The organism is Halolamina salifodinae, assembly GCF_017874235.1.
GTDB lineage: Archaea > Halobacteriota > Halobacteria > Halobacteriales > Haloferacaceae > Halolamina > Halolamina salifodinae.
Genome location: NZ_JAGGLC010000001.1, coordinates 607,374 through 660,580 on the forward strand (window position 1 = coordinate 607,374; position 53,207 = coordinate 660,580).

The 53,207-nt window shown below is 62.9% G+C and carries 60 protein-coding genes, 2 tRNA genes and 1 pseudogene (1 of these 63 only partly in view); 25 read left to right on the forward strand and 38 right to left on the reverse strand.

Annotated features, from left to right (window positions below):
• The 3 genes from J2753_RS03220 to J2753_RS03230 all read right to left on the reverse strand — a co-directional run.
• On the reverse strand, positions 1–372 hold the start of the coding sequence (locus J2753_RS03220) for a site-2 protease family protein (RefSeq protein ID WP_209490391.1). The gene continues 774 nt to the left of window position 1, outside the view; the window shows 372 of its 1,146 coding nt (coding positions 1–372); it begins with the start codon at positions 370–372; the stop codon falls past the left edge of the window.
• 116 nt (positions 373–488) lie between these two features.
• Entirely contained in the window at positions 489–752 is a 264-nt protein-coding gene (locus J2753_RS03225; RefSeq protein WP_209490392.1) for a DUF7123 family protein, read from the reverse strand.
• A gap of 257 nt (positions 753–1,009) precedes the next feature.
• On the reverse strand, positions 1,010–1,795 hold the full coding sequence (locus tag J2753_RS03230) for a molybdopterin synthase (RefSeq protein ID WP_209490393.1): 786 nt from the start codon (positions 1,793–1,795) through the stop codon (positions 1,010–1,012).
• A gap of 124 nt (positions 1,796–1,919) precedes the next feature.
• On the opposite strand from J2753_RS03230, the gene J2753_RS03235 reads away from it, so the two are divergent.
• Positions 1,920–3,620: a sensor histidine kinase gene (locus J2753_RS03235; protein ID WP_209490394.1), complete on the forward strand. Its 1,701-nt coding sequence runs from the start codon at positions 1,920–1,922 to the stop codon at positions 3,618–3,620.
• Between the two features lie 9 nt (positions 3,621–3,629).
• Here J2753_RS03235 and J2753_RS03240 read toward each other — a convergent pair whose 3' ends face one another.
• Positions 3,630–4,259: a type IV pilin gene (locus J2753_RS03240; RefSeq protein ID WP_209490395.1), complete on the reverse strand. Its 630-nt coding sequence runs from the start codon at positions 4,257–4,259 to the stop codon at positions 3,630–3,632.
• 84 nt (positions 4,260–4,343) lie between these two features.
• On the opposite strand from J2753_RS03240, the gene pyrH reads away from it, so the two are divergent.
• From pyrH to J2753_RS03255, 3 genes are read left to right on the forward strand one after another with little or no spacing between them, the layout of a single operon-like run.
• Complete coding sequence (pyrH, locus tag J2753_RS03245; protein WP_209490396.1) at positions 4,344–5,066, forward strand: UMP kinase; 723 nt, start codon at positions 4,344–4,346, stop codon at positions 5,064–5,066.
• Positions 5,059–6,804, forward strand: a complete 1,746-nt coding sequence (lysS, locus tag J2753_RS03250) for a lysine--tRNA ligase (RefSeq protein ID WP_209490398.1) — start codon at positions 5,059–5,061, stop codon at positions 6,802–6,804. Before pyrH ends, lysS begins: the two co-directional genes overlap by 8 nt.
• 54 nt (positions 6,805–6,858) lie before the next feature.
• Positions 6,859–8,694, forward strand: a complete 1,836-nt coding sequence (locus J2753_RS03255; protein WP_209490400.1) for a site-2 protease family protein — start codon at positions 6,859–6,861, stop codon at positions 8,692–8,694.
• Positions 8,695–8,826: 132 nt separating this feature from the next.
• Here the strand turns inward: J2753_RS03255 and J2753_RS03260 are convergent, their stop codons facing one another.
• Both J2753_RS03260 and J2753_RS03265 read right to left on the reverse strand, forming a co-directional pair.
• The gene (locus J2753_RS03260; protein ID WP_209490403.1) at positions 8,827–10,086 is read right to left on the reverse strand and encodes an RNA-guided endonuclease InsQ/TnpB family protein; all 1,260 of its coding nucleotides are present in this window, start codon (positions 10,084–10,086) and stop codon (positions 8,827–8,829) included.
• 197 nt (positions 10,087–10,283) lie between these two features.
• Positions 10,284–10,811, reverse strand: a complete 528-nt coding sequence (locus J2753_RS03265) for a PadR family transcriptional regulator (RefSeq protein WP_209490404.1) — start codon at positions 10,809–10,811, stop codon at positions 10,284–10,286.
• A gap of 171 nt (positions 10,812–10,982) precedes the next feature.
• Between J2753_RS03265 and J2753_RS03270 the strand changes: the two genes are divergently transcribed.
• Both J2753_RS03270 and J2753_RS03275 read left to right on the forward strand, forming a co-directional pair.
• Positions 10,983–12,491: a heme-binding protein gene (locus J2753_RS03270; RefSeq protein ID WP_209490407.1), complete on the forward strand. Its 1,509-nt coding sequence runs from the start codon at positions 10,983–10,985 to the stop codon at positions 12,489–12,491.
• A 303-nt stretch (positions 12,492–12,794) separates the two neighbouring features.
• Positions 12,795–13,121 carry a hypothetical protein gene (locus tag J2753_RS03275; protein WP_209490408.1) on the forward strand — a complete coding sequence of 109 codons (327 nt, stop codon included), beginning with the start codon at positions 12,795–12,797 and terminating at the stop codon, positions 13,119–13,121.
• Positions 13,122–13,174: 53 nt separating this feature from the next.
• Here J2753_RS03275 and J2753_RS03280 read toward each other — a convergent pair whose 3' ends face one another.
• Positions 13,175–15,055, reverse strand: coding sequence for a serine hydrolase domain-containing protein (locus J2753_RS03280; protein ID WP_209490410.1), 1,881 nt, complete (start codon positions 15,053–15,055; stop codon positions 13,175–13,177).
• Positions 15,056–15,223: 168 nt separating this feature from the next.
• Here J2753_RS03280 and J2753_RS03285 point away from each other — a divergent pair, with 168 nt between their 5' ends.
• Complete coding sequence (locus tag J2753_RS03285) at positions 15,224–16,132, forward strand: acyltransferase (RefSeq protein WP_209490411.1); 909 nt, start codon at positions 15,224–15,226, stop codon at positions 16,130–16,132.
• Here the strand turns inward: J2753_RS03285 and J2753_RS03290 are convergent.
• Together J2753_RS03290 and J2753_RS03295 are read right to left on the reverse strand one after the other, a co-directional pair.
• Positions 16,129–16,458 (reverse strand): DsrE family protein, encoded by a 330-nt coding sequence (locus tag J2753_RS03290; RefSeq protein ID WP_209490412.1) that lies wholly within the window; start codon positions 16,456–16,458, stop codon positions 16,129–16,131. The two genes, J2753_RS03285 and J2753_RS03290, sit on opposite strands and share 4 nt — an antisense overlap.
• A 184-nt stretch (positions 16,459–16,642) precedes the next feature.
• A tRNA-Gly gene (locus J2753_RS03295) sits at positions 16,643–16,713 on the reverse strand.
• Between the two features lie 158 nt (positions 16,714–16,871).
• Here J2753_RS03295 and J2753_RS03300 point away from each other — a divergent pair.
• Complete coding sequence (locus tag J2753_RS03300) at positions 16,872–17,705, forward strand: NAD+ synthase (protein ID WP_209490413.1); 834 nt, start codon at positions 16,872–16,874, stop codon at positions 17,703–17,705.
• A gap of 21 nt (positions 17,706–17,726) precedes the next feature.
• Here the strand turns inward: J2753_RS03300 and J2753_RS03305 are convergent, their stop codons facing one another.
• On the reverse strand, positions 17,727–18,452 hold the full coding sequence (locus J2753_RS03305) for a DUF3105 domain-containing protein (RefSeq protein WP_209490414.1): 726 nt from the start codon (positions 18,450–18,452) through the stop codon (positions 17,727–17,729).
• Positions 18,453–18,631: 179 nt separating this feature from the next.
• On the opposite strand from J2753_RS03305, the gene J2753_RS03310 reads away from it, so the two are divergent.
• The 4 genes from J2753_RS03310 to J2753_RS03325 all read left to right on the forward strand — a co-directional run bounded on the left by J2753_RS03310 (position 18,632) and on the right by J2753_RS03325 (position 21,475).
• A complete protein-coding gene (locus J2753_RS03310) occupies positions 18,632–19,297 on the forward strand; it encodes a DUF7114 family protein (protein WP_209490415.1) in 666 nt (221 codons plus the stop codon).
• Positions 19,298–19,351: 54 nt separating this feature from the next.
• Positions 19,352–19,423: transfer RNA gene (locus J2753_RS03315), tRNA-Thr, on the forward strand.
• Between the two features lie 183 nt (positions 19,424–19,606).
• Positions 19,607–20,797 carry a tyrosine-type recombinase/integrase gene (locus tag J2753_RS03320; protein WP_209490417.1) on the forward strand — a complete coding sequence of 397 codons (1,191 nt, stop codon included), beginning with the start codon at positions 19,607–19,609 and terminating at the stop codon, positions 20,795–20,797.
• 75 nt (positions 20,798–20,872) lie between these two features.
• Entirely contained in the window at positions 20,873–21,475 is a 603-nt protein-coding gene (locus J2753_RS03325; RefSeq protein ID WP_209490419.1) for a hypothetical protein, read from the forward strand.
• 5 nt (positions 21,476–21,480) lie between these two features.
• On the opposite strand, the gene J2753_RS03330 is transcribed toward J2753_RS03325, so the two are convergent.
• Together J2753_RS03330 and J2753_RS03335 are read right to left on the reverse strand one after the other, a co-directional pair.
• Positions 21,481–22,059, reverse strand: coding sequence for a hypothetical protein (locus J2753_RS03330; RefSeq protein ID WP_209490421.1), 579 nt, complete (start codon positions 22,057–22,059; stop codon positions 21,481–21,483).
• Positions 22,060–22,062: 3 nt separating this feature from the next.
• Positions 22,063–22,773 (reverse strand): uracil-DNA glycosylase family protein, encoded by a 711-nt coding sequence (locus tag J2753_RS03335; protein ID WP_209490423.1) that lies wholly within the window; start codon positions 22,771–22,773, stop codon positions 22,063–22,065.
• 136 nt (positions 22,774–22,909) lie between these two features.
• On the opposite strand from J2753_RS03335, the gene J2753_RS03340 reads away from it, so the two are divergent.
• Entirely contained in the window at positions 22,910–24,379 is a 1,470-nt protein-coding gene (locus J2753_RS03340) for an ApeA N-terminal domain 1-containing protein (protein ID WP_209490425.1), read from the forward strand.
• A 770-nt stretch (positions 24,380–25,149) separates the two neighbouring features.
• Here the strand turns inward: J2753_RS03340 and J2753_RS03345 are convergent.
• Positions 25,150–25,731 carry a hypothetical protein gene (locus tag J2753_RS03345; RefSeq protein WP_209490427.1) on the reverse strand — a complete coding sequence of 194 codons (582 nt, stop codon included), beginning with the start codon at positions 25,729–25,731 and terminating at the stop codon, positions 25,150–25,152.
• A gap of 814 nt (positions 25,732–26,545) precedes the next feature.
• Between J2753_RS03345 and J2753_RS03350 the strand changes: the two genes are divergently transcribed.
• The 3 genes from J2753_RS03350 (at position 26,546) to J2753_RS03360 (ending at position 27,950) form a co-directional block, all read left to right on the forward strand.
• Entirely contained in the window at positions 26,546–26,824 is a 279-nt protein-coding gene (locus J2753_RS03350) for a hypothetical protein (protein ID WP_209490429.1), read from the forward strand.
• A gap of 29 nt (positions 26,825–26,853) precedes the next feature.
• Complete coding sequence (locus J2753_RS03355; protein ID WP_209490431.1) at positions 26,854–27,090, forward strand: hypothetical protein; 237 nt, start codon at positions 26,854–26,856, stop codon at positions 27,088–27,090.
• Positions 27,091–27,158: 68 nt separating this feature from the next.
• A complete protein-coding gene (locus tag J2753_RS03360) occupies positions 27,159–27,950 on the forward strand; it encodes a DUF6338 family protein (RefSeq protein WP_209490433.1) in 792 nt (263 codons plus the stop codon).
• 12 nt (positions 27,951–27,962) lie between these two features.
• Here the strand turns inward: J2753_RS03360 and J2753_RS03365 are convergent, their stop codons facing one another.
• Positions 27,963–28,547, reverse strand: a complete 585-nt coding sequence (locus J2753_RS03365; protein WP_209490435.1) for a helix-turn-helix transcriptional regulator — start codon at positions 28,545–28,547, stop codon at positions 27,963–27,965.
• Positions 28,548–28,647: 100 nt separating this feature from the next.
• On the opposite strand from J2753_RS03365, the gene J2753_RS03370 reads away from it, so the two are divergent.
• On the forward strand, positions 28,648–29,199 hold the full coding sequence (locus tag J2753_RS03370; RefSeq protein ID WP_209490437.1) for a hypothetical protein: 552 nt from the start codon (positions 28,648–28,650) through the stop codon (positions 29,197–29,199).
• A gap of 14 nt (positions 29,200–29,213) precedes the next feature.
• On the opposite strand, the gene J2753_RS03375 is transcribed toward J2753_RS03370, so the two are convergent.
• Entirely contained in the window at positions 29,214–29,660 is a 447-nt protein-coding gene (locus J2753_RS03375) for a hypothetical protein (RefSeq protein ID WP_209490439.1), read from the reverse strand.
• A gap of 904 nt (positions 29,661–30,564) precedes the next feature.
• Between J2753_RS03375 and J2753_RS03380 the strand changes: the two genes are divergently transcribed.
• Positions 30,565–30,885: a hypothetical protein gene (locus J2753_RS03380; RefSeq protein ID WP_209490441.1), complete on the forward strand. Its 321-nt coding sequence runs from the start codon at positions 30,565–30,567 to the stop codon at positions 30,883–30,885.
• 79 nt (positions 30,886–30,964) lie between these two features.
• Here the strand turns inward: J2753_RS03380 and J2753_RS03385 are convergent, their stop codons facing one another.
• Together J2753_RS03385 and J2753_RS03390 are read right to left on the reverse strand one after the other, a co-directional pair.
• Positions 30,965–31,309 carry a hypothetical protein gene (locus tag J2753_RS03385; RefSeq protein WP_209490443.1) on the reverse strand — a complete coding sequence of 115 codons (345 nt, stop codon included), beginning with the start codon at positions 31,307–31,309 and terminating at the stop codon, positions 30,965–30,967.
• A gap of 71 nt (positions 31,310–31,380) precedes the next feature.
• The gene (locus J2753_RS03390) at positions 31,381–31,980 is read right to left on the reverse strand and encodes a type I restriction endonuclease (RefSeq protein WP_209490445.1); all 600 of its coding nucleotides are present in this window, start codon (positions 31,978–31,980) and stop codon (positions 31,381–31,383) included.
• 513 nt (positions 31,981–32,493) lie between these two features.
• Here J2753_RS03390 and J2753_RS03395 point away from each other — a divergent pair.
• Positions 32,494–33,105, forward strand: a complete 612-nt coding sequence (locus J2753_RS03395) for a hypothetical protein (RefSeq protein ID WP_209490447.1) — start codon at positions 32,494–32,496, stop codon at positions 33,103–33,105.
• Here J2753_RS03395 and J2753_RS03400 read toward each other — a convergent pair.
• Together J2753_RS03400 and J2753_RS03405 are read right to left on the reverse strand one after the other, a co-directional pair.
• Positions 33,102–33,470 carry a cupin domain-containing protein gene (locus tag J2753_RS03400; protein ID WP_209490449.1) on the reverse strand — a complete coding sequence of 123 codons (369 nt, stop codon included), beginning with the start codon at positions 33,468–33,470 and terminating at the stop codon, positions 33,102–33,104. The genes J2753_RS03395 and J2753_RS03400 overlap by 4 nt on opposite strands.
• A 58-nt stretch (positions 33,471–33,528) precedes the next feature.
• On the reverse strand, positions 33,529–34,140 hold the full coding sequence (locus J2753_RS03405) for a metal-dependent hydrolase (RefSeq protein ID WP_209490451.1): 612 nt from the start codon (positions 34,138–34,140) through the stop codon (positions 33,529–33,531).
• A 367-nt stretch (positions 34,141–34,507) separates the two neighbouring features.
• Between J2753_RS03405 and J2753_RS03410 the strand changes: the two genes are divergently transcribed.
• Complete coding sequence (locus tag J2753_RS03410; protein ID WP_379810010.1) at positions 34,508–34,984, forward strand: DUF7384 family protein; 477 nt, start codon at positions 34,508–34,510, stop codon at positions 34,982–34,984.
• A 107-nt stretch (positions 34,985–35,091) separates the two neighbouring features.
• Here J2753_RS03410 and J2753_RS03415 read toward each other — a convergent pair whose 3' ends face one another.
• The 11 genes from J2753_RS03415 to J2753_RS03465 form a co-directional block, all read right to left on the reverse strand.
• A complete protein-coding gene (locus J2753_RS03415) occupies positions 35,092–35,847 on the reverse strand; it encodes a DUF3307 domain-containing protein (protein ID WP_209490453.1) in 756 nt (251 codons plus the stop codon).
• Positions 35,844–36,509 carry a SatD family protein gene (locus tag J2753_RS03420; protein ID WP_209490454.1) on the reverse strand — a complete coding sequence of 222 codons (666 nt, stop codon included), beginning with the start codon at positions 36,507–36,509 and terminating at the stop codon, positions 35,844–35,846. The genes J2753_RS03415 and J2753_RS03420 overlap by 4 nt, the downstream gene beginning before the upstream one ends.
• A 280-nt stretch (positions 36,510–36,789) precedes the next feature.
• On the reverse strand, positions 36,790–37,413 hold the full coding sequence (locus J2753_RS03425; protein WP_209490455.1) for a non-canonical purine NTP pyrophosphatase: 624 nt from the start codon (positions 37,411–37,413) through the stop codon (positions 36,790–36,792).
• A 139-nt stretch (positions 37,414–37,552) separates the two neighbouring features.
• Positions 37,553–37,840 carry a DUF5808 domain-containing protein gene (locus J2753_RS03430; protein WP_209490456.1) on the reverse strand — a complete coding sequence of 96 codons (288 nt, stop codon included), beginning with the start codon at positions 37,838–37,840 and terminating at the stop codon, positions 37,553–37,555.
• 48 nt (positions 37,841–37,888) lie between these two features.
• Positions 37,889–39,523: a bifunctional N(6)-L-threonylcarbamoyladenine synthase/serine/threonine protein kinase gene (locus J2753_RS03435; protein ID WP_209490457.1), complete on the reverse strand. Its 1,635-nt coding sequence runs from the start codon at positions 39,521–39,523 to the stop codon at positions 37,889–37,891.
• 6 nt (positions 39,524–39,529) lie between these two features.
• Positions 39,530–39,853: a 30S ribosomal protein S24e gene (locus J2753_RS03440; RefSeq protein WP_209490458.1), complete on the reverse strand. Its 324-nt coding sequence runs from the start codon at positions 39,851–39,853 to the stop codon at positions 39,530–39,532.
• A 501-nt stretch (positions 39,854–40,354) separates the two neighbouring features.
• A complete protein-coding gene (locus J2753_RS03445; RefSeq protein ID WP_209490459.1) occupies positions 40,355–40,885 on the reverse strand; it encodes a GTP-dependent dephospho-CoA kinase family protein in 531 nt (176 codons plus the stop codon).
• A gap of 1 nt (position 40,886) precedes the next feature.
• The gene (gene spt4, locus J2753_RS03450) at positions 40,887–41,084 is read right to left on the reverse strand and encodes a transcription elongation factor subunit Spt4 (protein ID WP_209490460.1); all 198 of its coding nucleotides are present in this window, start codon (positions 41,082–41,084) and stop codon (positions 40,887–40,889) included.
• Positions 41,085–41,648 carry a DNA-directed RNA polymerase gene (locus tag J2753_RS03455; protein ID WP_209490461.1) on the reverse strand — a complete coding sequence of 188 codons (564 nt, stop codon included), beginning with the start codon at positions 41,646–41,648 and terminating at the stop codon, positions 41,085–41,087.
• A 1-nt stretch (position 41,649) separates the two neighbouring features.
• Positions 41,650–42,036 (reverse strand): PIN domain-containing protein, encoded by a 387-nt coding sequence (locus J2753_RS03460; protein ID WP_209490462.1) that lies wholly within the window; start codon positions 42,034–42,036, stop codon positions 41,650–41,652.
• Entirely contained in the window at positions 42,033–43,268 is a 1,236-nt protein-coding gene (locus J2753_RS03465; RefSeq protein ID WP_209490464.1) for a translation initiation factor IF-2 subunit gamma, read from the reverse strand. The genes J2753_RS03460 and J2753_RS03465 overlap by 4 nt, the downstream gene beginning before the upstream one ends.
• A gap of 129 nt (positions 43,269–43,397) precedes the next feature.
• On the opposite strand from J2753_RS03465, the gene J2753_RS03470 reads away from it, so the two are divergent.
• Entirely contained in the window at positions 43,398–44,378 is a 981-nt protein-coding gene (locus tag J2753_RS03470; protein ID WP_209490466.1) for a DUF5787 family protein, read from the forward strand.
• 30 nt (positions 44,379–44,408) lie between these two features.
• Here the strand turns inward: J2753_RS03470 and J2753_RS03475 are convergent, their stop codons facing one another.
• The 6 genes from J2753_RS03475 to J2753_RS03500 form a co-directional block, all read right to left on the reverse strand.
• The gene (locus J2753_RS03475) at positions 44,409–45,233 is read right to left on the reverse strand and encodes an MBL fold metallo-hydrolase (protein ID WP_209490467.1); all 825 of its coding nucleotides are present in this window, start codon (positions 45,231–45,233) and stop codon (positions 44,409–44,411) included.
• A 26-nt stretch (positions 45,234–45,259) separates the two neighbouring features.
• Positions 45,260–46,114, reverse strand: a complete 855-nt coding sequence (locus J2753_RS03480) for an arginase family protein (protein WP_209490468.1) — start codon at positions 46,112–46,114, stop codon at positions 45,260–45,262.
• Positions 46,114–46,488: a translation initiation factor IF-5A gene (locus tag J2753_RS03485; RefSeq protein WP_209490470.1), complete on the reverse strand. Its 375-nt coding sequence runs from the start codon at positions 46,486–46,488 to the stop codon at positions 46,114–46,116. The genes J2753_RS03480 and J2753_RS03485 overlap by 1 nt, the downstream gene beginning before the upstream one ends.
• 90 nt (positions 46,489–46,578) lie before the next feature.
• Positions 46,579–47,121 (reverse strand): DUF7504 family protein, encoded by a 543-nt coding sequence (locus J2753_RS03490; RefSeq protein WP_209490472.1) that lies wholly within the window; start codon positions 47,119–47,121, stop codon positions 46,579–46,581.
• Complete coding sequence (locus tag J2753_RS03495) at positions 47,111–47,497, reverse strand: hypothetical protein (protein ID WP_209490473.1); 387 nt, start codon at positions 47,495–47,497, stop codon at positions 47,111–47,113. The genes J2753_RS03490 and J2753_RS03495 overlap by 11 nt, the downstream gene beginning before the upstream one ends.
• Entirely contained in the window at positions 47,494–47,781 is a 288-nt protein-coding gene (locus J2753_RS03500) for a hypothetical protein (protein WP_209490476.1), read from the reverse strand. The genes J2753_RS03495 and J2753_RS03500 overlap by 4 nt, the downstream gene beginning before the upstream one ends.
• A 114-nt stretch (positions 47,782–47,895) precedes the next feature.
• Here J2753_RS03500 and gcvT point away from each other — a divergent pair, with 114 nt between their 5' ends.
• Both gcvT and gcvH read left to right on the forward strand, forming a co-directional pair.
• Positions 47,896–49,002: a glycine cleavage system aminomethyltransferase GcvT gene (gcvT, locus tag J2753_RS03505; RefSeq protein ID WP_209490478.1), complete on the forward strand. Its 1,107-nt coding sequence runs from the start codon at positions 47,896–47,898 to the stop codon at positions 49,000–49,002.
• Positions 48,999–49,379 carry a glycine cleavage system protein GcvH gene (gene gcvH / locus J2753_RS03510; RefSeq protein ID WP_209490480.1) on the forward strand — a complete coding sequence of 127 codons (381 nt, stop codon included), beginning with the start codon at positions 48,999–49,001 and terminating at the stop codon, positions 49,377–49,379. The genes gcvT and gcvH overlap by 4 nt, the downstream gene beginning before the upstream one ends.
• Before the next feature lie 10 nt (positions 49,380–49,389).
• Here gcvH and J2753_RS14660 read toward each other — a convergent pair.
• Positions 49,390–49,538 (reverse strand): annotated as a pseudogene (locus tag J2753_RS14660) (VapC toxin family PIN domain ribonuclease); the annotation flags it as partial.
• 145 nt (positions 49,539–49,683) lie between these two features.
• Between J2753_RS14660 and gcvPA the strand changes: the two are divergent.
• Complete coding sequence (gene gcvPA, locus J2753_RS03515; RefSeq protein ID WP_209490482.1) at positions 49,684–51,006, forward strand: aminomethyl-transferring glycine dehydrogenase subunit GcvPA; 1,323 nt, start codon at positions 49,684–49,686, stop codon at positions 51,004–51,006.
• Entirely contained in the window at positions 51,003–52,445 is a 1,443-nt protein-coding gene (gene gcvPB, locus J2753_RS03520) for an aminomethyl-transferring glycine dehydrogenase subunit GcvPB (RefSeq protein WP_209490484.1), read from the forward strand. Before gcvPA ends, gcvPB begins: the two co-directional genes overlap by 4 nt.
• Positions 52,446–52,466: 21 nt before the next feature.
• Here the strand turns inward: gcvPB and J2753_RS03525 are convergent, their stop codons facing one another.
• Positions 52,467–52,634 (reverse strand): DUF7838 family putative zinc beta-ribbon protein, encoded by a 168-nt coding sequence (locus tag J2753_RS03525; protein WP_209490486.1) that lies wholly within the window; start codon positions 52,632–52,634, stop codon positions 52,467–52,469.
• Positions 52,635–53,207: the final 573 nt, after the last annotated feature.

The following is a 53,207-nucleotide window of genomic DNA, read 5'->3' on the forward strand; positions in this document are numbered from 1 at the left end:
CAGCAGGAGGGGGTTCTCGAGAATCGCCGACGGCGGCGTGTAGTACCAGACCGTAGCGCCGACGAACATCGTCGTGAATATCGTCGCCAGCAGGAGGCCGGCGTTGACCGCAGGGTTCCCGGAGGTGCCAGTGGGCGCACCCAGCGGCCGGGCGACGAGCACGTCGTTGCCGGCCTGATCCGTCGAGAACTGGAGTTCGTAGCCCGCTTCCTCGAAGGTCGGGACGAGCTCCTCGGCCAGTCGCGAGCGCGGGACGAGCGACTCGCCGTGATACCGGATACGGTCGCCGTCGCGGCGAACCGCAGTCAGGTGGAACCACGCGTCGAGCGCGTCCGGGTGGGGGACCTCCTCGGACCCGGCTCTGTCTGCCATCGGTTTGGGTTGCCGTCGCTCGCGCATAAGACTTGGCTCCGGAGAAGCGGGGGACCGTAGGAGAGCGTCGTGGGGGACCGTCAGCGGGGGTGCGGAACCGCGTTGTGGGTGGCCCGTCAGGCCGTCTCGACGCGCCACGTGGTCGCGCTCGTGTACGACCACTTCTCGACTTCGAGGTCGGCGGCGGCGTCGCTCAGCTTCACCATCAGCGCGCCGATCTCTTTGGGCGAGAGGTCGACGTCGTCGGCGATGAACTTCGACTTGAAGTACATCTCGCCGTCGTCGACCTTCTCGCGCAGGTAGCGCGTGAGTCGCTCCTCTTTCGAGAGATCGTCGGCCGCGGTCACGCCGTCAGTGGAGGGGTTCCGAGTTGCGCTCATTGGTGTTCTCCTCACTCAGGCCCATGGCCTAAGGGGGCATATAAACTCCAGACCGTCCACCGGAGTTCGGGCGGTTTCAGGCGAACCGAACCGGGAAATAGACGTGAAACGAACCGTTCACGAAGCTCGTAGAAATCTGTAGAAAGTTTACAAACGGTTCTGCAGCCGTAACTCTGGGTCGGAGACCGGACGGATCAAGCCGCCGGTCCAGGCCGAACTACTCCCGTTCGAGCGCTCGATCAGCACCGGCCGCGGGGTCACGCGCGGTCGTGGACCCAGAACTCCTCGTCCTGCGTGGTCTCTTTCTTGAACAGCGGTACCTCGTCCTTGAGGCGGTCGATACCGTCCTCGACGGTCCGGAACGCCTCCCGGCGGTGGCCCGCGAGCACGACGACGAACACGATGTCCTCGCCGTCGACGACGACGCCCGTGCGGTGGTGGAACAGTACCTCGAACACGCCCTCGCGCTCCTCGAGTTCGCTCGCGATGGCTGCCATCCGCTGCTCGGCGACGCCCTCGTACTTCTCGAACTTGAGGTGGGTCGTGGGGCTGTCGTCCTCGGCGTCTTTCGCCCGCACGCGGCCGGTAAACGTCGCGATAGCACCCGAGCGTTCGGCCAGCGGTGACTGTTTGGCCTCGTCGACGAGCGACTCAAGCGTGACGTGTGGGTCGAGATCGTCCAGTTCCGCGGCGAGCGTGTCGGGATCGATGTCGCTCGCGTCGTCGACGCGGTGGTACACGTCGCCGGGCACCTCCGCGTTGCCGATCACGACCGTCGGGAGTCGGAGCTTCGAGAACCCCGAGACGACGGTGTAGTCGTACTCGGCCGCAAGCGAGTCCAGCAGGTCCGAGAACGAGCGACCGTCGCCCGCAGCGGTCCAGTCGCCGTCTTCGGTGAGTTCGAAGCGGCCGTCGACGCCGTCGTCGGCGTCGATACCGGCCGATTCGGTTCGGCCGACGGTCGCGACCCGACCGTCGAATCGGTCGGCGACGGCGTCCCGGATCCCGGCCGCGCCGGGGCCGATGATGGAGAGTGTCTGCATATGGGAGTGGCCGGGGGCGACCGGCTTAGACCTTTGCTCACGGCGACCGAGCGACCGGTTTCCACCGGAGTTGCGCGGTGATCCATAGATACAACTGCGTGCTGTTCGAGCAGCAACCCACAGAATGAATCTCGTGCCCGTCGGCATCGCACTCGTAGCCGCCGGGGTGGTGCTCTGTGCCGTCGCGCTGCTCACTGGCACCCGCCGTGATGAGTCGGTTGCGGTCCCGTTCGCGGTGATGGCCAGCGTGACAGGCGTCGGCGCCGCGGCGCTGGGTGGCGCCGTTCTCACAGGGCAGTCAGCAGCGGCGCTGACCGCCGTCGCGATCAGCGTCTGCCTCCTGTTCCCGGTGCCGTGGCTGGTGTTCTCGCTGCGCTACATTGGACAGAGCGAGTCGGTTTCCTCGACGCTCGTGGCGGTACTGGCGCTGCCGGTGGTGTGTGGTCTCCTGGCGACCGGGGCCATCTTCGCCGCGCAGTCCTTCCCGTGGTTCATGCTCCCGTCCCGACAGACCGCCAGCGGTCCCGTGGCCGCCGTCGTCATCCTCCTGACGATGGTCCGGTGGGTCGCGATTCTCTACGCCGGCGGAGTGACGATCATCGCCAGCGGCCTGCTGCTGTGGACGTTCCATCGCTATGACTACCTTGACAGCACTACTGGCACCCTGATCGGGACGTTCGGAACGGTGCCGTGGATCTCGATCCTGCTGGGGTTCCAGATGGCCGGCGGCGGGCGGCTCGCGCTCCCGCGGATCGCCGTCCTCGGCTTCCTGATCGGCGCCGTAACCGCCGCGGGCGCCGTCAGCCACGGTGGACTGTTCGACCGGGTGCCCGCCGCAGGCAACGTCGGCCCACGGACACTGTTCGACGAGTTGGAGGAGGTCGTCGTCGTGACCGACGACGAGGGGAGCGTCGTTACGCTGAACGCGGCTGCGGAGTCCAAAGTGAACGCCGTCACCGTCGGCGTCGACATGGAGCGAGTGCTCGACGCGTCGCTCGATGCCCTCCACGAGACCAGCACCGTCGCGCTCCGGACCGAGGACGGCCGCCGGCTGTTCGAGCCGACGCTCTCCCCGGTGACAGACCAGCGCGACCGAAGGCTGGGCTACGCCATCGTGCTCAGAGACGTGACCGGCCGGACGACCCGCCAGCAGCGCCTCGAAGTGTTCAACCGGGTGCTCCGGCACAACCTCCGGAACGATATGAACGTGGTGCTGGGCCACGCTCAGCGGCTCCGAACCGAACACAGCGACGACGCCGTCACCGAGAGCGCTGAGACGGTTCTCGACACCGGCCGGCGACTGCTGCAGTTCGCCGAGAAGGCCCAGACGGCCGAACAGCTGATGAGCGGCGGCGAGGCCACGACCCGGGAACTGCGCCTCGAGGTGTTGGTGAGCACCGCGCTCGGTAGCATCGACGAGAGCGAGACGGTCGATCGGGACCACGATATCCCCGGCGATATCGTCATCGACGCGCCCCCGGAGCTACTCAAGCGGGCGCTGAGTAACCTCGTCGAGAACGCCGTTGAACACAACGACCGCGAGCGGCCCTGGGTCCGTGTCCGTGCCTCCTACGACGCCGACCGGGCGTATCCGCTCCACATCGCGGTGGCGGACGACGGGCCGACCATCCCCGACCACGAGCGAAAGGTGATCGAGGCGAGAACCGAGACCCCCCTCAAGCACGGGTCGGGGATGGGGCTCTGGGTCGTCCGCTGGGCGGTCACGCAGTTGGGCGGCGAGATCGGGTTCACCGAGCGGGACCCCCGCGGGACCAGCGTCGTGCTGCGGCTCCCCCACACGAGATGCACCGACGACGAAGCGTAGCCGCGATCACTACGTCACGGTGATATTCCCTCGGTGCCAGTTCCCGTCGCCGCTGGTCTCAGCTCTCAGCTCATAGCTCCCCGGCTCGGGCGGGTTCCTGACGCCGCCGAACGTCAGCAGGACCGAGTCGTTGGCGGCCGCCGAGTACGCCGAGCCCGTGAGCTCGACTTTGAGCGCGCTTCCGTCGTTCGTGACCGTCCAGCCGTTCACGTCGCCGGTGATGTCGCGATCCGCACTCCCGTCGCCGTCGGTGTCGACGGCGATACGTTCGAGGTCCGCCCGCTCGGTGCCGGAGAACATGTCCAAGGAACCGTTCGTCGTCTCCATGTAGACGCTGTTCAGCGAGTTCCCGATCGTGCTCGAGTTGGGTTTGATAGTGAAGTTCACCCGCATTGAGACATCGGTGGCGTTTGCTTCGTCGTTCGAGAGGCGAAAGAGCTCCTCGGGGCCGCCGAGCCAGCGGCCGGCCCCGATCGTCTCCGTCACCGACGAGTTGGGCGCCGTCGGCACCGCCGCATCGCTGTCGAGGCCGTCGCCGTACACCATCACGCCGGTAGCGAGCACCGAGGTGAGCATCAGCGTGAGCACCACCATCAGCACGACCCCGACTATCGGGCTCACACCGCGTCCTTCGGGCACGGCCCGAGTTCGGCGCGGGAGCTCAAAAGCATTGGTGCGGCGCGACCACCGCCCTTAAGAGCGCCACCCTCGCAACTCAACCCAATGCGAGTCGTCGTCTCCATCGGGGGTAGCGTACTGGCGCCCGGGCTCGACCCCGAGCGCGTCGAAGGGTTCGCTGACGCCCTGCAGACGCTCTCGGCGGAGGGCTGTGAGCTGGGCGCGGTCGTCGGCGGCGGGACCGTCGCGAGACAGTATATCGACGCCGCCCGGGAGCTGGCGGCAAACGAGTTCCAGCTCGACGAACTCGGTATCGGCGTCACCCGGCTAAACGCCCGGCTGCTCATCGCGGCGATGGGCCACGGCGTCCAGCGCGCGCCGGCCACGAGCTACGACGAGGCCGGCGAGGCCATCCGCCGGGGCGACACCACCGTCATGGGCGGGGTCACCCCCGGCCAGACCACCGACGCCGTCGCCGCCGCGCTGGCGGAGTACGTCGACGCCGAACTGCTGGTCTTCGCGACCAGCGCCGACGGCGTCTACAGCGCCGACCCAGCCGAGAACGACGACGCCGAACAGTACGGCCAACTCACCCCCAGCGAACTGGTCGAGGTCATCGCGCCGATGGAACGCGGCGCGGGCGCCTCCGCGCCGGTCGACCTGCTCGCGGCGAAACTCATCGAGCGCTCGTCCCTGCGGACCATCGTCCTCGACGGCACCGACCCCCAGGCCGTCGTCGACGCCGTCCTGCGCGGCGAGCACAGCGGCACCGACATCGTCCCCACGGGCGACAGCGACGACCCGACCTACTGGACCCAACATGAGTAGCGAACAGACCCCCGACCAGGACGCCGACGCTACTGGACCCCCCTCTGGCTCGACCGCCGGCAGCGACGCCGGCGACGGCGGCGGCGAGGACGAGTTCCACGCGTTCTGGGCCGACGCCGTCGCCGACGAGGTGGAAGAACGCGACCCGAACGAGCCAATCGTCATCAAGGGCGGCGTCTCGCCCTCCGGGATCCCCCATCTGGGCCACTTCAACGAGATCCTCCGCGGGCACTTCGTCGGCGAGGTGCTCCGCGAGCGCGGCCACGAGGTCCGGCAGGTGTTCACCTCCGACGACCGCGACCCGCTCCGAAAGCTCCCCCGACGGCTGGCTGACGCCGACTGGAACGTCGTGGAGTTGGGCGACGTCGACGCCGGCGCGCTGGGGAAGAACCTCGGCAAGCCCTACACCGCGATTCCGGACCCGTTCGGCGACTGCCACGACTCCTACGGCGAGCACTTCGCGGACCTGCTCGCGGGCGCCGCCGAGCTGGTCGACGTGCCCGTCGAGGTGCTCTCGAACACCGAACTCTACCAGAGCGGAGAGTTCGAACCCGAGATCCGGACGATCCTCGAGAACGTCGATACGGCTCGGGAGGTCCTTTCCGAGTACCAGGACTCCGTCGACGCGGGTTACTCGCCGTTCCGCGTGGTCTGTGAAGAGTGTGGCATCGTCACCACCGACGTGACCGTCGCGGATCTGGAGGAGGGAACCGTCGCGTACGAGTGTACGGGCATCACCGCGGGCGACCGCGAAATCGAGGGCTGTGGCCACAGCGGCGAGGCGACGCTCCGGGACGGGAAGCTCTCGTGGCGCTTCGAGTGGCCGGCCCAGTGGAGTCTGCTGGGCGTCGATTTCGAGCCGTTCGGCAAGGACCACGCCGAGGGTTCCTGGCCCTCCGGCGAGGACATCGCCCGGAACGTGCTGGACATCCAGCCACCGGTGCCGATGACCTACGAGTGGTTCACGCTCAACGGCGAGCCGCTCTCCTCCTCCGCCGGAAACGTCGTCACGGTCCCCGAAGTGCTGGAACTGCTGGAGCCAGAGGTGCTGCGGTACTTCTTCGCGCTCGACCCGAACAAGGCCCGGGACTTCGACATCTCGCGGCTGGACCAGTTGGTCGACGACTTCGACCGCTTCGAGCGCGCGTACTTCGGCGAGGTCGACGACGAGGAACTGACCCGGTTCGCCGAGCGCGCGTACCCGTTCGTGGTCGCCGGGCGACGCCCGGCTGCAAGCGGGACGGAGTCCCGCCCTGTCGAGGAGGTGAAGGAAGACCGCGTCCGCCTGCCCTACACGTTCGCGTCGGTGCTGGGGATGGTCGAGGACCGCGACCTGCGCGTCCAGATGGCCCGTAACGAGGGCCATATCCCCGAAGACGCCGGCGAGGACGTGATCGAGGACGCACTCGCCCGCGTCGAGCGGGCCCGTGCGTGGGCCGAGCGCTGTGACAACGCCTACAACTACCGGCTCCAGACCGATCTGCCGGAGGTCGACCTCGACGAGGCCGAGCGCACGGCGCTCGACGATCTGGCCGACTTCGTCGCCGCGGGCAACGACGGCGAGGCGATTCAGGGGCGGATCTACGAACTCGCCGAGGAGCACGGTCTCGAGACCGGCGACCTGTTCGCGGCGGGCTACAAGCTCTTTTTCGACAAGACCCAGGGCCCCCGTCTCGGGGAGTTCATGGGCGAACTCGACCGGTCGTTCGTCGTCGAGCGCCTCCGACGCGAGGGCTGATCGACGGGGGCGGACCCGAACGCCTTTGGCCGGCCGGACCGGATTCAGAGACAGATGATCGACGGGCTGCTTCAAGCCGTTCCCTCCGTCGGCCCGCTGACGTGGGTGCTGATCGGCGCCGTCGCCTACACCATCGCCGCCTACTGGCTCGACGCCGAGGGCTACCTCCCCGAGTCGATCAGTGTCTCGGGGCCCATCACGACGATTCATACCAGGCGCGGCCGGGCGTTCCTCAACTGGCTCGCCGGGCCCAAGCGGTTCTGGCGGGCGTGGACCAACGTCGGCCTCGGCGCGACGCTGGTCGTGATGGTCGGGATGTTCTTCATGCTCCTCCAGCAGGGGCGCTCCATCCTCGAGAACCCCCCGGCGCCGTCGCCGGTGAACGAACCCTCGAACGTGCTGGTGATCCCGGGCGTCAACGAGTTCCTGCCGCTCTCTGTCGCGCCGGAGATTATCGCCGGCCTGCTGATCGGCCTCGTGGTCCACGAAGGTGGCCACGGCCTGCTCTGCCGCGTCGGCGACATCGACGTGGAGTCGATGGGGCTGGTGAGTTTCGCCGTCATCCCCATCGGTGCCTTCGTCGAACCCGACGAGGAGAGCCAGCGGACGGCGAACCGCGGCGCCCGCGCCCGGATGTTCGCCGCCGGCGTCACCAACAACTACGCGGTGACCATCCTCGCGTTCGCGCTGCTGTTGGGCCCGGTCGTTGGCTCCATCAGCGTCGCCTCCGGCGCCGCCGTCGGCGGGGTCCTCCCCGGATCGGCCGCCGACGACGCCGGCATCGACGCCGGCGACCGGATCGAGATGGTCGACGGCCAGGCAATCGCCGACGGCGGCGACCTCGAGGCGTATCTCGCCAACAGCACGGAGGAGTCGGTCTCCGTCACACTCGGCGACGGCACGGAGACGACCGTCGAGCGCTCGCTCTTGGTCACGCGGCTCTCGGCCGGATCACCGTTCGACCGCGAGAACGACGCCGGCGTCGACGTGAACGACACCATCACGGCCGTCAACGGCACCGAGGTCCGGACCGAGCGCGGCTTCCGTGAGGCGGTCTCGGGCCGCGAGACCGTCTCGATAACGACTGACGACGGCGAAACGACGACGGCGCCGATGGGCGTCGTCTCGCGGGCGACCTCGCCCGCGCTCCCGGGGATCGGCGGCGACGCGGCCGACCACCCGCTGAACGCCTCCGGCTTCCCGACCGACGACTCGTTCACGCTGCTCAGCATCGCCGGGCAGCGGACACTGACCCCAGCGGACGTGACTGCAGCGCTCGACCGGAAAGCCATAGGTGAGGACGTGGAAGTCGTTGCGGTCGTCGATGGCGAGCGCCGAACCGAGACGGTGACGCTGGTCAAGGACTACCGTGACGGCCGAGAGGGCAGCTATCTTGGTATCTCGCCGGTGTCGGGCTACAGTGGGGTCGGGATGAGTAGTTTGGGCGTCGACTACTACCCGGCCGCGGAGTTCCTCGCGATGCTGACCGGCGAGGGGCAGTCGCTGCTGGGGGCGACGTTGGTCGTCCTGCTGCTCCCCTTCATCGGCGCCGTCGGCGGCGCGCAGTACAACTTCGCCGGCTTCGTCGCGGCCAACCGGAACTTCTACGAAGTCACTGGGCCGCTCGAACCGCTGGGCGGCGGGGTGTTCCTGCTCGCGAACCTCCTGTTCTGGACCGGGTGGATCAACCTCAACCTCGCCTTCTTCAACTGCATCCCGGCGTACCCGCTCGACGGCGGGCGGATCCTCCGGGCCTGCGTGGAGGCGGTGGTCTCGCGGCTCCCCATCGAGGACAAACACACCGCGACGCGGGCGGTGACCACGAGCGTAGGGCTGGCGATGCTGGCCTGTCTGCTGCTGGTGGTGTTCGGGCCGCAGTACCTGAAGTAAACTACCCCACCCTACTCCCTCGGCGCTACGCGCCTCGGTCCTTGAGGGTGTCGTCAGAACGCGTCGCGTTCTGACTGTTAACCAGAAATCAGAGATTTCTGGTGATGGGGCTTTGATGTGGACTCCCGACGATCAGTCACCAGCAATAGGCTGGTAACTCTTGCCGTTCAACGTCCCACCATTCACACGCACGTCTACTGGTGCGTCTCCGCTCCCCGACGTGGGCGAGGAACGGAGTTTGTGGTGTTGCTTTCGAGCGTACCGCGTCCCGATATTCTTCGCAGCGTTGTAGTCTGCGTTCACTTCGTACCCGCACTTCTGGCAACAGAAGTGTTCGCCGTGGCGGTTGTCAGGATGCGTGAACCCACAGTCCGTCCGAGAACAGCGTTGGGACGTGTGGTTCGGCTCAACTTGCTCCACGGAGACGCCCTGCTCGGGCGCCTTGTAGGCGACGTACTCGAACAGGCGTCGGAACGCCCACACATGGTGCCACTTCGCCTGCGGAAGTCGCTCGCGGATGTCGGTCAAGTCCTCAAACACGAGAACGTCGCAGTCGTGTTCGACGGCTTCTGTAACGAGTTCGTTAGCGACGGTGTGGATGTACTGTTTCCGCCATGCGTCTTCGCGCTTCCCGAGGCGAAGTAACGCGTTGTGCGCGGCTTGGGTGCCGCGCTGTTGCATCTCTCCACGTCGTTTCTCGAACTCGCGGCACCAGTGGTCGTAGTCGTCTCCCTGCCAGAAGCGCCCGGTGGAGGAGACGGCGAGACTGTTGACGCCGAGGTCGACCCCGAGGACTGTTTGGTGCTCGGTATCTTCCGAAACCTCTGCGTCGTCACTACCGTCTCCTTCGGAGTCGTACTTCCGCGTAGTGATGTGGAAGTAGAACTCGTCGTCCACTGCGTCGTACTGGAGCGTACTCGCTCGGAACTCAAACTCCTCAGAGAGGACGTACCGCTCGTATGGTGTTGGGCTGTCCGAGGGAAGTTCAAAGTCACACTCGACGCGCCCATTGACGGTCGAGAGCGAGACTTTGTTCCGGTAGAATGTGGCGCTCCGTTTGTCGTAGAGCATACTCCACGACGTGAATTCCGGTTGGCTCACCCGCTTGCCCTTTTTCCACCGTTCGACGCATCCTTTGACGGCCTGGACAGCGCGTCGGATGGCTTCTTGAACGAGGTTCGCGGTGAGGTCAGTTTCGTCGCGGAGTTCGTCGTAGAGCACGTCACGTGCGGTCGTATTGGCTGTGACGCACTCGGTGTAGGAGTCGTCGGACCAACAGAACTCAGCGGCACGGTTGGCACAGTGAAGGAATTGCCGCGCTGTTTCGTGGAGGTCGTCGCGGCGCTCGTCGGGGACGACGAGTTTGATGGGGGCGGTACGCCGAACCTCCATGCTTCAGATTCCGGTCCGACGATTCTTAAACGCTCGGGAGTCGGTCAGTTGCAGAGTCTCGGTTCTGTCGTACCATGTCGGTTTCCTCTCCGGCCTACTCGCTTACTACGTTCGCTCTTGGAGGCCGGAGGGTCCACCTCGAAAATGCTGAGAACGGGTCGCGTCGGTGGCGTCGTCGGCGCCGTGAGCGTCGCTGGCTAGTCGTTCGGGTCTTCCTCGACGTTCATCCGCTCGTAGAACTCCTCGGGCGTCTCCTCGATGCGCTGGAAGTCGTCGAAGTAGTACTCGTGGTGGCGCACCACCTGCTCGCAGATCCACCGGGAGAACGTCTCGTCGAAGCGCCAGTGTTCGGCTGGCTGTTCGACGTCGAACCGCTCGTCGGTGGCGAAGGCGACGTAGACGTGGTAGAACCCCAGGATCACGTCGGCGAACTCCCGGGCCTTGGCGCCGGTCTCGACGCGCTTCTCCGCGAGTTCCTCCTCGCCCGATTCAGTGAGTTCGAAGTACTTCCGGTCGGGTTCGTCCTCGCGTTCGATCCGCTGGGCCCAGCCGTTGTCCTCGAACTTGTACAGGATGGGGTAGACGGATCCATAGGAGGGCTCCCAGTGGCCGCCACTGATGTCGCCGATCTCCTTGAGGATCTCGTAGCCATAGCGGGGTTTCTCCTCGAGGAGTTCAAGCACCATGTACGAGATAAGGCCTTTCGGTGGGCCGCTCTTCCGCATCGTTCAGCGTACCGTGGGGGCTCTCCGAAAGGGTTTCGATCCCGACAATGGGGGCGAAATGCCCTACATTCGGGGCACCGGGACGGTGCGGGCCGTGCTGTGGGGCGCAGTGCAGGCCGTGGAGTCGTGCTGACACGCAACGCACAAGCCCCCCGGTCCCGAACTGAACGTATGACCGAGCCACCGCAGACCGAAGAGGGATGGTTCGTCCTCCACGACTTCCGCGACGTCGACTGGGACGCCTGGCGCGACGCCCCCGAACGGGAGCGCGAGCGCGCGATCTCGGAAGGCGTCGACTACCTACAGCGCCACGAGGCCGTCGAGGACGCCGACGAGGGTACGTCGGCGGTGTTCAGCGTCGTCGGCGACAAGGCCGACCTGCTGATCCTGCATCTCCGCCCGACGCTCGATCACCTCTCCACGGCCGAACGACAGTTCGAGTCCACCGCGCTCGGCGAGGTGACCGAGCAGGCCACCTCCTACGTCTCCGTGACGGAGGTCTCGGGCTACGTCTCGGACGCCTACTTCGCCGAGGACGAGGAGGAGGTCGACGAAGGACTCAAGCAGTACATCGAGGGGAAGATCAAGCCCGAACTCCCCGACGACGAGTACGTCTGCTTCTACCCGATGGACAAGCGCCGCGGCGAGGCGGTCAACTGGTACGACCTGCCGTTCGACGAGCGCGCGGAGCTAATGGCCGGCCACGGCGAGACCGCCCGGAAGTGGGGCGGCAAGGTCGATCAGATCATCTCCTCCTCGCTCGGCCTCGACGACTGGGAGTGGGGGGTGACGCTGTTCGCCGGCGACGCGACCGACATCAAGGATATCGTCTACGAGCTCCGCTTCGACGACGCCACCTCGAAGTACGGCGAGTTCGGCTCGTTCTTCATCGGCCGGCGCTTCCCGCCGACGGATCTCGGCGCGTACCTGCGCGGCGAGACGGTGCCGACCAGCGATACTGAGGGCCACCACACCGAGAGCGAAGGCCGCCACCACGGCGAGGGCGGCCACCATCACGGCGACGGCGAACACGGCGACGGCGAACACGGCGACGGCGACCACCACGGCGACGAGGACGCCGAGGAGGAGGGCGAAGCGGACGGGATCCGCGGCGAACTCGAGGATCTGGACATCTACGCTGGCCAGCCCCACGGCGAGGACGTGTACGCGACGGTGCTGTACAGTGAGACTGACGCCGACGACGTCGCCGAGGAGGTCGACGGCCTCCGCGGGAACTTCGAGCACTACGACACCCACGTCAAGACCGCCGTCTACGAGGGCACCTACACCGACCGCGTCGCGGTCGTGAGCATCTGGGACACCGCCAGCGCCGCCGAGACCGCGGCGGGGTTCCTCTCGGACCTGCCGGGCGTGGTCTCGCGTGCGGGCGAGGAGTCCGGCTTCGGCACGATGGGGATGTTCTACACCGTCAAGCCCGACTACCACGAGGAGTTCGTCGAGAAGTTCGACACCATCGGCGGCCTGCTCGAGGATATGGAGGGCCACATGGAGACGGACCTGATGATGAATCGCGAGGACGAGAACGACATGTTCATCGCGAGCCAGTGGGTCTCCCAGGAGGACGCGATGGAGTTCTTCCGGTCGGACGCGTTCCGCGACACCGTGCAGTGGGGTCGGGATGTGCTTGCGGACCGCCCGCGGCACGTGTTCCTGGCATAATTCGCAGTTCGCCGCGTTTCCTGTTTCTTTGGTTGGTTCGTGGTGGATTCCGTGGTTCTCGGGACGATTTACCGCAACAGCAGCTCTATCGTTGGCAACTTGTGACCGCACGGTGCCGGACACAAGGCCCGGCACAGTCCCGAGCCCCCACCCCTCCCCCCGCGGGCGCCGACGCTGGCGCCCGCGAGGCGTCCACCGCTACGGCACCGCAGCCGATGGTGGCGCGCGACGTGAGCGCCTCCGTGCGCGAACGAGCGCGAGGGGTGAGCGAGGGTTAATCCCGAGCGAACCGGTTGGGGAGGCATGAGGCTGTGGAGCGGTCAGCGGTGCGGCTACAAGAGGTCAAGCATCGAGATGCTGTCGCGGACTGCGGAAGAACTGAACCCTACAGAAACGATGCTGGCAGGGCCTCGACTACATCAACAGTCAGTCGACAACGTCGTAGCCGGTGTTCCGAATCCGTGTCACGATGGCGTCCCGAAGCCCCTGCCGGGCGTCGACAACGACCGACTCCGTCCCGGCGTCGACGGATCCGTCGCCCTCGAGGCCGCCGACGCGCTGTTCGATGACGGACTCACAGATTCACAGGTCATGCCTGTGACCCGCAGTTCGTACGTGGCCATTGGTTGAGTACCACCAGCGAGTCCCAAATGGATGGGCCCCGCTCCAGCGAGGCGTCGGCGCTACCACGGGACCGACAGGAGGTTCCAGTACCAGCAGAGCCCACACAGCGTGACCAAGCCGGTGGCCACGAGCGTGACGTGGGCGCGGGCGGCGCGCGGCCAGTCACCCTCGCGCCACGCTCGGGCCGTAAGCCCGAGCGTCGTAAGCGACAGCAGCGCCGCCAGCGACGGCAACGCGAACAGCAGATCGAACCCCGGCGGCGGGTCGTACAGCCAGCGGTTGGTGACGCCGAACAGGCCGACCAGCGCGAACAAGCCGAGGACTGCCACGCTCGTGCCAGCGGCCATCCGCGCACGCGTGAGCGACCGGTCGGGTGACTCGCCGCCGCGGAATCGACGCCAGCCCGCCCCCAGCGGCCAGCCGACAGCACCCGAGAGGATGACGAGACCCGCGACAAGCGCGAACGTGGCGTGGTGACGCGACTGGCCGTACCACGGCACCGACCGGAGTGCCCCCCGAGGCTCGGTGGCGCGATAGATGTACGTCTCGCCGTCCGTTGGATCGAAAACGAGCGTGTCTCTGCCGTCCTGTCGCCGGAACACGAGCGGATCGACCTCGATCCATCGATGTGTCGTGTTGCCGTCGTCGGTCACCAGCCGCCCGTTCGCAACCCGGACGGTAGTGGCCGGCCGGGTGATACCGTAGAGCGCCTTCTCGAACGACGTCGTGTCGGTCACGAGGCCGCTCTTGTAGCGACCGGTGAGTTCGTCCACCCGCGCCGGCGGGCCGTCGGTCGTCGGCTCGACAGTCGAGACTGGCGCGGCCGCGTCGAGAAACGCCTCCCTCGCGGCCGCCTGTACCTCGTTCGCTTCCGCGCCGTGGGCTGCGACGAACAGGCCGGCACCCGTCTCCGGGATCAGGCGGAGGTCGGCACTGAAGTTCGGGACCCCGCCGCCGTGACCGATCACGAGCGTCCCGTCGCGGCGCTGGCGCTCCATCCCGAAGGAAGCGCCGGCGAGGCGCTCGTGGGGCGTGTACCACTGTCGGTGCAGATCCGCGACGGCCTCCGCGGAGAGGACGCGACCGTCACCGGCGGCGCCGTCGCCGACGAGTGCGTGCAGGAACCGAGCCATATCCGCCGCTGTCGTCGATATCCCTGAAGCCGGGGGCATCTCGGAGAACCAGTTCACGGCCGCCGCGGCGTCGTCGTCGCCGCCGACGAGTGCCCGCGGAAGCGGGTCGAACGTGCTCGTGTCCATCCCGAGCGGGTCGAACACCAGTCGGTCGACCGCGGTGGCGAAATCCGTCCCGAGCACATCGGCGGTGAGTTGGCCCGCCAAGCCGGCGTTGTAGTTCGTGTACATCGTGCGTTCGCCGGGCGGAGCGACCCGGTTTGGGTCATTGGCCCGGAGCGCCGACGGAAGCGGGCGGATATCGGCGGCGTCGACGGCGACCTGCCCGGGGTAGCGTTGTTCGAAGCCGGCGGAGTGGGTCGCGAGATGCGCGAGGGTGATCGGCTCGTCGTAGGCGTCCTGATCGGGGACAGGGACGCTTTCGAGATACGTCGAGACGGGCGAATCCGGGTCCACATCGCCGTCGTCGACGAGGGCCATGGCGGCGACGAACGTGACCGCCTTCGAGACGGACCCGATCCGGAGCGGGGTCACTTCCGGGTCGACGGTGACCTCCGGGTTCCGGTACGCGTGCCCGAACCCCTCGGTCGTGACTGGTTCGCCGTCCTCGATCACGGCGACCGTCGCGCCGTCGGCGTCCGCGGCCGGCAGCGCCTGTTCGACCGCGTCCGTGACGGTCTCGCCGAGTGCTGACTCTTGCTCGGTCGCGGTCTCGGCCGGTCGCGCTGTCGCCCCGTCTGCCAGCACCGAGCCAGCAGCGGCGGCGCTACAGGCGCCCAGAAAGCCGCGTCTCGTGGAGTAGGGCATTGCGGGGTCCTCTCGCCGAATTTCGGTGACAGTCAATTAACTCTTCCCCCGCTTCGGGACGCATCTCACAGCCAGCGTGGTCCGAGCGTCGATATCGGTCGCCCCTGGGGTCTTGCACTGCGAGCGAACACCCGAACCCATATGCCCGCCCCACCCCAGCCTCCGGGCATGACCAAACGCCACGCCTCGCTCCCGCCGGACGCCGAGGCAGGGGTTGACGCCTTCGTCGAGGAGGTCGACGAGCGACTCGCCGCCGACGAGGACACCTGTGACGTGGTACAGGACGTGCTGATCGACCTGTTCGGCGACCGGGAGGCCTACGAGCGCTGGCAGGACGGCGGCGACGTGACGCCCGCCGAGCGCGTGCGCCTGCAGGGGTACGACCCCTGCAACGCCACGCTGGAGTCCGAGTACTACGCCGAGAAGGACGAGGACCGCTTCCAGCGCTCGAAACACCTCCAGTGGCTCTGGCGCCAGTTCGACGAGACGCCGATGGCTGACAACATCGAGTTCGCGCTGCGGTTCCGCCGGATGCTCGCGACCCACCTGTTCGAGGAGGTCGGCGAGAACTGCCGCTTCTTCAAGGGGATCACGTTCACCTACGGCCACAACATCCGGATGGGCGACAACGTCGTCGTCCACGACGACGTGCATCTCGACGACCGCGGCGCGCTGGAAATCGGCGACCGCGTCTCGATTTCTGACTCCGCGCAGGTGCTCAGCCACGACCACGACATCGTCGACCAGACCGAGGTGAAGAACTACCGGACGATCATCGAGGACGACGCCCGCCTCACCTACGACACCCTCATGCGGGCCGGATCCAAACTGGGCGAGAACGCCGTCGTCGGCGCCAAGGCCGTCGTCGACGGCGACGTGCCGGCCCACCACGTCGCAGTCGGTCAGCCGGCGAAATCCGTGCGCGTGAAACCCGGCTGGGAGTCCGAAGCCGAGCCGATCCAGGACCGACTGGAGCGCAACAAGGAGCAGCGCCGGATCGAGTACGACCTGCCCGAGGATCTGGCAGTCTTCGACGAGTTCCAGCGGGATCTGCAGCCGCCGGACGCCGGCAGTTAGAGCCGGATATACGCCCAACCCTCGGTCTGCAGTCGAGTCAGCTCCCCAACTCCGGAAGAAACCAGTTCTACACCGGGCGGGAACGCCTCCTCCGCCGCATCGGCGCCGCCGAAGGCGTTCGTACAGAGTTTCACCTTCGCCCCATCGCTGACCAGTGCCTCGGTCGTCTCTCGAAGCCGCCCCGCGGCGGCGTCGATGCTGTTCGGATGGTCGATCACGACCGCGACGGCGTCGATGTCGACCGACTCGTCGGCGAGGAGGTTCCGAACTTTCGACTCGGTGACCCGATAGGCGTCGGCGTCGGAGACGTGGAACACGGTGCGCATGAGCGGGAATTCGCACGTAGCGATGAAGAAAGTGAAGGGAAGCGCGACTGTTCGGGAGTCGAACAGCGATGCGAGTCGAGTAAGGGACCGATAGCGCCTCGTGACACAGAAGCGCCGTCCGAGAGTCTCGTGAGCGAAGCGAACGAAACAACGGACGGCGGATGTTTCGAACGTAGCGAGAAAGTGCGGATGCCGGGAATTGAACCCGGGCCGGTAGCTTGGGAAGCTACTGTCCTACCACTGGACCACATCCGCATTAGTGGTTTTTCGCTTGCGAAGCCTGCATTGCTCGCGTTCGAACCGACGCCAGCCTCCGGTAAGTCGGTTTCGGAAATCGCCGCCCGAACTGGCCGTTCGTCCACGTCCCGGGATCGGGGAGTGCCTATTTTGCCTCGGCGGCAGAACCCCCGCGTATGCCCGAAAACGTTCTGACGGAGAACGCCCCACTGGACATCCGTTTCTCGGAGGCCGAACTCGAAACCGCCCGCGAGGAGATCGTCTCGTTCATCCAGGACACCGTCGACGGGGCCGGCGCCGAGGGCGCCGTGCTCGGCCTCTCCGGCGGCATCGACTCGACGCTCACCGCCTATCTCGCCGTCGAGGCGCTGGGCGAGGAGGGCCTCCACGGCCTCACCATGCCCGCACGGGTCAGCGACGAGGAGCTGATGAGCGACGCCGAGGCCGTCGCGGAGTCGCTGGGCATCCCCTACGACGTGATCGAGATCGAACCCATCGCCGAGAAGTTCGACGACGCCTACCCCGAGGGTGTCGGCGACAAGACCGCCGCCGGGAACGTCCGCGTCCGGACGCGGGCGGTGCTGAACTACTACGTCGCCAACACCGAGAACCGCATCGTGCTCGGCACCGGGAACCGCAGCGAGGCGATGACCGGCTACTTCACCAAGTACGGCGATCAGGCCGTCGACTGCAACCCCATCGGCGACCTCTATAAACAGCAGGTCCGCCAGCTTGCCGCCCACGTCGGCGTCCCCCACGAGCTGGTGATGCAGACCCCGACCGCCGGGATGTGGGAGAGCCAGACCGACGAGGCGGAGATGGGGCTGAACTACGACCACCTCGACGCCGTGCTTGCGTTGCACGTCGACGGCCCGCTCTCGAGGGCCGCGACGGTGCGCTACGTCGACGGCGTGACCGAGGACCACGTCGACCGCGTCGTCGAACTGGTGGAAGGCAGCGCCCATAAACGGTCGATGCCGCCGTCGCCACAGCTCTCGGTCCGCGAATAACGCAGTGAAAAGGGGCTCAGCCTACCGAACCGGGTTCTCGGGCCCGCGTCCGAGGTACTCAGAGGCGAACGCGTACACTGCCTCTGCGTTGTACGAATCGAGCGTGAGCCGGTGGGTCCACGCCGTCAGCACGTAGTCGCCGCGGGGGTCGTCGTTGGGGTTGGGCACGACGATGATGCTCTGCCACGAGCCGTCCTTGTTGTTGGCCCAGGCCCGGAGGCTGGCCTCCGCCGAGTCATTCAACGCCGCTTCGTCGTAGTAGATGACCACGGCGCCGTGTTCGAGCGAGTGGACGAGTTCCTCCATCCGCTGGGTCTCGGTGTAGAAGCCCGCCGAGGCCCAGTCCCTCGAGTGCGTTCCCGAAAGCGGGGGGATGCGCTCGTAGTCGATATCGCCCGACCGATGTTCGGCACCGTTGCTCTCGAACGTTTCGACCTGCGAGATCCACTCCTCGGCGCCGCTGTCCTGCAGCGGGTCGTCCTCCATACCCGTCGGTTCGGCGTCGACGCCCTCGACGCCGCTGGGGCCGCTCAGGAAGAAAAACCAGATCGCGACAACGAGAACGACCAGCACCGCCACGCCCGAGAGCAGGCCCGCGACCGGGAGGCCGCCATCCTCGTCGTCCGTGGCGGCCTCGACCCGCCGCCGATCTATCGCCCCGAGTTCCTCGGCGTGTTCCTCGCCGAGGTGTTCGAGGTGGGCCTCCTTGTCGTCGAAGGCCGCGCCGCAGTACTCACACTCGACCATACCGGTACACCGATCCCGTTGCCCATAACGCTTCGCTATCGGGTGGTCGGCGCCACCGAATCGACGCGGTGGGTCCCCCTAGCGGGGGCCCTGCGACGACACGGACGGCTGCCGGCCGTTCGTGGCGCTCTCGGGGGCTTTCCAAAGGCCTTTGCCGCCGCCGCACCACCATCAACACGATGGAAGACGCCGCCGTGGCCCGCCGTTCAGCCCGGGACGCGCTGGGGGAGATAGCGCCGGAACCCCTCCAGCAGACGCTCGACGAGCGGCTGGCGACGGCGTCGATGGTCCCCGGCGCGCTGACGCTGGCGAGCGCCCGGGCGTTCGACGAGGGCATCGACGTGACCGCCCTCGGCGAACTCGCCGCCGGGGTCCAACTCATCTACGAGGGGCTCTCGCTGACCCGACAGCTCGCTAACGAAGAACCATGGGCGACCGACACCGCCGCCGAGATCGAGGCGGACCTCTCGGTCGTCGCCGCCGACGTGCTCGTCTCCCGAGGGTTCTCGCTGCTGGCCCGCACGCCCGCCGCCGAGCGCGCTGTCGAGACGGTCCGGACGTTCGGCCGCGATCAGTCGGTCCGCGAGACGGCCGAGGACGCCGCCGCCATCGATCGGAACCTCGAGGCCGACGTGTTCGAACTCGCGACCGTCGCCGGCGTCGCCGCCGCGGATGGGGACTCCTCAGAGGGGCTGCTGGCGTTCGTCGCGGAGCTTGCACGGTCCTACGACGGCGACCTCCCGGCGGCTGCGGAGCTGCTCTCGCCGCCGACGCTGGATCGGCTGGCGGAGTTCTCCGAGGACGGGGTGGAACCGGCACCCCGCGGTACGGGAACGGACCACTAACCCCGGGGGAAACCGAAACCCCTAAAGACGAATCCGCAGTAAGGAAGCATGCGCGCCTGGGTAGCTTAGCGGTAAAGCGCGTCCTTGGTAAGGACGAGAGCCCGGGTTCAAATCCCGGCCTAGGCTTAAGGCAGTTTCAATCCTTCTCTCCCCATTTTACGCTGTTTTCAGGAGAGAATAAATGGAACTCAGAAACAGTCCGTTTTACTACACGGACACACCCGCGCCGTCTTGCGATTTGGTCTATTGTCAGGACACTATAACGACCGCCCCCGCGCTGCCCCACGATTACGGGGGTGAACGCGGGCGATGAACAAAGCAGACCCATTGGAAAACCTCGGAAACGATGACTCGCTGAACACGGAAATCCCACCCGCGCCGGACAACTATGAGTTCGGATACCCGTTGGTGAGCAAGCGGTCGGAAGAGGATTTGAAGAAGTTCGGGCTGAATATGGTAGAGGATTACCGTGATTTCAAGCGTGAACTGCTTTCGTGGCTTGCCACCTACGGGAAGAATCCGGAGAAGCACGAAGGGTTAGCAGAAACTACGCTTGAGTCCACTCACTACAAACTCGAAACCGTCTTTCGTTGGTTGTGGCGCTATGAGAGCCAATACACGACAAGGTTCACTCCCGAACACGCGAACAAGTTCATTCGCGTCCTTGACCAATCGGACGGGATGATTGATTCCACCGTTCTCCATCACGCCAAGGACATTCAGCGGTATTTCCGCTTCAGCAACTATGTTCGGGGAACGGAGTACGAATGGGAGGTAGATATTGAACTCTCTCAATCCAACGGTGATGAACGGGATTACCTCAGACGTAGCGCGTTTGAGCCGCTGTATCAAGCCGCTCTTGACCATTCATCGGTCAAAGGCTACCATTCCGTTTCACCTGAGGAACGGAGTGAACTGAAGACATTCGTTGCCCAACGGCTTGGAATCCCGAAAGAGAAGGTCGGGCCGGATGAGTTCAAGCAGGCGAACTCTTGGAAGTACCCATCGATGATTTCTGTCACCCTTGACACCGGACTACGGCCTATTGAAGTTGGGCGGGCTAAGGTGTCGTGGGTGAACTTAGAAGATAATGAGTTGAATATCCCGAAAGAGGAATCTACGAAGAACGAAGCGCATTGGAACTGTGCGATTAAGAAACGGACGGCGAAGACACTCAGGCGGTGGCTTGATGAGCGGGCTTCGTTAGAGAAGTACGATGGAAGAGAGGAACTGTGGCTAACGCAAAAGTCGTCTCAATACGGCTCCAAGTCCTGTAACGCGCTCCTTCACCGGGTAATCGATAACGGGGACGTTCCGATTCCCGAACACAGGGATATATCGTGGTACTCCATCCGTCACGGAGTCGCTACCTATTGGGCGAATCACGTTGGCCCTCACCACGCGAAAGAACAACTTCGCCATAAGAGCCTGAATACCACGATGAAGTATCTTCACTCCGACGCTGAGACGCGGAACAGCGCGGTAGAACAAATTTGGTAGTCCCGAACTGATTTCCCTCTATTTCTCACCTGTCCGGGAGAAGGAATATCTACTCGCCATCTGAAGACCTATTCAATGTCATTCGATTTTCCCAAGTGGATAAGCAAATACGATGATGTAGCCCCCGATGAATCGATAGAATACAGGGACAATTCAGGGGCTTGGAAAGAAGAAAAGGACTATCGCTTGGGCTCCATCTCCACTCAGTTTCAACAACGGGGACACATCTCTCGGGATGAATTAAGAAAAATCGGGAGATGGAAAGCCGGTGGAAGAGTAGACCACCATCTGAAGCAGAATAACCCGACTTTCGTAGAACAGCGGAGTTCAGTAGCCTTCCAAGCAACAGGGGATGAGAAGAAGATAGAGGCATTGACCGAACTCAAGGGGGTGAGCGTCCCGGTCGCCTCTACCATCCTCACAATGTTTGACCCTGCAAATCACGCTGTGGTAGATTATCGGGCGTTTCGGGCGCTCGGAGCCGCTAAGCCACAGTTGTTGAACTCTCAGAACTATTCTCACTACGTCGAATTTATGAACCACTTTCAGAACTACAACAGCAACCCAAGTGCCTACTCTTTCTATATCGATGAGGTGCGGAACATAGCACAGCAGGAAGGTATTCTCCCGCGAGAAGTGGATATGGCTCTTTGGGCCTATGATAAGTCGGTTATCTGAACCCGCTACCGAAGATGCTCAAGAATCTGTAGGATGCGGAATCCAAGTTCTCCGTAGTCCTTCTCCGTCTCAGATGCCACCTGTCGCAATGCCTCAATCCGTTCCGTATACTCTTTGTTGATTATCAGATTGAGTTCCGCGCCTGTTTCATTCTCAAATTCATCTGCCAAGGCATACAGTCCCCCTAAGAGATACTTTTCATCTCGGTTCCCACGAACGACCGGACTCCAAAGTTGGAACACGTAGGAATCAGCGGAGTCGAATAACTCGGTGATATATCCCTTATCGGAATTGAACTTCTTCCACAGCCGCTCCAACGTGTTCTGATAGGTGTCATTCCCATATTCTTCCCAACGGTCACCATCAGGGGTTCCCGGATACTGTAGACCGTCTATATGGGTTACAACCTCGCAAGTGTAGACAATCTGCTCTCCGGCTTCTGTTGTTTCCACCCCGATAACGTCAATCTCCATCTGTTCACCTTCTTTGTGTGACCTTTGATTGTAGGTGACCAACTCACACCCTTCCACCAACCGTAGATATGAGCCGACAAGCAATTCTCCTGATTCAGGTTGTTCAGTCATACTTCAAACAACAGCGATGATTTCGTCGGCTAAGGTTTCCCAATACACATCGGTATCGCTGATACTCTCCAAGTTGGTGATATTCCGTGGAAGCCCGCTCCAATGGTATGATGGAACGATATATCGGCTATCGTTCTGATATGTGTTGAGAACCTCATCCGCCATCTTCCTCACGTTTCGGTCTACATCAAAACCACGATACAACGCTTCTGTTGCCTTCGCTCCAAATGGAACGATTACTGTAGGGTCTACCGCTTCAATTTCCGGCTTTAGATGGGCACGACAGTCAATTCTCGCTTTTTCATCCTTCCATCCTTCATCTTCGCCAACAATATTAGCACACTTCTTTGCATTAGTGAAATAGATTCCAATGTCTGATTCATCTGTAAACCCATACTCATCTCCCAAGGATTTACTAAAGAACTTGTCCGGTATACGGTTCCCGGAGTTCAACCATCCAACTCCTTGATTCTTCTCAGCGTGCTTCTCCGGAACAGATTCCCAACAAGGATTGTCGGGATTTTTGGTTTGTGTTGACCGACTACCCCCCGGTGTTTCTGCAATAAATGCAATTTCAGCAGGGAAAGCGCCATCACCGAAGTATGGTGTATGACAGCCGCTCTCATCACGACCGGGACAACTACTACAGGGGCCTTGGCCCTTATACCAATCAGACCATATTCTCTCTACGACCTGAGAAGGGTTATCCGACATATTCCACAGAAAACATACAATGTACAAATATCTACTTCTGATATAAATGAGAAGTTGGGAAGCCTGCTGATGAAATTGTTAGTATCTGAGAGAGACTTACATCAGAATTTTGTGGTGGGATTTAGAGTAGTATTCTATGGAAAGCGTAGAGTACGAAGGGCATTGGTGGATTCCCGGTGAACAGAAAAATAGGGTCGGCGGGGTTCTTACCTACCAACCGCAGCGGGGCACAAGTCTAGATTTATTTGAAGCCTTTGAGAGTGGAGTGGGCCAAAATCCCGATTATGATTACTTTGGTCGGCTCTATGGCGTTTCAAAAGAAGGTGATTTCATCACGCTAGTCAAATGCCATCGAAGTGGATTTGGCTCATCTCATTCTCAAAGTGGTCGAATCAGTCATTCGTCCTATAATGTGAGATACGTCTTAGATGGTGTTCACGTACCAAGAAATCAGAACACGTCCTTTAGAGATATCAAGGTGGGTTTCCCCGGGATGAAAGAGTGGTCACAGCGCGTTCCGCTCTCTAATACAAACCACTCAGCGAGCGGCGCGTTTGAATTAGAACTAGAAAACCCCGACCCGCTCAAGGCGGAAGTGATGGAATACGAATTACATTTGAATACCTCATTTACGCCTTCAATTTCCCGAGCAGATACCCCTTCTATCACAAGTGACACGTACTTCCGTTTGTTCCCGAAACAACCTACGATAACTCTTTCTCGCCTTCGGAACTACGTATCATCCCTGAGAGACCTGCTTACATTGGGTACGAACCATATTATTGAGCCGACATACGTACAAGCGAAGACACCTACATCGGGGTATTCAGATATTCAAATATACTATGCGGACACAGCCTTCGGTCAATCAGAGACGCCCGGGATAACGAACCTCAACTTTCGACTCCCCGACATTCCCGGTGGATTTACTGAATTAGTTGAAAATTGGTTTGACCTGAGAAACGATGTTGAATCTACAATAGATGTGTTCCTTGGAACGCGCTACGGTTCAGGAACCTACCAACAGGATACATTCCTCTCTCTAACTCAGGCTGTTGAATCATACCACCGTCGTAGATTTGATGATGAATATATGGATTCACAAAAATACGAAACAGAAGTGCATCCCGATATTATGGATTTCATCCGTGGAGATTTGAAATCGGTGTACGATGACCTGAGTATGTTTAATGGAAATTCCCTAAGCGCCACCCAACTTGACCGACTCAAATCTATGAGGGACGCACACAGTATTCCCAACGATTTGAGTAATGTGTTAGATTCTGCTATCCAATTCGCAAATGAATACTCATTAAGAAAGCGGTTCAAAGAGTTGGTCAATAGTAAATATCATCACATTCTCAAAGACCTTCCACACAGCGCGGTTGGACAGATTCATCCTATCGTACAAACACGGAACCATTTCACACACCAAATCAAGGACAAAAAGAAAGACCCTGCTGTAGCGGAGGGAGCAGATTTGACACGGTTGAGTTGGTCTGTTGAACAACTTTTGGAAGTGGCTTTGTTATCCGAACTTGGTGTCCCCCAATCTCAGATACGGGATACACTCAAGAATAGATATAAGCAGTACCGGATTCTCTAACGTCATCATATCATTTCGCGCAAATATCCCGAGCTTGCCTGTCTGCTAAGAAGGCGAAGGAATTGGGTTCTAACGCCGAGGGTATAGTGCGGCCTGATGAGGCGTTGGACATACTCTCCCCCATTAAGGGTTATTAGTATAGATACAATTCAAGAGAGCATTATCCCCTGTTCTCCGCCACCCTCATTGACGGAATCCTACGGAGCCATATCGGAATTGCGTGCCCTTCTATCTCAGGCAGTATGGATTCAGGATGGCGTGTGTCGCCATTTAATTTGGTATCCTGTTTCGCCATTATCCAACCCTCAATCGGATTCTGAAGCAGAACAGCGGGCGAGTACCATCCGGATGTAGGTGCCTCTCAGTTAGTATATTAACCACCGTGACCTGCTATCGCAAGTCGCCATACATACTGAGAGCGATTCCTTCTAACCGGCCCCATAACCGTATAGCCGGACACCGATTCCCGCTTCCACGGGTCATCGATAGAAACACGAATTGCTTTTCCTCAACTCCCCCGACCTACCCCCAAGGATAGGTATTGGCGTTCCGACCGGGCATTTCATCGTGGGGGCTGAAAGGAGATGGGGTTCAACTACCGGCCACCTTCCCTCAGGGCGTGCTTAATCTAAATTGCAGGTAAAGACGCTTAAACGCTCCGCTGAACGGGTTTGTGTAGTTTCCCAAAAGGACGGGAAGGGCCGGTAGTTGAACCCACTTGCCCATACACAGGCGAGTGGAATAATACTGTCGGTAATAATCCGTTGAGTCTAAATGAGTACGTCAATCCCACGCTCAAGTGCCCTCATCCCTAACTTGAGCGCAATATCGGCGCTGTAATCACGCGCCTTCTCAAGTAAATCCTGAAGCGTAGACTTGTCCGGACTGTCACTCTCCAATTCGCTTTCGTATTCCCGGATAACCTCTTTGAGTTCTTCTTTGTCTGACCCACTCATCATCCGATTGTCTACCTGCTTTAGAAGATTATTGACGGTGACTGATTGACTCACCGCCTGCTGTTGTTGAATATTGATAGTGGCGAAACTCTCCGTTGAAGTTGGCTGTTGGAAATCATCAGTATCAAGGCCCAAAATATCGGCAATTTTCAGCGTGTTCAACTTGATTTTCTGTACGTCTTGTGCGTGAGCCGCTCCGTGCGCTCCGCTTGTGGTCACAGGGTCAATTTCCTGAATAATATCGTTATCAGGGTATTCACCTTGATATTTCTCAAGAAGGTCGTTGAAATCGCTTATAAGTGCTTTTCCTACGTTATGTTCGTCATCGGAGTCCTGTGCCTGTTGGCACCCATCGTAAATCCGTTTGAGAGTCTTTGCGAGATATTCATCATCCATACTGTTCGGATTGAAGTTCGCTCAGTAAAGTTTTGCCGGGGAACAGTAATACCCCTATCAAGAAAGGCGAGACTATACAGGGGAGTAGGACTTTCTCTACACAAGAGTTTATGCCCATTAGCACCTGAAACGCCCATACAGATTGTTCCCTATTCTACGACCAATACCACTCATCGATACGGTGGAACGCGCTGTGACCCCCTTCTCCCTCCATAGTGGGCCTTCAGGCGTGTTGGCTTTTCCCGGATTGAGGGAAGATTCGTGCTGAAGGTTGAGGGAGCAATAATAGGGATACTGAGGAAGGTCGGCTGAGATTCGCTGATTTTGATGAGATTTTGTAGGAGTCCCATCCGCCTTCGTGAGACGCTACCCCCCGGTTTCTATAATCTTATAATTACTTTCGGAGATTCGGGATGTAGAGTAGGCTCTAAACGACAGAACCCTTGAATTATAGAATAATAATATAATGGAGAAAAGGGTGGATTTCCTGAACAAATGGTTGTTTCTCTACAACTTGAAGGTGGCTCTCCAACCGACAGGGCAGACTATGACGGTCGGCTCAGGTGATAAGCAAGAGGCAACAGGACAAGACGCCTACAGGGATGTGGGTGGGGAGTAGCAATGTGCCGGTGTGAGAAGCGCCTATACTCCGGTCTATCTAACCGCACTTCTCTTAGCACCCTGTCTGTAGCCTTTCTGAGTGGGCTCCAATGAAAATATATGCTCTTAGTGTGAGGATGGGGGTATGATGGTGATAATCAAATCTGAACACGGTGAGAAGAGGTATCGTTCGTAAACAACCAACCAATCAACAATGTCAACAGAAACAGCACACGTAGGACTTTGGGCCGCTAAAGAGATGGATGAAATTACAGTTCATCTTGGTAGCGGCTCTAATTGGGATGAACCGGCTCCGATTGAACAACTTCCTGAGGGTGAGGAATACTATCTTACTCAATTGAGGGAGTTCGTAGACGGGAAAGTAGATGGAGAGACGTTGTTTGAAGACCTACCAAAGTATGAGCCCACCCTGTTAGGTGAGTTCACTATCAACGGAGAAGGCGAAGTTCTCTCCCACACCATCAAGGTATAGCCACCAACAACTCTCTTTATTAGAGTCCAATGTCTGTTGGAGAGGCTATTGAATTGGTAAAAATGGCGGCTAAAGTGCTTGTCCTTCTGATTCTCGCCATTTCTGTTTTGCCGCCTCTAATAATGTACCTCATCACGGGCGATTTAGATTATTGGACAGACGCCTTCGTTGGTGCTATTGTTCCTTGGTGGGTGGGCCTTCCGGGTACGATAATTGTCGTTGTGGTACTGTTATTAGCCGCTATGGGGTTAGAGGATTTACTTTGAAACATTTCTCTTAGCCTGATTCGGCTGATTGCCTATAACTCATAAAGTAGACCTATAGCGGCTGAACCGTGGCAACTAAGACCAATGTGGTATTTGTCGCCTCTATGGTTGATATTTCTCCTTTCGCAACCAACCTCATTCTCCCTATTCTGCTACTTCTTCCCGGACTACTTGGCCTGAAGGTGTTTTTGCTCCGGGCAGATAGAGTAGATGCGTACTCTCGGCTTGATGCGATTATCTACAGCATCGGAATCAGTATTGTGTCTGTCCTGATTCTGTACGGTGGATATGGCATCTCTCTTTGGTCGCTCCCCACCTTTGAGGACGTGCAATTTTCATCTCTACCTCTTCTGATTGGGTTATATCTGAGCCACGTTGGAGTCTCATCACTATTGGGAGAAATAGCCGGGAGAGTGGCGAATAGAAGAGATTCAGACGGGAGAGATACCACCCGAAAAGAGATTTGGGACTATGCGTTTGATGAGATTTATTCCGACTCTCGGGTGAAAGTCTTCACCAACGCAGGTTCTGAAATTGAAGGGACAGTTGTGCGAGCGGGTCAACCGCTCCAATCCCGTGACTTGATTTTAGCCTCTCCATATGAACTCAAGGATGTAGATGGGCAAGATAAGACGAAGGCAGTTAGTTTGGGGGAATACACGTACATCCACGAACAGGCTGTTTCGCATATTGGGTTCTTTGAGGACTTGAATGAAGACCTTGATTTAGAGACTCTTCGACAACTTGGCTATGCCCCTGTTGAGCCGGGAAAGGTCGAAGATGTGGATGAAGAAGTTGAAGAGGAACTTGAAAAAGAACTTCAACAAGAATTGGAAGAGGAAAGTATACCCGACCCTTAAGAAGACGCCTGATTAAACTTCTAACTTGCTATCTTCGGCGTACTCAGGATGCTTGTTGTAGACAAGCCTGATGAGTTTGAGCATCGGCATATCATTGTATTCATCCTTGAGTTGCCGTAGACTCTCTACTGCCAAATCATCGCTACCCGACTTGCTCTCCAAGATTTGGTGAATATATTCTCTCCCCTTCTCCGTTAGGGAATAGATGTGCTTCTCATTCCCATTCCCCGTTTGTTCAACAGTCCGCTCAACATAGCCGTTCCGCACAAGCGCGTCAATATCATCGTAGAGTTCCTTTGAGAATGGCCCGTAGTCGTAACTCTTGAACGTGTATTCCCGGGTCTGAAGATTTGGAATCTCCTTTTGAGCCATAAAGACCAACTTCTGAAACCGGGTGATACCCTCTATTTGCCCCTCTTCGTTCAAGGCGAGTAAAGCCAAGGGGAGCAATTTCGGGCTTCTCATATCCATCGTTAGTACATCCAAGTACGAAGGCTTTCCGGATTTAAATACTCGGGAGAACTTGAGAGGTTTTTCGAGGTCAAAATAACTGTAGACCTCCCGTTCTAATCTGTAACATTGGGCGGTGAACTTCAAGTGGCAGACCTTGAGCCGGATAGCGGGTGACCGTTTTCTCAGATTGTAGAAGAGTACGCAGGGCACCAAGCCTTATTCGGGAAGGTTATGAAGAGATACTATGCCACCATCGGACGAATATGAGGAAAAGATAGCGAATACAATAGAAGAAATCTACGACCTTCAGTTAGAAGCATTACGACGCGCCGGCGTTGCTAAGGAGAAAGAGAAGGGGCTTGAGATTGAATCCACGGAAGCGGTACGGTTATTTCGGGAAGCAACCGGCTATCTTCTTCGACTGAGAGAATTACGTGAGGATATTCAAGCGGAACTTCAGTACAATGAACACTACAACGCGGCACATATTCTCGGGCATTTAGATGATTATAATCGGGTTCTAAAATCGCTTGAGGAAAATCCATCCTTCCAATCCTGTATAGCCGATTTTGATGGAGCAAACTATGAAGAGCGAAGGTCGGGATACCAAGTAGAAATTGAGGGGCTTACCCAATCTATAGAGAGGACACATAAGCCACGACACGGGACTCCACAAACCAACGTCCCAACGGAAGGTTCTGAGGTAGAAACATTCGTCCTACCGCGTCTCATCAGGGTTACAAAGGATGTTGAAAATTCCATTATTGGCCGATGTGCATCCGGTAAACGACCATAGGCGAAGATACGACACTATTCTGTGAATATCTCCGCTTTGCCCTTGAGTACGTATACGAATGCAAGTGCCCCGGTCACGCTGATGAAACCCAAAATCCATTGCATCGGGCCGGACTCCGTTGATACAACTGAAACGGCTTGAACAAGAGCCGAAATACCAACAAGAACCGTGAACGCGGATAATATCCGGTTATGTGTCTCTTGTTGATTTCTCAACTCCCGTTCGTGGGCAATATCAAACCCCTTCTGTGTTAGCCGGCGGGGACGCCCTCTATCCCTATCAGCGTGTTCTATAAGACCGATATTGTGAAGATATGAAATCGCATCATCTTCCTCTTCTTGACTCAAATCGGTCTCTTCGATGGTTGAGTCTATCGTATCATCTTCACGGGGCCAAAATATTGCTCCATTATCTGAGCGATATATTGCTTGTAGTACCGTCGCCCAATCCGGTTCTTCCATATCTCCGTTCTCTCTTCTTTTCCACTTCAATCATATCACCGCGATACCATAGCGCATCTACGAAAATCGCCCGAAGAGAAATACGCGTGGCCCACATACGGGAATCGGGAAAACCTATGCTTCATTGTCCATCGTGTAATTGGGCGTGGCAATTTGAGGAAGACGGAATCCGTTGTCCATTCTGTGAGGCGGCTATCGGGGTCGCCGGAGCAGATACTCCCGAAGAGGCTAAAGAGAAAATCGCTCAGTTCAACAGCGAGTGAGGGTCTACCCGTGGCTTCGCCTGAGACGGCGAGAAAAAAGCCCTTGTATGGCTTCGTCTGTTGGTGAGGGGTATCCACCGTCTATTCTGAGGTGTCTTCAGCGGCTTCAGAAATCCCTCAGATTGATTATAAGTTTATAACGAATACGGCGAGTGTGAGGTAGTATCAACTGAAAGATTTGGCAGAAGAGCGAGGGACTATACAACGGAGCCTATCTGAGAGGGGCTGATTGAGGGTTAATCTTTCTCGCTGATAGGTTTGACGAACCCTTGTGAAACGAACTGTTTGGTTCCACGTATTCAAATAACTTATATAGTGAATTGGGGTGGGTTTTCAGGCTTCCCTCATCAAACCATATGAATGTTGTCACATAATCTGCTTCAGAACCTTGTTCCGGCAAAAGTTTTCATCCCCGAGTGAGTTGGAACGTCTAATGGCTGATACGTCTGCTATTCTGAACGCATTGCACACGGAAAGAGAGTAAATTCTATATGGTGTCAATTGACGACCTGATGCCCGTTTTGAAGCGAGCGAGACTTAGTTACTATCTCCCGGCTGTGACTTTCGGGTACTTTCACTTCCAATTCAATGATATCCTTTGGTTCAGTCTAATGTTGATTTCGGGGTTTTCAGGCACGCTGATGTTCGTAGAAGATGAGATTTTAGAGAGCATCAAGGAAGACCTAAGAGAGTCTGATAAGGACAGAACCGAAGAAGAGCTCAAGAGTAAATTGGATGAATACTCTCACGCCACACCGTGGCTTTACTTTGAAACTCTAAATCTAATTGTATGGGGTCTAATGTTGCTATACATCGTATATTCCTATGTCACTTGGATTAATTGGAGCCACGACTTTTGGCTGTCCACGATAGGATTTGTGAATATTATGTACGTTTTCGGATGGGTAGTGGACAAAATCTATGCTCAAAAATACAAGTCACACTATCCTGATGAGGATTGACCAAGCCGTGTATGATATGTTGAATTGACTGAAAAAGAGCGATACGTGATTGAAGACTACTTAGAAGTGTTCTGAAAAATTACCAACCGCCTTCAAATTCAACCTCAAGACCACACCTCTCCGCAAATCGTTGTACGTGGCGCTTCTTATCCTTCTTATTGAAGCTTGTAAAGAGGTAATAGCCATTAGTCAACTCACGGTATGTTCTCATCTCACCTTTACCGTCCGGGTGAACAGGTTGGTCATTGATGAGAGCGTTCTTCCGACCGGGAACGTAGGGAAGTGGTTCAAGAACAGAAATCAAGTCGTGGTTCTCAATTAGATAGTCCGTTGCTTCCGCCATAGCATCACTTTGGTTGTCATCCGCAAGGGTGGCAATGGCAGTATCAGCGTTCATTATCTTGATGACGTACTCACCGGTCACGTCCTGAACATCCTCAACTTCAGGTGTAGGTACTTCTTCCCCTTCATCCGGGGAAACAGCACCATCCGAAACTATCTCCGTGTCAATATCCTGAATCGTCTATCAATCATCTCTTTGGCTTGAGATTCAGCCGGAGTTGCGATTGCATCTGAAATCTCATCGGTCAACAACTCCGTCACTTCCGTAGCCAACCTGTCCTTCTCCGATTCAAGCACACTCCGGGCTTGTTTCAGATTGTTAATACGGGTGGCAATTTTCTCAGAATCGCCGGTCTGAATTGCTTCCTTGGTGAATGCCCGTAGAACCGTAATCCTCTCCGGAAGGTTCTGAAGTTTGGTATCTGCGAGAGCGTTCACATTGACCTTGGAATCTACAACTCGCCGCCGGTAGAACTCATACTCTTCTCCATTCGTTAGGACTCCCCAATTCACATCCTCATTCTTCAAGTACGCGGCCAACTGCTCCCGGTGCTTGTCGGTGAGAGGGGTGTCTACTCCTTTCGCTTCAATGAAGGCGACAGGCGCTCCCTCTAAGACCAACGCATAGTCTACTTTGTAGGTCTTCCCGAACGCCTTCACCGAGTATTCAAGTTGAGTGTTAGCCGGAATATCCCATCCGAGAAGGTCAAGAAAATCACGTAGGACAGCCGCCTTCGTGTTCGCCTCGTCCATTTGCGGTGAGGCATCTATGATTGATTGAGCGTGTTCGACGTACTCTCTCACCGCTTGTTCCATAATTATCTACAGACTGTTCAGGCCAATGTTATCAATGTACCCGACTATGGCCCCTCAAATTAGAGAAAGAGAGTGATATTGGTTCGGCATATACTCCCCTAACCGGGCGTTTTTTATAAATAGCGTTTATAGAATCATAGGAAGACAGCCCAAGTGGGGCGAGTTCCGGACAATATGTCCGGTATATGTCCCTGAAAGGGGCGCGGTAAAGCGCGTCCTTGGTAAGGACGAGAGCCCGGGTTCAAATCCCGGCCTAGGCTTTCTGCGAGGAACAACGTGACGAGCGAAAGCCGTACCCGGGTTTGAGCCAGTCAGTCGCAGCGCGAGCGAAGCGAGCGACCGTCTGACGCGGTTCAAATCCCGGCCTAGGCTTTCTGCGAAACCCACCGGCGAGCAACAGCGCCGTCCCACGCCGAAACACCTTTTCCGAGCCGCCACACCCCACCGAACATGCTCGCCGACACCGTCTCTACGCTGTTCACCCCGGAGCTGTTCCTCCTCCTGACGACCCTCCTTCTGATCGGCTACGAGAACCGTCGTGACCTCTCCCTGCGACCACTCGCAACCCGGATCGGCGTCGTCGTCGCCGCGTGGGTCGTCGCCTTCGGCGTCTACCAAGGCGGCGCGGCCGTCGTCGGCACCGGCGTCCCCGGTGGCGACGCGCGGTTGGTCGGTACCGCTGTCCCCGGTGGCGACGATTTCTTTGCCGCGCTGGGGCTGATCGTCGCCTTCTCCACAATCGCGCTCGTCTGGCGCCGACAAGACTGGGGCCCGCTCGTGGCGCCATACGCGGCGCTGCTCGTCGTCACGTCGCTGCTCCACCTCGTGGTCGTTCCGCTGTGGAACGCCTCCAGCCACGTCATCTACGCCGCCGTCCCCGCAGGCGTACTGGTGGCCGCCGACCGGCGGTTCGCCCCGCTGCTCGCCGTCCCGCCGCTGCTCGTCTGGAGCCGGGTCGCGACCGGCGCACACACTGTCGACGAAGCCGTCGGCGGCCTCGTCGTCGCCGGCGTGGTTCTCGGAGGCGCGTTCGCACTCGACCGCCTGCCCACCGGGCGTTAGTCCTCCAGCGGCTCTACGTCGCGTTGCCGCTCCCCGGCGTCGGCGTCCCCAGTGTTCTCGGTGCCCGCTGGCTCGAACAGCACCACCTTCGCCAGCCCGTCGGCGACCGGTTTGTGTTCGACGCCGGCCGGGACGACGCCGAGTTGGCCGTCCGAAAGCTGCTGGTCCGGTTCACCCTCGAGTTCGAGCGTGAGGTCGCCCTCGATGACCCAGAACAGTTCGTCCGCATCAGGATGGCTGTGCCAGACGAACTCCCCTTCGAGTTTGGCGACTTTCAGCTCCTGGCCGTTGAGCGAGGCCGCCAGCCGCGGCGACCACGTCTCCTCGAAGCTGTCGAACGCGCCCTCGATGTCGACGACATCCATACCCGAGGGCGGGCGGCGCGCGGCGAAAAGGGCGGCGGAGCCGGGTGCCGGGGAGCCGTCAGCGGAAGTCAGTCAGCAGCGACCCGGGGATCCGATCCAGTAGCTCCGGGGGTAGCTTCGCGACCAGCCGCTCGGTCCAGCGGATCAGCGGCCGGCGGATGGCGGCGTAGGCGACGCCGATGACGACGCCACCGAACACCGCCGTCTCGACGTGGCCCTCGTAGACCAGCACTGCCGGCACCGCGAGCACGGCGGTGGCGACGGCGTCCTCCGGCGCGCCGTCGTAGCGGATCCACCGGCGGGGCCGCCACCAGCGCCGGTGGTAGTGGCTGTAGACGGCGCGCTCGCCGGTCGCCTCCCACGGCCGGAGCTCCAGCCCCCCGCCAGCGGCGTCGCTGACGGCGTGCAGCGCCGCGGCTGCGAGAAAGAGTGCGGCGGCGACGCTCCACGTCGCGGGGACGGCCAGCGCCACGACGCCGGCGACGGCGGCCGCGAGCGAGAAGTACACCGGGAAGTGGAGCGTCCGGCGGTGGGCGCCCGGCATATCGAGGTCGGGAAACACCCCACCCGCGAGCGCGGCGGCGGCGGCCGTCCCGGCGAACTCCGGCGCGATGAACGCGGCCGGAATCGCCAGCAACAGGCCCGCCAGCGCGTGGGTCGTGACCATCATCGACCGCCAGTAGGCACTCGGCGTGGATAACGTTCACGCGGAGTCGAACGCTGGAAAATCGACGACATCCGGGACCGTCACCGGGGGACAGTGGGGATAGTCGACGGCCGGATGTCGTCAGTGGGGAGTCGTGTCAAGGCGCACTGCGAGAGGATGGAACACTGGGTGCGCCCACCCGAAGAGTGCAGCCGGGTACCCTTAAACCCGCGTCAGACGCGCGGGCGGGCGCGAGCGAGTCCCGCAACACCGATACACCGGCCGGCCCTCGGATCAGCCATGCCCGAACGCTGGGAGACGCTGTTCGCCCGCGCCGCCGAGTACGAGGTGGACCGCGCAGCCGTCGAGGACGCGCTCGCGGAGGTCAGGGATGAGTAAGGCCGACCCCTCGCCGGCCCGAATCGTCGCCGACAGCGACGTGCTCGCGGCGGACCTGCTCGTCGGCGGCGCCGCCCGGGACTGCCTCGACCAGATCCGCGGTCACTCCTGGCTCACGCTGGTCGCCAGCGACCCGCTGCTGGACGACGCCGAAGCCGTGATCGGCCAACTGGCCGACCCGGCGCTCGCGACGGACTGGCGCGTCAGGATCGGGGAGATACGGGAAGCGGTCGAGCAGCCGGCGGGCGACCATCCCGCGCTCGCCTCGGCGCTCCACGGCGGCGCCATGCACGTGCTCAGCTTCGACGAGCGACTCACGGGCCCGAAGGGGAACACGATGGTCCGGGACCGCGTGGAGACGGCCGTCCGGACACCCGATGCGTTCGCTCGCCTGTTCGATCCGGAGAAACTCTACCCGGAAGTCGTCGGCGGCGAGTACCCCGGGCCGGACCGGGATCTGCGAGCGTGACCGTTCAGTCGTCGGTAGGCCATTGCTGGGTCACGAATCGACAGCATCTCGCGACCGCGACCCGGCCGCAACCGCGGTCAGATGGGGTCTCCCTCCGAAAGCGGCCCTCAAACCAGGAGTGACACCAGAACCACGAGGACGAACGCGACCAGAACACTGGTCAACGTACCGACAAGGAAGTACTCGGCGAACGCTCGTTCCTTCAGTTCCTCGAACCGAGCAATCGACTTCGCGGCCAGGACGAGTGCGACCGCCTCCCAGAGGCCGGCGATGCCGAGCAGGAGGATGATCCACCGTTCGAGACTCCCGATGAGGGATCCGGCCTCCAGATCCTCGCCATCGGGCTCGGGCCCGTCCGACGGGAGGATGCCACTAACGATGGTGTTCGCGCCCTCGTGAGCGAACGCGAATGCGGCGAGATACACCGCCCCGGTGGTCAACTCGGACCACGGCAGACTGGCGACACCACCGAGGGCGGCCACTACCGGCGCGGTCGTCCACGCCGAGGCATCGACCAGGGACCACGCACCCAGCAGGACGAGGAGGTGGGCCAGTTGATCAGCCAAAAACAGACGCGGTGAGCGGGCCGTTCGACGACGTACCCGGGCCGAGACGGTGTCGATGGCGAGATGAGCCACACCGACGGCTACGAGGATCAGCGCCGTCTGGCGAGTCAGTAGCGGAACGAACGCAGCGACGTGCACGACGAGTACGATCGCGATGTGCGAGAGCAGGGGGCCGACCCGATGTTTGTTCGCTGCGAGTGCATCCGTCTGGAAGGTGAAATCGGCGAGAACGTGGCCCAGCAGGAGCAGTGCGAGGGCAGTTCCCTCCGGCCCGAGTGCGGTCAACCAGCCGCTCATGGGCAATCACCCTCCGGCAGGTTCTGCTGTAACAGCTCCGCCAGCGTGGTCTCGGCGGCCCGTACCTCCTGGACGTGGCCGGCGCTGAGTGACTCGCTCACGGTCGATTTCGAGACATCGAAGCGCTCCGCGACGCGTTTTTGGGACCCTTCCTCCTCGAGTGCCACGGCGAACTCGGCCTGGCGCTCCGTCCAGTCTTCGCGCACACATTGCACTAGGTCGGACAGCGAGTTGATCTGCCTATCCAGGTCGTCCGGCCACCCGGCCACGCGGAGCCACGCCGCATCTTTCTCGGCCGAGTTGATCGCCTCCCGAGCGCGGTGGAAGCACGGGCCGTCCATGCCTATCGCCTGGTCCGGATTGACCTCGGTTGCCAGTTCCCCGCTCCCGATCCCGAATCGCAGCCTCGCCGGGTGGAACTGGTCGCTCGCCGTGACCGCAGCCTCGACGGCGGCGGTGGCATCGGTCAGCAACACCTGGAACTCGTCGCCGGTCGTCACGGTGAACTGCGACGCGATGGCGCTGGCCGGAACGTGGTCGTTGAGAGAGTTGATAACCCGCTTGAACTCCTTCTGTGCCTCGTTGCGGTCGTTCAACGCCCGGGACCCGCGGATATCCCCGATCAGTGCGACGTACATCTGGTCGTCCACGTTCTTAGTCATTGGTTCGCCTCCGCTACCGAATCGGGGCTGAGTTCGCTATTTCTGGCTAACACGCATCAGTGTTTTGGCCGTTAGAGAGTTCGCCCCCAAGGGCGAACTAATAGATAGTTCGCCGATAGTGGCGAACTTGTGCCGTTCGCGGGGTTGGTGATCCTGACGGTGGCTCGACCGACGGGGACTGCTCGGCGTACCACAGCCTCGCGCTGAACGCTACCGCTCGACGTACCACAGCCTCGCGCTGCCCACTACCGCTCGACGTGCCACATCCTCACGCTGATCACTACCGTTCGGCATGCCACTCCGCGAACTTCGCCAGCGCCCGCCCGCGGTGGGAGATGGCGTTCTTCTCGGCCTCGCCCATCTCCGCGAACGTCGTTCCCTCGTGCTCGAAGATGGGGTCGAAACCGAACCCGCCCTCTCCGCGGGGTTCGACGAGGGTTCCGCGCACACGACCCTCGAACAGCTTCACGGGCAGCGCTTCCTCGTCGTCCCCGTCAGGACCCGCTGCGGCGGCGGCAACGCGGTCGTCCTTGTCCACGGGATCGGGCGAGGCGTCGAACCCCTCGCCGTCGCAGTAGGCCAGCACGCAGCGGAACGACGCCGCGCGGTCGTCCTCCTCACTGGCGAGTTCCCACGTGCGCTCGACGCCGATGGTGTCCTCGGCGTACGAGGAGTACGGGCCAGGGAAGCCGGAAAGCGCGCGGATGAACAGGCCGGCGTCGTCGACGAGCGCGGGTTCGCCGGCGTGGCGGTACGCCTCGCGCGCGCCGCGGGCGGCGATCCGGCCGAGGTCGTCGCTCTGGATCTCGGTGTAGTCGTAGTCGAGTTGGGAGACGGCCTCCTCGCCGAGATACTCCTCGGCCTCGCGGACTTTCCCGGGGTTGGTGGTGACGTAGCGCAGCATCTACCAGGGCTGGGGGTGGTTCCGGAAAGAAGGGTGCGGTTCGCCTGCGGTCGGCGGGCGAGATCAGTCGTCACAAAGTCGCGGCTGTCAGTTGCCGCGCCTCAGTCGTCACAAAGTCGCGGCTGTCAGTTGCCGCGCCTCAGTCGTCGTCGACGATGACTTCCACTGGCTCCTCGGTCTCGACGTCCTCCTCCGAGCCCTTCTGGGTCTCCTGCCAGAGCAGGCCGCCGGCGACCAGCAGCACCAGCCACGAGCGCCAGCTCGCGAGGTTGAGCGTGTAGCCCACGCCGAACGGCTTCTCGACCAGCATCCCCTCGCCGGGCTGCCAGTACGCTGAGAGCATCCGGCCGATGCTCGGTCGATCGAAGTTGTACGGGACGCCGAAGAGCTCGCCGGACTGGGGCTTGTCGCTCTCGTTGTCTGCCATGGACGGAGGGAGGACCGGCGGCGATAAATCGTTTTGGTCCGGGCGCGGTTACTGGTAGCGCCCGCGACCGCGGATCTCGGCGAGACGTTCGAGCACCGTCTCCTCGCCCGTCTCCGCGTAGCCGGCCTCGAACGCCCGGCAGAGCGGTTCCGGGTCGGTGGCCGTCCCCTCGACCGACCCCTCGAACACGTGGAGGTCCATCGCGTGGTCCTCCGGGTGCCCCGAGTGGTAGCCCAGGCCGAAGTCGATCAGGAACAGGCGGTCACCGACGCGGACGTTCTGGGTTGTCGGGTCGCCGTGGACCAGTTCCTCACTGTGGAGGCGCGCGAGCAGGTCGCCAAGCTCCCGGGCTCGGTCGACCGTGAGCGCCTCGGAGAGGTCGGCGTCGCCGACGTGCTGGAGCCGAAGGGTGGCTTCGGGCACGTCGATGTCGTGGACCAGCGGCGTCGGCACGCCCGCTTTTCGCGCCTCGTTCAGCAGGCGCGCCTCCAGCACCGTCCGATCCCGACGAAGATTCGCGTCGAGTTCCGGATGGCGATAGCCCTTGGGAATCCGGCGCTTGACCACCTCGTCGTCCTGCAGGTCGACGACGGCTTCGGCGCCGCGGCGGGGGTCGCTGAGGCCGGCCGCCGAGACGCCGTGGCCGACGGCAACGGACTCGTTCTCGCGCCAGGACACCGGCACCTCGTCGGGCCGGAAGTTCGGGTCGATGGCGCTGTCCGCGATGGGGACGGTGTCGCCAGCCCGGGCCATCTCGGCGCCCAGCACGGCGATCATCCCCGCGTTGTCCCGCAGGAAGCGTGCCTCGGGTGCGTAGAACGCCGCGCCGCGCTGTTCACACATCTTCTCCAACATCTCCCGCAGGCGGGCGTTCTGCCCGACGCCGCCGCCGAGGACGAGTTCGTCGCTCCCGGTCAGGGAGAGCGCGCGCTCGCTGACCTCGGTCAGCATCGCGAAGATCTGCTCCTGCAGCGAGAAACAGACGTCCTCGACGGGCGTTCCGTCGTCGGAGCGGTGCTCCGACGGGCCCCCACTCGCTTCGCTCGTGGAAACGTCGTCGACGGCCTGCTTGGCGGCGCTCATCAGCCCCGAGAAGGAGAAGTCCATCCCCTTCACCACGTAGGGGAGGTCGACGTACTCGCCGTCTTTCGCGGCCGCCTCGACTTTCGGGCCGCCTGGGTGGCTCCAGCCGAGATGGCGGGTGAACTTGTCGATGGCGTTGCCGACCCCGGTGTCCATCGTCTCGCCCAGCACGCGGTAGCGGCCGTCGTGGAACCCCAGCAGGTGGGCGTTGGCGCCGGAGGCGTTGAGACAGACCGGCGAGTCGAACTCGGCTTCGTGGCGCCCGATTTCGAGGTGGGCGACCATGTGGTTCACCCCGACGAGGGGAACGTCGAGCGTGCCGGCGAGCGCCCGCGCGGCGGTGCCGGCGACGCGCAGGCAGGGGCCCAGTCCCGGGCCCTTCGAGAACGCGACGGCGTCGATGTCGCCGTCGGCGTGAGAAACTGCGGTCTCGACGACGCGTGGGATCGCCTCGCCCATGTGCTCGGCCGCCTCGCGCGGGTGAATGCCGCCGCTCTCCGGTTCGTAGGCGTCAGACTCGATGAAGGTCTCGTCGGTCTCGGTGTCGTGGACGGCGGCACTCGCACACCACGCCGTCCCTTCGACCCCGAGAACGCGCATCCGGCGTTACTCGGCGTCCGCGGCCGCTTCCTCGGCCTCGCCCTCGGTGTCAGGCTCGATCTTGTTTCGGCTCAGCATGTGTTCCTGCTCGACGTCGCGTGCGTCGTCGGCCGACTCGTACACTTTCGCGTCGCCGACGGTTTTGCGCATGCCGAACTTGGTGTCGAGCTTTCGGACGACAACCTCGTCGGAGCCCTTGTCCAGCTTCGCGGCGAGGCTGTCACGGACCTGCAGGCGCGAGGGCGTGGCGTCCTCGTGGGTCAGCTCGAAGCGAACGTCGGTACGGTGCAACATCGGGTTCTCGTCCTCGTCGATGATCTCGATCTCCATGGTCAGTTGCCCGAAGATGCGCCGGAAAACGGCAAAAGGATTTCGAAGGGCTACTGTCGGTCTGTGTAGTGGTCGATCTGGGTGGGTGGGTGTTGTATTGACGATCGCTCAGGTAGGAGTGACAGCGACCGCAACAGCAGCGCTATCGTTGGCAAATTGTGACCGCAGAGCGCCGGACCCGAGGTCCGTCGCAGTCCCGAATCCCCACCCCTCCCCCCGCCGGCGCCGACCATCGGCGCCCGCGAGGCGTCCACCGCAACTGTACCGCGGCCGGCGGTGGCGCGCGACGTGAGCGCGTCGGCGCGAACGAGCGCGCGAGGGACGAGCGAGGGTTAAGCCCGAGCGAGTCGGCTGGGGAGGCCTGAGGCCGCGGGGCGGTCAGCGGTGCGGTACAAGTGGCCAACGATAAAGCTGCTGTTGCGGAAGCCGTCGCCGTACCAGTAGGCGAACCTCAAGCCACCACCGACAATCCACACCACAGAAACCACACAAAATCAGCCCTCAAACACCCAGAGTCGCCAACGCCGCATCCGCGTCGCCGTCGAACCGCACCAGCAGATCCCGGATCTCCGCCCGCGAGGACTCAGTAACCTCGATCAGCACCATCCCCTCGCCCGGTTGCCCGTACACCACACTCCCACCGAGCGGCGTGGCGAGCACGGCCGGCAGGGTCGCCAGGTCCTCCTCACCTTCGACGACGAGCAGCGTGTCCGCCTCGGCGTCGATGGCGTCACGGAGCGCGATCAGGAGGTCCCGAGAGAGCTCCGATGGCTCGTTGACCAACTCGATCCGGCGCTCACCCGCGCCCTCGAGACCCTCGCGGACCTCCTCGGGAATCGCGTCGCGCTCGGTCAGGCCGTCGACGACCGAGACGTGCGGCTCGTGGCCCGCCTCCCGGAGGTGGTAGGTCACCATGTCGCCGACCGCGACGATGGGTTCGTCGGCGTCGGCAAGCAGGTCGTCGATATCCGTATAGAGCGGCCCGAAGGGCTCCTTGAACGCCTCGCGGAGCGCCGGCGGCAGCGTAAGCACCTTACCGGACCTTCAGCGCGTAGCTCCCCGGTTCGGTGACTTCCATCTCGTCGGCCACGTCGCTCTCCTCCGGGTGGTTGATGATCACGTAGCCCGCCCAGTCCTCGGTCAGACTGGAGGAGCCACAGTAGTCACAGCTCTGGCTGTCGGGCTCGTTGACGTAGTGGCACTCCCGACACGCCAGTCGTGGGTCCGCCATCTACGCCTCCTCCTGTCGGTCCTCGTACTCCTCGGCGAGCCACTCGTGCTTGCCGAGCCCCGGCTGTTTGGCCGTGAGACCGATCTTGGAGTCCCGGGGGTTGCGTTCGTCGATGCTCTTGGTGACGATGCGGACGCGCACCGCGTCGTCGACGCCGAGGGTCTTGTTCGACTCCCCGGAAGCCAGCTGCTGGTTCTCGCCGTCGTAGGCGAGATACTCGTCGGAGATCTGGGAGACGTGAAGCAGGCCGTCGATGGGGCCGATCCCGACGAAGGCGCCGAACTCGACCACTTCGACGACCGTGCCGTCGACGACCTCCTGCATGTCCGGGTCGTAGGTGATGGCGTCGAACTCCGCCTCGTAGTAGACGCCCGGTCGGTTCGGCAGCACGGCGCCCTCGCCGATGTCGTGGACTTCGACGACGCTCACGACGCTGCCCACGTCCTCGTCCATCCGTCCCTCGAGTTTGTCCTGCAGCAGGGCTTGCACCCGCTGTTCTGTCACGTCGGCCAGGTTCCGCGGCGGCACCTCGACCGTGTCCTTGAGTCGTACCCGTTTGTACATGCTAGGTTTCAGTTATCGCCAGTGTGTTCCGCCCCCTTAAACCGATTACGTCAACGCCCGCGTCGAGCAGGCGGTCACGCAGCGGGCGATCGTTCGTTACCGCGTACACCTCGCCGTTGGCCGCCTCGGCGGCGGCGACGACGGCGTCGTCGGCGTACGGTTCGTCCGTTTCCACGACGGTACAGCGCTCGGCCAGATCGCGGCCGACTGCGGCGGCGGTGCCCTCCTGCCCGTTGCCCTCGCGGAGTTTCTCCAACTCCGCGATCACGGCAGCGGGCGTGACGGCCTCGTACGACCCGAGCAGCCGGTCGAGTTCGTCGAACACGCGCACGTCGAGTTCGACCGGCATCATCAGGGCGTTGGTGTCGAGCACCGCCGTCGCGCTCATTCCGTCAGGGTGCCGATGCCGATGAGTCGCCAGCGGGCGCCCACGCGGCGGTTGATCGCGATCTTGGCCCCGGGATCCGCACAGACGGGGCGTTTGAGCGACACCTCACACTCGCCGGTTCGGGCGCTGGTGACGGCGCCGACGGTCGTCGCCGTGCCGACGGTGAGCATCAGCGGCTCACCCGTCGAGATCTCCTCGACCTCGTCGTTCTCTCCGACGACGCGGTCGAGTAGCTCCACGTCCATCTCGAACTCCTCGAGCGTCGGCGGCAGCGTGCCGGGTTCGCCGGCGACCTGCCCCGCGAGCGCGTCACCCTTCGTGTAGGACGGGTCCAGCCCCGTCCCCGCGCCGAGCAGGCCGCCCGGGGTCGCCTCCGAGATGGGGCTTCCGCCGGCCTGGATCGAGCGCACGGTGGTCGTCATGGGCTGCCACTCGCTCTGGCCACCCTCCTCGACCTCGCGGCCGGGGCGGAGTTCGACCTCGTCGTCCTCCGAGAGGGTGCCCTGGACGAGCGACCCGCCGACGACGCCACCGAGTAGGTCGTCGGCGGTCGTGCCGGGCTTGTTGATGTCGAAACTCCGGGCCACGAACATCCGGGAGTCGGCGGTCGGGTCCCGTTCGGGCGTGGGGATCTCCGCCTCCAGCGCGTCGATCAGCAGGTCGATGTTGACCTCCTGCTGGGCGCTGATGGGGACGACGGGGGCGTCCTCGGCCACCGTTCCCTCGACGAACTCCTGGATCTGCTCGTAGTTGTCTACCGCCCGCTCCTTGTCGACGAGGTCGACCTTGTTCTGGGCGATGACGACGTTCTCGATGCCGATGATGTCGAGCGCCATGAGGTGCTCCTCAGTCTGTGCCTGAGGCACGTCCTCGGTGGCACTGACGACCAGCACCGCGCCGTCCATGATCGCCGCGCCCGAGAGCATCGTCGCCATCAGCGTCTCGTGGCCCGGCGCGTCGACGAACGACACGTCGCGGACGACTTCAGTGTCTACGTCGTGCTCGTCGCACCGTTCGTCGACGGTGTAGCAGTCGGGGGACTCCTCCTCTGGACACCGACGCAGCGTCGCGTCGGCGTAGCCAAGGCGGATGGAGATCCCGCGTTTCATCTCCTCGCTGTGCTTGTCGGTCCACGAACCGCTCAATGCCTGCACGAGCGTCGTTTTCCCGTGGTCGACGTGGCCGACCAGTCCGATGTTCACCTCCGGTTGTGTTGGGTTCTCCGTCACCATATGACCTCCTGAGAGGAATTCTACTCTAAATTCGCCCCGAGCGACTGATAAAGGTGCTGTTCTCCCCTCCTCAAGCCGCCCGCGTCCACGAGAGACGGCCTTTTGTCCGCCGGCCACCCACCCCGGGGCGTGGAGGTCGCGTTCGAACTCGCGCTGGCTGCCCACCTCGAGACGGCCACCGACTGGGTGCTCGCACGCCAACTCGGCGCCGCCGTCGACACCCCCGGCGCCCGCGTGATGGACATCGTCGGCGTCGTCCCCACCGAGGCAGTGAGCGACGCGTCGGCGGCGACCGGCGTCGACGACCGCGCCGCGATCACGAGCGAGACCATCCCGCCGCTGGCTATCGAGGGCGACGTCGGCGTCGGCGAGGCCGTCCCCGTCGCCGACGCGCTGGACTGCAGCCCCGAACACGCCGAGAGCGTCGCCGAGCGCGCCGCCGAAATCGGCTTCTTCGAGCGCGAACGCCGCGGCGGGCGCACGTACGTCCGCCAGACCACGCGCTACCCCGACTGGGCCGGGAAACTGGTCGGGGTCGAGAACAAACCCGACCTCGGCCGGCCGGGCGATCTCGACTTCCAGCTCCGGTTCGATGTCGCCCTCTCGCTGTTCGACGAACTCTGGCTGGCGACGGAGAGCTACGTCACCGGCGCGCACCTGAACCGCATCCCCGACGCAGTGGGGGTGTGGCGGTTCGACCCCGAGACGGGCGAGCGTGAAGTCGTCCGAGAGCCGTCGCCGCTGGCCGTCGACGAGCCGGGCGTCGAGATCAGCGCGGAGAAGCCCCTCCGGACCGACGTGGGCCTCGTGAGCGCCCACGCGAAGGCTCGCCAGCGCCGCCGGATCGCCGAGCGCGCGTGGGGGAAGGGCTGGCGCCCGACCGAGTACCCGGGCTGTGGGAACTGTACGGCGACCGAGGACGGAATCCCGCACTGCTCGTTCCACGAGCGCCTGATCGCGCCCGGTAGCGACTGCAGTACGGACTGTCCGGGCTACGAGACTGGAGAGAAACCGGACGTTGATCCCGAGGAACTCCGCGACGAGCGAACGCCGTGGGTTCGTGATCCGTCCGGCGTCGCCCGCGAGCAGGCCGGACTGGACCAGTTCTAGCAGCCGGCGACCAGTTCTAGCGGCCAGCAGTCATAGGTCGTACACCTCGCCGTCGACGGCGAGTGGCTCCCCGAACGCCTCGTCGGCGGGGTAGTAGTGCGCGAGATGCACGAGTCGCGTCTCGTCGGCGTCGAGGTCCTCGCCCAGCCGAATCGCCCCCTGGCGGGTCATGTGCTTGGTGCCGAACGTCAGCGGCACGCCCTCGTCGTCGAAATCCGAGCCACCCATGGGGTGTTTCGGCGCCAGCGACGCCGGGACGATGGCGTCGGCCAGCAGCAGGTCGGGGTCCCGGAGGGCGTCGCGGGACTCGTCGGGAATGTCGTAGCTCGTGTCTCCCGAGAGCGAGAGCTTCGCCCCGGTTTCGGGGTCCTCGACGGCCAGCCCGTAGCACGCCATCGGCGGGTGTTCGACCGGGACGAGGGTGAGTTCGAGGCCACAGACCTCGAACGTGGAGAACGGCTCCTGTCCGTGAATCTCGACGACGTCGAGGTAGTCGTAGCGCTCGCGGATGGAGTCGGCGACGCTCGCGCCGGTGAAGGGGTCGAGGGCGCTGGCGGCGTGGACCGGCAGGTCGTCGAGCAGGCGGTAGAAGTTCCCCAACCCGTCGAGATGGTCGAAGTGAACGTGGGTGATGACGGCGGCGTCCGGGAGCGCTGCGCCGGTCGCCTCAAACTGCGAGCGGAAGTCCGGCGAGGCGTCGATGAGCAGGCACTCGCAGGTGCGCTCGTTCTCGACGTGGACCGAGAACCGCGAGCGCTCGATGCCACGCTCACGAGCACGCTCGCAGGTGGCACAGTCACAGCCGACGGTGGGGGTGCCGGTGGTGTCGCCAGTCCCGAGGAGGGTGACGCGCATCAGTTCGGGAGCGGTGGGCCGAGGACTTAGTGGTCCGGGTCCGCGGCCGCGTGCGAGAACACGAACTCCTTGAGCAGTTTCCCCGCCAGCGCGGCGGCCTGCCCGTCGTCGCGGTCGTTCACCTCGACGGCATCGAAGCCGATTGCGTGGGGCGCGACCTGCCGGACCACGTCGCGCATCTCCCGGGCCGAGAGCCCAAACGGCTCCATCGTCCCGGTTCCGGGCGCGACCGAAGGGTCGGCGCCGTCGATGTCGACCGAGAGGTACACGTCCTCGCCCGCGAGGTCGGGTTCCCAGTCGGCTACGTCCTCGGGAGCCACGACAGTCACGTCGTCCTGTTCGGCGCGTTCCCACTCCGCTTTGGATCCGGTCCGGGCGGCGAGGAGGACGACGCGGTCGGCGACGCCGTCCACGGCCGAGAGCGGGTCGTCCGCGGGGTCACCATCGAGTGCGCGTCGGACGACCGCGGCGTGACTCCACGGATTGCCGTCGTACGCCTCCCGGAGGTCGAGGTGGGCGTCGAGGACGACCAGCGTGTCGGGGTCGGTCGCGCGGACGCCCGCGGCAGTGACGGTGTGCTCGCCGCCGAGGAGGAGCGGGAGCACGTCGTCGCGGTGGAGATCGGCGAGGCTGCCGCCGAGGTAGTCGAGGTAGTCGGTGGCGTCGTCCCACGCCCGCACGTCGCCGGCGTCGTGGACGCCACACTTCGAGAAGTGGTGGTCGGTGCGGCGGTCGTAGTCGTCGTAGGACTGCGAGAACCGCCGGATCCGTTCCGGGCCGAACCGGGCTCCCGGCTGAAACGTCGTCGACACGTCGAGCGGGGCACCGAGGACTGCGTAGTCGGCGTCCTCACGGTCGGCGACGGCGCCGGGGAACCCCATCACACGATCTTCCGCTGACCCTCGTACTCGAGGTACTCGATCTCGTCGTCCGGCTGCAGGTCCTCGTCCTCCGGCACGCGCATCGTGAAGGTCTCGAACGTCTCGAGGTCCATGATCTGCGCGTCGTTGTCCTCGACGGAGACGACCTGCCCGCCCTTCCGCTCGACAATCGGGACCCAGACCTTCGCGTCGACCGGCTGGGAGAGGCTTCGCTTTTTCCCGTCGAACACGCCCTCGCCCTCGATGCGGGCCTTCGCGCTGCCGTGTTTCCCGGGCTTGGCGGTGCTGTAGTGGTTGATCTCGCAGGGGGTTTCCTCCATCATCACGTAGCTCCCCTCCTGCAGTTCACGCACCTGCTTCTGCTCTTTCGCCATAGGGACGAATTCCCGGGTGAGCGGTATAAACCTCTTGGAACGGCGCGAGAGCCCCACGCCAGCGCGGATTCGGTTCGGGGCGAGAACGGGCTACTCCAGCGAGACCGACCGGTCGTGGAGGTCGCGGAACCGCGCGAGCGTCGTCTCGGAGACGACGCTGTCGACGATGCCGGTGACGTGTCGGAGCTTCCGCTCCCGAGTGCGGCCGGTCAGATGGGAGAGCAGGCGGTAGAGGTTCTCCTCCTCGGCGTACATCAGCATCGTCCCGAGGCCGTCGACGACGACCCAGCCGGAGCCGTCGGCGAGGTAGCGCTCCCCGCGGGCGAACTGCATGCTGATCCCCGTCAGGTCCGAGGGCGACACGCGGTCGGCGGTCCAGCACGGGCCGTCGTAGTGCAGCGGCGACGCCGAGACGGGGACGATGCCCACGTTCGACGGGTCGCCGCCGGCCTCCCGGACGGCCGCCTCGACGGTTTTCGGCGCCCCGACCGTCACGACGAGCAGGTTCTCGTAGGCGCGTTGAGGGAGGTGTTCGATGGGCGAGTCCTGCCCGCCGAGTTTGGCCAGCGCCGCCTCACCGGGAGCGAGGTCGAGCGGACAGTTCTCCGGGGGGCTGAACTCGCTACTCGCCATCCTCGCCCTCCGTGGTGGCGCCGAATCCGCCCTCGATGCCGTCAGTGTCCGCGGCCTCCGCGAATCCCGGCGACGCGCCGGGCGTGGCGTCGTCGGCATCGAACCCGCCCGAATCGATCCGGATGAACTCCCGGGCGAACAGCCAGGCCGCACCGGCGAAACACAGCGCGGAGAGCAGGTAGACCCCCTCCGCGGGCGTGACCATCCCGAGACCTTCCTCGACGAGCGATCCCGCGGAGAACACGAGCAACGACGCCGCGAGCATGGCGACGGCTTCGGTGTACAGCAGCGTCCGGGCGTAGGCGACGACCGGGTAGAGCACCGCCAGCGAGACGGCGACGAGGACGACGGTCTGGGCGATGAGGATGTGGCTCATAGCTCCCTCCGGCCGCTCAACAGCAGGATCGCCTGTAGGCCGGTCCACGCGATGAGCGCGATGGCGACGCTGCCGAGCAGTTTGCTCGCGTCGGCGCCCATCGACGGTTCGAGGAGTTTGATCGCCGCGACGCCGAGATACGACAGCGTGATCGGGACCAGCGGCCGGACGACCCGCCCGAACGGCGCGTCCCGGTAGCCGCGGGCGGCGATGATGGCGATGGGGAGCGTCGCCGAGAGCACGACGACCTGCCCCAGCCGAAATAGCTCCGCGAGGGTTGGCACGGGGCGAATGTGGGGAGAGAGGGTGTTAGCCTTTTTGCCGCCTCAGGCCACAGGAGGGAGTCGGCGACTGCCCGGATGACAAAGCATTACTTCCCGCCCGCAACACCTGCCTCCATGGCCACACGGCGACCACCGCTGTACGGGGTCCACGAGGACCGCGGCGCGGGGTTCACCGACTTCGGCGGCTGGGAGATGCCCGTGGAGTTCGACTCCATCCGGGCCGAACACACCGCCGTCCGGGAGGCCGCCGGGATCTTCGACGTCTCCCACATGGGCGAGATTCGCGTCGAGGGCCCCGACGCCGAGACCCTGATGCAGCGACTCACGACTAACGACGTCTCCTCGATGGACGTCGGCGACGCCCAGTATTCCTGTATCACCGACGAGGACGGGATCATTCAGGACGACACGATGACCTACCGCCTCCCCGGCGACGAGTACCTGTTCGTCCCCAACGCGGGCCACGACGAGGCGGCAGAGCAGCGCTGGGTCGACTACCGCGACGCCAACGACCTCGACGCCACCGTCTCGAACGAGACGGCGGAATGGGCGATGTTCGCGGTGCAAGGGCCCGAGGCGATGGGCCTCGCCGCCGACGCCGTCGAGGATATCGACGCGCCGCTCGGTGCGGAGAGCGACGACATCCGCGACCTCTCGCGGTTCTCGGCGACCGAGGCGACCGTCGCCGGCGCCGACTGTCTGGTGGCCCGCACGGGCTACACCGGCGAGGACGGCGTGGAGATCCTCTGTGATGCCGACGACGCCGAGGCGGTCTGGGCGGCGTTCGACTGCCAGCCCTGCGGCCTCGGCTCGCGGGACACGCTCCGGATGGAGCAGGGCCTGCTCCTCTCCGGACAGGATTTCCACCCCGAGGAGAACCCCCGGACCCCCTTCGAGGCCGGCGTCGGCTTCACCGTCGACCTCGATACGGAGTTCGTCGGGCGCGACGCGCTGGCAGCCCAGAAGGAGGCCGGCGTCGAGGAGACGTTCACGGGCCTCGTCCTGCAGGAGCGCGGCGTCGCCCGCCACGGCTACGACATCACCCACGACGGCGAGACCGTCGGCGAGGTCACCAGCGGGACGATGAGCCCCACGCTGGGCGACCCCATCGCGCTGGGCTACCTCCCGACGGACCTCGCTGAGGACGGCACCGAGGTTGCGGTCGTCGTCCGCGGCACCGAGAAACGCGCTGAAGTCACCACTCCCCCCTTCATCCAATGAGCTTCGACGTACCCGACGACCGGAACTATCTCGCATCGCACGAATGGGCGACCACCGACGAGCCGATCCGGATCGGCATCTCGGATTTCGCGCAGGACGAACTCGGCGACGTGGTGTTCGTGGAACTGCCCGACGAGGGCGACACGATTGCCCACGACGAGCCGTTCGGCGTCGTCGAGTCCATTAAGGCCGTCTCGGACCTCCACGCACCGATCTCCGGCGAGGTCGTCACGGTCAACGAGGCGCTCCACGACCAGCCCGAACTGGTCAACGAGGCCCCCTACGGCGACGGCTGGCTGCTCGAAGTCGAGCCCAGCGACGAGTCGGAGTTCGAGGAGCTGATGGACGCCGACGAGTACGAAGACCAGATCGCCTGAGAAAGACCGACGAAAACGGGTTTTCCGCGCGGCCGAGTCGAGTGATCTCCGAGACGGCGTCGAAGTCGTCGTCGAAGCTGTAGAGGTACTCGATCCCCTCGCGGCGCATGTACGCGGCCATCGTCGCGTCGCCGCCAGCCCGTCGTACTGGCGGAACAGCGAGCGGCCGGCAGTGAAGTCGCTGACCGGCCACACGTTCCTGTGCAACCACCCCCCGTCGCGCGCCGGAGTCGGCACGTCTTTGTCCCCGAAGTTCCATCCCTCGAACGATGAGCCACCGCAGTTCTCACCACGGAGGCGGACGATGAGCGGGAGCCCGTACGCCCCCCACACCGACGCCGAGACGGCAGCGATGCTCGACGCCGTCGGCGCCGCCGACGAGGCGGAACTGTTCGACATCCCGGACCCCGTCGCGTTCGACGGCGAGTTCGGGATCGAGTCCCGGAGCGAGCAGGCGCTCCGCCGGGAGCTTTCCGGCCTGCTGGCCGAGAACGACGACCTGACGGAGTTCCTCGGCCGCGGCCACTACGAGCACTACGTCCCGAGCGTCGTCGACAGCCTCTCGAAGCGCTCGGAGTTCCTGACCTCCTACACCCAGTACCAGCCGGAGATCACGCAGGGGTTCCTGCAGGCGCTGTTCGAGTATCAGTCGATGCTGGTCGAACTCACCGGCCTCGAAATCGCCAACTGCTCGATGTACGACGCCGCGACGGCGCTGGGCGAGGCCGCGCTGCTCGCCGACCGCGTGCGCAGCGCCGACGGCGAGGTCGTACTCGTGCCAGAAACCCTCCGCGAGGGCAAGCGCTCGGTGCTGGCCAACTACGTCGACGGCGCGGCCCTCCGGGTCGAGGAGTACCCGACCGAGGAGGGAACCGCCGACATCGACGCCCTCGACGACGCGGTGGGCGAGGAGACGGTGTTCGTCTACGCCGAGACGCCGACCGTTCGGGGCTGTATCGAGCCAAACCTCGCCGGGATCGGCGAGATCGCCGACGCGGCGGGCGCGCTGTTCTGTCTGGGCTCGGACCCCGTCGCGCTCTCGATCCTCGAGGAGCCAGCGAGCGTCGGCGCCGACGTGGTCGTCGGCGAGGCCGGCGTGCTTGGCCTCCCTGCATCCTACGGCATGGGACTCGGCCTCTTCGCCTGCAAGGAGGAGTTCCTCCGGCAGGTGCCGGGGCGACTCGTCGGCGCCAGCGAGGACACCGAGGGGACGCGAGCGTACACGCTGACGCTCCAGACCCGCGAGCAGCATATCCGGAAGCAGCGCGCCACCTCGAACATCTGTACGAACCAGGCGTGGGTCGCGCTCCGGGCGGCGATGCACGCCGCGTATCTGGGCGCCGACGGCCTCGTCGATCTCGCGGAGGACTGCGTGACGCTCGCCCAGGATCTCGCCCAGGACATCGACGACATCGTCGGCCTGCGCGCGCCGGTCGACGACCGGCACCAGTTCCGAGAGTTCGTCGTCGGGACGGATCAGCCCGCACAGGCCGTCGCCGACGACCTCGAAGCGGAAGGGTTCGCGGTCCACGTGATCGGCCAGCACCGACTGCAGGTCTGTGTCACCGACGCCAACGCCCACGCCGCGGATGATCTGGTCGCGGCGTTCGAGGAGGTGGCAGCATGAGCGAGCAGAATCGCGAGCCGGGACGCACGTACGACCAAGCCACCTACGCGGTCAGCGACGACGAGAACGAACCGCTGCTGACCGAGAAGCGCAGCGACACCGTCGAACCCGGCGACGCACTGCCCGACGACCTGACCCGGGACGAACTCACGCTCCCCAACCCCGAGGAGCCGGAGCTCGCCCGGCACTACACCCGGCTCTCCCAGATGAACTGGAGCATCGAGTCCGGCCCGTACCCGCTGGGCTCGTGTACGATGAAGTACAACCCGCCGGTTACCGAGGACGTCGCCGCCGACCCGAACGCGGCGGTCCACCCCGACCGCTCGGCGGACTCGATTCAGGGGACGGTCGGCCTGCTTGCGGGCCTGCAGGACTACCTCGGCCGCATCGGCGGGATGGACGCCGTGACGCTCCAGCCACCCGCTGGGGCGGCGGGCGAGTTCACCGGTATCGCCGTCGCTCGTGCCTACCACCGCGCGAACGGCGAGGACCGCAGCGAGGTGCTGATCCCCAGTTCCGCCCACGGGACGAACTTCGCGACGGCCGCGCTGGCGGGCTACGACGTGGTCGAACTCCCCTCCGGGGAGGACGGCCGGGTCGACATGGAGGCCTTAGAGGCCGCCGTGTCGGAGGACACGGCAGCGCTGATGCTCACCAACCCCAACACGGTGGGGCTGTTCGAGCGCGACATCGAGGCTATCGCCGACGTGGTCCACGACGCCGGCGGCCTGCTCTACTACGACGGCGCGAACCTCAACGCCCTGCTTGGCCGGGCGCGGCCCGGCGACATGGGGTTCGACATCATGCACTACAACGTCCACAAGACGTTCGCGACGCCCCACGGCGGCGGCGGACCGGGTGCCGGCCCGGTTGGGGTCACCGAAGAACTCGAACCGTACCTCCCGAACCCCCGCGTCGCGGAGACCGGCTCGGGCTACGAACTGGTCGAGAGCGAGGACGCCATCGAGCGCGTCCACGGCTTCCAGGGCAACTGGCTGGTGCTCGTGAAGGCGTACGCCTACATCGCCCGCCTGGGTGACTCGGGGCTCGCCGACGCCAGCGCGAAGTCGGTGCTGAACGCGAACTACCTCGCCGGGCAGGTGGATCTGGCGGTGCCGTACGGCCCGTTCCACCACGAGTTCGCCGCGACGGCCGGCGACGCCGCCGCTGCGGACGTGGCAAAGCGGATGCTCGACTTCGGCGTCCACCCGCCGACGACGAACTGGCCGGAGATGGTGCCCGAGGCGATGCTCACCGAACCGACGGAGATCGAGAGCAAGCAGTCCCTGGACGATCTGGCGGCGGCGTTCGACGCCGCGCTGGGGTCGACGGCGGAGGAGCGCCACGACGCGCCGAGTCGGACGACTGCCCGGCGGATCGACCAGACGAACGCCGCGCGGGACCCGCGGCTCTCGTGGCAGGCACTGGACGGGGAGTAGCTCGGAGAACGGGTCGGCGTTTTAAGCGGTCTGCGCGGTGCTGATGCCGTCGATCTGAATGAAGCCGTAGTCGCAGTCCTCACACTGCCACTTGACCTTCTTCCCGAGGTGGACGTTCATCGCCGCGGTCTTCCAGAACGTTCGGGTGCCGCCACAGTCGGGACAGTCGTGTTCGGCTTCGAGGCTCATGGCCGCGGAGTTGGGTCGTGGGCGTGTTGAAGATATCGCTTCGATGGTTTGGCGTCGTTTGGGCTGTTGCCTGGGTTTTCGGATGGGTATCGCGCTACCGAAGCAGCAACAGCATCTCGCTCGTTGGCAAATTGTGACCGCAGAGTGCCGGGCACGAGGCCCGGTCACCAGAAATCTCCGATTTCTGGTTGGCAGACGAGAATCGGAGATTCTCGTCAACGTCGCAGGAAGGCGCCGCCTTCCTGCTGGCAAACGGGAGCTTCGCTCCCGTTAACGGCACAGTACCGATTCCCCATTCCTCCCCCCGCGCTCGCCGGGCGCTGGCGAGCGCGAGGCGTCCACCGCCACCGCAGCCAGCGGTGGCGCGCAACGTGAGCAGGGCGAGAGCGAAGCTCTCGCTGGCCGTGCGGGCGACGCACGGGTCGCCCGCACAACGCGTCGGCGCGAACGAGCGCGCGAGGGTCCCGCGAGCGGGGCGGAACCGAAGGTTCCGCTGGCGGGGAGGAGCGAAGCCCCTCGGGCAACCGAAAGCCAGCGGCTTTCGGTGACAGCCGGCGGCGACGCCGCCGGCGA

Excerpts from the sequence above, each read along its gene's own strand:
- J2753_RS03225 (WP_209490392.1), bottom strand. The coding sequence starts at position 752 with ATGAGCGCAACTCGGAACCCCTCCACTGACGGCGTGACCGCGGCCGAC.
- J2753_RS03230 (WP_209490393.1), bottom strand. The coding sequence starts at position 1,795 with ATGCAGACACTCTCCATCATCGGCCCCGGCGCGGCCGGGATCCGGGAC.
- J2753_RS03235 (WP_209490394.1), top strand. The coding sequence starts at position 1,920 with ATGAATCTCGTGCCCGTCGGCATCGCACTCGTAGCCGCCGGGGTGGTG.
- pyrH (WP_209490396.1), top strand. The coding sequence starts at position 4,344 with ATGCGAGTCGTCGTCTCCATCGGGGGTAGCGTACTGGCGCCCGGGCTC.
- lysS (WP_209490398.1), top strand. The coding sequence starts at position 5,059 with ATGAGTAGCGAACAGACCCCCGACCAGGACGCCGACGCTACTGGACCC.
- J2753_RS03255 (WP_209490400.1), top strand. The coding sequence starts at position 6,859 with ATGATCGACGGGCTGCTTCAAGCCGTTCCCTCCGTCGGCCCGCTGACG.
- J2753_RS03260 (WP_209490403.1), bottom strand. The coding sequence starts at position 10,086 with ATGGAGGTTCGGCGTACCGCCCCCATCAAACTCGTCGTCCCCGACGAG.
- J2753_RS03265 (WP_209490404.1), bottom strand. The coding sequence starts at position 10,811 with ATGCGGAAGAGCGGCCCACCGAAAGGCCTTATCTCGTACATGGTGCTT.
- J2753_RS03270 (WP_209490407.1), top strand. The coding sequence starts at position 10,983 with ATGACCGAGCCACCGCAGACCGAAGAGGGATGGTTCGTCCTCCACGAC.
- J2753_RS03275 (WP_209490408.1), top strand. The coding sequence starts at position 12,795 with ATGAGGCTGTGGAGCGGTCAGCGGTGCGGCTACAAGAGGTCAAGCATC.
- J2753_RS03280 (WP_209490410.1), bottom strand. The coding sequence starts at position 15,055 with ATGCCCTACTCCACGAGACGCGGCTTTCTGGGCGCCTGTAGCGCCGCC.
- J2753_RS03285 (WP_209490411.1), top strand. The coding sequence starts at position 15,224 with ATGACCAAACGCCACGCCTCGCTCCCGCCGGACGCCGAGGCAGGGGTT.
- J2753_RS03290 (WP_209490412.1), bottom strand. The coding sequence starts at position 16,458 with ATGCGCACCGTGTTCCACGTCTCCGACGCCGACGCCTATCGGGTCACC.
- J2753_RS03300 (WP_209490413.1), top strand. The coding sequence starts at position 16,872 with ATGCCCGAAAACGTTCTGACGGAGAACGCCCCACTGGACATCCGTTTC.
- J2753_RS03305 (WP_209490414.1), bottom strand. The coding sequence starts at position 18,452 with ATGGTCGAGTGTGAGTACTGCGGCGCGGCCTTCGACGACAAGGAGGCC.
- J2753_RS03310 (WP_209490415.1), top strand. The coding sequence starts at position 18,632 with ATGGAAGACGCCGCCGTGGCCCGCCGTTCAGCCCGGGACGCGCTGGGG.
- J2753_RS03320 (WP_209490417.1), top strand. The coding sequence starts at position 19,607 with ATGAACAAAGCAGACCCATTGGAAAACCTCGGAAACGATGACTCGCTG.
- J2753_RS03325 (WP_209490419.1), top strand. The coding sequence starts at position 20,873 with ATGTCATTCGATTTTCCCAAGTGGATAAGCAAATACGATGATGTAGCC.
- J2753_RS03330 (WP_209490421.1), bottom strand. The coding sequence starts at position 22,059 with ATGACTGAACAACCTGAATCAGGAGAATTGCTTGTCGGCTCATATCTA.
- J2753_RS03335 (WP_209490423.1), bottom strand. The coding sequence starts at position 22,773 with ATGTCGGATAACCCTTCTCAGGTCGTAGAGAGAATATGGTCTGATTGG.
- J2753_RS03340 (WP_209490425.1), top strand. The coding sequence starts at position 22,910 with ATGGAAAGCGTAGAGTACGAAGGGCATTGGTGGATTCCCGGTGAACAG.
- J2753_RS03345 (WP_209490427.1), bottom strand. The coding sequence starts at position 25,731 with ATGGATGATGAATATCTCGCAAAGACTCTCAAACGGATTTACGATGGG.
- J2753_RS03350 (WP_209490429.1), top strand. The coding sequence starts at position 26,546 with ATGTCAACAGAAACAGCACACGTAGGACTTTGGGCCGCTAAAGAGATG.
- J2753_RS03355 (WP_209490431.1), top strand. The coding sequence starts at position 26,854 with ATGTCTGTTGGAGAGGCTATTGAATTGGTAAAAATGGCGGCTAAAGTG.
- J2753_RS03370 (WP_209490437.1), top strand. The coding sequence starts at position 28,648 with ATGCCACCATCGGACGAATATGAGGAAAAGATAGCGAATACAATAGAA.
- J2753_RS03375 (WP_209490439.1), bottom strand. The coding sequence starts at position 29,660 with ATGGAAGAACCGGATTGGGCGACGGTACTACAAGCAATATATCGCTCA.
- J2753_RS03380 (WP_209490441.1), top strand. The coding sequence starts at position 30,565 with ATGTTCGTAGAAGATGAGATTTTAGAGAGCATCAAGGAAGACCTAAGA.
- J2753_RS03390 (WP_209490445.1), bottom strand. The coding sequence starts at position 31,980 with ATGGACGAGGCGAACACGAAGGCGGCTGTCCTACGTGATTTTCTTGAC.
- J2753_RS03395 (WP_209490447.1), top strand. The coding sequence starts at position 32,494 with ATGCTCGCCGACACCGTCTCTACGCTGTTCACCCCGGAGCTGTTCCTC.
- J2753_RS03400 (WP_209490449.1), bottom strand. The coding sequence starts at position 33,470 with ATGGATGTCGTCGACATCGAGGGCGCGTTCGACAGCTTCGAGGAGACG.
- J2753_RS03405 (WP_209490451.1), bottom strand. The coding sequence starts at position 34,140 with ATGATGGTCACGACCCACGCGCTGGCGGGCCTGTTGCTGGCGATTCCG.
- J2753_RS03410 (WP_379810010.1), top strand. The coding sequence starts at position 34,508 with ATGAGTAAGGCCGACCCCTCGCCGGCCCGAATCGTCGCCGACAGCGAC.
- J2753_RS03415 (WP_209490453.1), bottom strand. The coding sequence starts at position 35,847 with ATGAGCGGCTGGTTGACCGCACTCGGGCCGGAGGGAACTGCCCTCGCA.
- J2753_RS03420 (WP_209490454.1), bottom strand. The coding sequence starts at position 36,509 with ATGACTAAGAACGTGGACGACCAGATGTACGTCGCACTGATCGGGGAT.
- J2753_RS03425 (WP_209490455.1), bottom strand. The coding sequence starts at position 37,413 with ATGCTGCGCTACGTCACCACCAACCCCGGGAAAGTCCGCGAGGCCGAG.
- J2753_RS03430 (WP_209490456.1), bottom strand. The coding sequence starts at position 37,840 with ATGGCAGACAACGAGAGCGACAAGCCCCAGTCCGGCGAGCTCTTCGGC.
- J2753_RS03435 (WP_209490457.1), bottom strand. The coding sequence starts at position 39,523 with ATGCGCGTTCTCGGGGTCGAAGGGACGGCGTGGTGTGCGAGTGCCGCC.
- J2753_RS03440 (WP_209490458.1), bottom strand. The coding sequence starts at position 39,853 with ATGGAGATCGAGATCATCGACGAGGACGAGAACCCGATGTTGCACCGT.
- spt4 (WP_209490460.1), bottom strand. The coding sequence starts at position 41,084 with ATGGCGGACCCACGACTGGCGTGTCGGGAGTGCCACTACGTCAACGAG.
- J2753_RS03455 (WP_209490461.1), bottom strand. The coding sequence starts at position 41,648 with ATGTACAAACGGGTACGACTCAAGGACACGGTCGAGGTGCCGCCGCGG.
- J2753_RS03460 (WP_209490462.1), bottom strand. The coding sequence starts at position 42,036 with ATGAGCGCGACGGCGGTGCTCGACACCAACGCCCTGATGATGCCGGTC.
- J2753_RS03465 (WP_209490464.1), bottom strand. The coding sequence starts at position 43,268 with ATGGTGACGGAGAACCCAACACAACCGGAGGTGAACATCGGACTGGTC.
- J2753_RS03475 (WP_209490467.1), bottom strand. The coding sequence starts at position 45,233 with ATGCGCGTCACCCTCCTCGGGACTGGCGACACCACCGGCACCCCCACC.
- J2753_RS03480 (WP_209490468.1), bottom strand. The coding sequence starts at position 46,114 with ATGGGGTTCCCCGGCGCCGTCGCCGACCGTGAGGACGCCGACTACGCA.
- J2753_RS03485 (WP_209490470.1), bottom strand. The coding sequence starts at position 46,488 with ATGGCGAAAGAGCAGAAGCAGGTGCGTGAACTGCAGGAGGGGAGCTAC.
- J2753_RS03490 (WP_209490472.1), bottom strand. The coding sequence starts at position 47,121 with ATGGCGAGTAGCGAGTTCAGCCCCCCGGAGAACTGTCCGCTCGACCTC.
- J2753_RS03495 (WP_209490473.1), bottom strand. The coding sequence starts at position 47,497 with ATGAGCCACATCCTCATCGCCCAGACCGTCGTCCTCGTCGCCGTCTCG.
- gcvT (WP_209490478.1), top strand. The coding sequence starts at position 47,896 with ATGGCCACACGGCGACCACCGCTGTACGGGGTCCACGAGGACCGCGGC.
- gcvH (WP_209490480.1), top strand. The coding sequence starts at position 48,999 with ATGAGCTTCGACGTACCCGACGACCGGAACTATCTCGCATCGCACGAA.
- gcvPA (WP_209490482.1), top strand. The coding sequence starts at position 49,684 with ATGAGCGGGAGCCCGTACGCCCCCCACACCGACGCCGAGACGGCAGCG.
- gcvPB (WP_209490484.1), top strand. The coding sequence starts at position 51,003 with ATGAGCGAGCAGAATCGCGAGCCGGGACGCACGTACGACCAAGCCACC.
- J2753_RS03525 (WP_209490486.1), bottom strand. The coding sequence starts at position 52,634 with ATGAGCCTCGAAGCCGAACACGACTGTCCCGACTGTGGCGGCACCCGA.